This window comes from Drouetiella sp. (assembly GCF_059504425.1).
The window spans coordinates 1-56,468 of the sequence record NZ_JCACIN010000004.1 but is presented as its reverse complement, the minus strand read 5'-3'; the positions used below and the strand labels follow the sequence as shown (position 1 = coordinate 56,468).

Genomic DNA, 56,468 nt, shown 5'->3' with positions numbered 1-56,468 from the left:
GTCTTCGCAAAAGGTAAAATAGTGCCACCACTTGCGCTCTGCATGAGCGTGGGCGCTTGGAGCAATAGACATTTCTGCTTGAGTCGTCATATCGGGTTCAACAGACTTGGGGGTTCAACGGGATTAAGCTTTTGAGAGGCTTAAGGTAGCACACAGCGATCGATTCAAGAGATCTGAATTCAGAGTGAGGCATGCAGTCCAGAGTCGTGAGGCATTGCAGGGTGCAATTGCTCTAATGCCTGAGGATCAAGCCCCATTTGATGAGCCGCAGAAACCAGGTAATCTGCGTCAGAGCGATTTTTCCCGACCTCTGCGCTTCCTGCCAGCTTGTCTAGATCAGCTGCGGTTTGAGAAGCGTTTTCCACTACTGGCATCGACTCTTGCACCCACTTGTCGTAATCTTCAGAGGATTGAACATACAAGCGGCTAGCCATGCCACCGTGGTAGGCTCCGCACAGTTCAGCGCAAATGATCGGGTAGTCTCCTACGCGGGTGGGGGTAAAGCGCAGCTCAGATTCCATCCCTGGAATGGTGTCTTGCTTGATGCGAAATTCCGGCAGCCAAAACGCGTGAATCACATCTTGCGCCTTCAGATTCAGCCGAACATTTTTATTGGCGGGCAAATGTAGCTCGCCTGAGGTAATGCCCAACTCAGGATAGGTAAAGATCCAGGCGTACTGCATTCCCAAAACATTGACGGTGACATCGGGAGTAATACCTATCTCATCGGGTGAGGCACCAATACCCAGCGCCATGTGGTTGTGTCGCGCTTTTTTGGGTGCGCCAGCATCCATCAGGGGCATCGCCGAACCTCCCTCTGAAAGCATTGCCACCTGAACGCCGGGGTCGCCCGCAGCATCTGGATCAAAGCCACCCATGCTGTTGTAAACGTCAAAGCTATAGATGCCCAGTACAAGGACGATCGCCACCGGGATGGCAGTCCAGACAATTTCGAGAGGGATATTGCCTTCGATCGCTGGACCATCGGTTTCATCGCCCGGTTTGCGGCGAAACTTGAACAGACAGATGATCAGTACGCCCCAGACCAACAGGAAAATGGCGGTGCCGATCATCATCATGGTGTCAAACAACCCATCTACTAGAGCGGCATCACTGGAGGCCTCAACAGGCATCAGACCATGATTTTTTCCGTACCACAAGCTAGCCAGAGTCAGGGTGATGCCTGCCAGCATCGTTAGGATATTACTTGGGATTTTCACAGTTAATCAGAATTGGGGGAGTAGAGATTTAGAGCAGATGGTTCACTTTAAGCGCTGTCCACTTCATTTAAGAGTGCGAAAGGCTGCTAGAAGATAAATTCCAGAAAGAGTTAAGAGAGTTAGATATCTTATTAGGCAATCTTAAAAGAGCGATGTCAGTACCAGTCTGTAGAAATCTGGCAGCCCTAAAAATTAAAAGATCCTTTAGTAAAGTTAGCGATCGCAATGGTTTCGAGAGATTTGGCTTCAAGGCTCTCCTTGTTGATGCTCGGTTTATCTCCGTCCATCTAACACGTTAAACCAATCAACCTGATTCAACCAGGTTTTACAGGTCGCTAAAAACTGAATTTATCTGCATTCTGACAATCCTTAAGCATATTTTTGGGATCGAAAAGAGGTTATGTATTAATGAATACCAAGCTAGTGCTGACATTCATAAATTTTGTTAGATGGACGATGCTGTATTTGAAGGCAAGCCTTACTGTATCGCCTACAAGTCCGTGTCGCCCATAAGTCCCCTGTAAACCATTTGCTGAATAATCCTAAGAAATTGCTAAGGCTTTCTGCATTAATTGAGTGTATTCACTAGAGTAAAGACATGATCTGTTGTAAAGAAGTTGTAAGAGAACTCGGTTTTAGCTTGAAGCACAAGTTGCAATGCATTTGAATCAATTATGTCAACCAACGGCTTAAAGAGGGTGTGAAGCATGGCTGACTCCAGTATTCGTCGTGATTTACCTGTCCCATCTCAGATTGCTGTTCCGGCTTTTAATCCTCTAGCTCTTGATCCGCACACTTTTGACCCCAAAGCTTTAGTCCGATCGCTCATTTGGAAAACTGCGATCGCTACCCTGATTTTGATGGCGATCGGCAGTGCCACCCGCGTCATGAATGCTGGGCTTGCCTGTCCCGATTGGCCGCTCTGCTATGGCACCCTGATTCCCAGCCAGCAAATGAATCTTCAGGTATTTCTAGAGTGGTTTCATCGGCTGGACGCGGCTCTCATCGGTATTTCTACCCTGAGCCTTGTGGGTCTGACGGTGTGGTATCGACGAGCTTTGCCCTCCTGGACTCCCTGGATGGCGCTGCTGGCTCTGGGGCTGATTCTGTTTCAGGGCATTCTGGGCGGACTCACCGTAACGCAGCTTTTGCGCTTCGATATCGTGACGGCGCATTTGGGCACGGCGCTGCTGTTCTTCGCAACGCTGCTGACCATGGGCACACTTTTACGCCCCTATCAGGCGACTGGGACGACAGGCAAGCTCCCTTGGCTCAGCCTAACTGCGGTCTTGCTGGTATATTTGCAGAGTTTGTCGGGCGGGCTAGTTGGCTCACAGTGGGCAGTCCACCAGTGCTTGCTCGTCTCACAGCTTTGCCGTGTGATGAACACGCACCTGTTTGGGGTCGTGCCTGCTAGTTTGGCGACTTTAGCGATCGTCATTGCCACCCGCCGAACAGCCGCCCTCAGCGCCTCCTTCCGAAATCTGGCAAAGCTGGCAGGGTTTTTGCTGCTGCTTCAGATAATGTTGGGCATGGCGACATTTCGTTTGCGTCTGCAAGTAGAGCTGTTGACTGTGAGCCATCAGGCGATCGGGGCATCTTTACTCGGAACTCTAGTGTGCTTTACTGTTCTGGCATGGCGCGATCGCTATCTTTCAAATCTCGCTCCTGAAGGCTAATTCCTGAAGGCTGATTCTTAAAGGAATTGACTAAGCTCCCTAACTTTCCGTTCAGTTTTCCCGCTCAACCGTTTTAAGACGAGAATCCCAATGCACGAAACCAGCTGGATTGAAGCGAATCGCCATCACCAAAACGTTTGGCAGGTGATTCAGAGCTATTGGCAACTCACGAAGCCCCGCATCATTATTCTGCTGCTCGTCACGACGGCTGGCAGTATGTGGATTGCCTCTGCGGGAAAGGTTGATCCCTTCCTGGTATTGATTACGCTGTTCAGCGGTGCACTGGCTTCTGCCTCCGCTAACGCAATTAACTGTTTGTACGATCGCGATATTGATTACGACATGGAGCGTACTCGTCATCGTCCGCTGCCATCGGGTCGCATTCAGCCGCGAGATGGCTGGGTATTTGCCATTTTGTTGGCAGGGCTTTCTTTCACGCTGCTGACGGTATTTGCCAACTTACTGAGCGCCTGTCTGGCAATGTCAGGCATTGTCACCTATGTGGTGGTTTACACCCACTGGCTAAAGCGGCATAGCACCCAAAACATCGTGATTGGCGGTGCAGCAGGGGCAATTCCGCCGCTCGTAGGCTGGGCAGCCGTCACGGGTGAGCTAAGTTGGGCAGCCTGGGCATATTTTGCCATCATTTTCCTCTGGACTCCGCCCCACTTCTGGGCGCTGGCAATGATGATTCGAGAAGACTATGCCAAAGTGGGCGTGCCTATGCTGCCAGTGGTTGTAGGCGAAGTAGAAACCGCTCGGCAAATCTGGATTTACACGCTGCTGCTAATTCCCATGACGCTAGTTATGGTCTATCCGCTCCATGTCATGGGTGCGGTGTATGCAGCGATCGCTCTCTTCCTAGGCGGTATCTTTGTAGCAAAGGCCTGGGCACTGCTGCAAACGCCTGCGGACTTAACGGTTGCCCGATCGCTCTTCAAGTATTCCATCCTGTACATGATGCTGCTGTCGGCAGGGATGGCGATCGACAGTTTGCCCATTACCCAGACGCTAACGGCGGCTGTCGGTGAGAATTTGGCTGAAAATTTAGCTGTGGTGTTGAGTTATTTGCCTGTGATGTGATGGCTCAGCGCTCAGTTTAAGAAGAGTTTAAAAAAGTTTGAGAAGAGAGGGAGCGATCGCCCCTCTCTTTCTTTTGGCTTTAGGGGACTGAATCTATGCGATATAGCCCTACGTAATTGAGTTAGGACGAATTATTTTTTGAGAGCCGCGCGGAGCGCGGCTCTCAAAAAATAACTCATTGGATCTAAGCGCATAGCGCTATATTTTTGGTTGAGCCTGTTTTGAAGGATTTACAATAAAGGTTGAGATTTGTTGCGTAGGCTCAAGAAAGCAATTATGGCCCCGGCGGTTTCGATCGAAAACCTTCAAAAACGCTTCGGCTCGGTCGAGGCGGTCAAAGACGTATCCCTACAGATAGAACCCGGAGAGATTTTTGGTTTGCTGGGGCCTAACGGCGCGGGAAAAACTACAACGCTGCGATGCCTTTGCACGCTGGCAATGCCTGACTCTGGCACGATCGAGATTTCTGGTGTTTCGGTGTTAGCCCACCCGAAGCTGGCACGGCAAAAGCTGGGCTATGTAGCGCAGGAAGTGGCGCTAGACAAAGTGCTGACCGGACGAGAGCTGTTACAGCTCCAGGCAGCAATCTATCATCTGCCCCGTGGCTCAGTCAAAGCACAAATTGAGCAAGCGATCGCCCTTCTAGGGCTGCAAGAGTGGGCAGACCAGAAAACTGGGAGCTATTCGGGCGGGCTAAAAAAGCGGCTGGACTTGGCGGCAGGTCTGCTACACAAGCCTGATGTGCTGGTGCTAGACGAACCGACCGTTGGGCTAGACATCGAGAGCCGCCTGATTGTCTGGAACTTTTTGCGGCAGCTACGGGATGGCGGCACCACGATTTTGGTGACAAGCCACTACCTAGAAGAGGTGGATGCTTTAGCCGATCGCGTTGCCATTATCGATCGCGGTGTAGTGATCGCCTCCGGTACACCTTCAGAACTCAAGGATAGGGTGGGGGGCGATCGGGTAACGCTGCGCATCCGAGAGTTTACGCCACTGGAAGAAGCCGATCGCGCCAAGGCAATGCTCCAGATGATGCCATTTGTGCAAGATGTGATCATTAATGCTGCTCAAGGCAACTCGCTCAACTTGGTAATAGCTGCCCAGAGTGACAATGCCCTGACGACAATTCAGCAGACGCTCAAAGCCGCTGGATTGCCTACCTTTGGCATTTCGCAGTCTCGCCCTAGCCTAGATGATGTCTATCTGGCGGCGACCGGACAAACGCTCATGGATGCCGAAATGGCGGCTTCTAGCCAGCGCGATCTCAAGGCAGAGCGAAAGCAGAACATGCGCTAGGCTAAAGAAAGCTATTGAAAAATTCTAGTTAAAAGTTTAGTTAAAAGCCCCTGATATTCAGAGGAATTGATTTATGAGCCAAACCATTACTCCCGCTAATGTTCTGAATGGGGCAAAGTCGCCCAGTCCAGCGATCGCCCCTGCCGATTTTAGCCTTGCTGAATTTGTGCAGGAAACCCTGGCACTCACTCGCCGCCTGTTTATCCAGCTCCAGCGCCGCCCTTCAACGCTGATCGCAGGCATTATTCAGCCTGTTATGTGGCTGCTGCTGTTTGGCGCGCTGTTTCAAAATATGCCCAGAGGGCTGTTTGGCACCAGCCAAAACTATGGGCAGTTTTTGGCGGCAGGTGTGATTGTGTTTACGGCGTTTAGCGGTGCCCTAAACGCCGGACTGCCCGTGATGTTCGATCGCGAGTTTGGTTTCCTCAATCGTCTTCTGGTTGCGCCCCTTGCCTCTCGCTTCTCGATCGTCTTGGCTTCTGCCATATTTATTGCCACTTTGAGTCTGGTGCAGACCTCTGTGATTATCGCCATGAGCGCGTTTCTAGGAGCAGGATTGCCCAATGTTCTGAGCTTAGGACTGGTGGCAGCGATCGTCTTAGTATTAGTGCTGGGCGTGACGGCGTTGAGTCTGGGGCTTGCCTTTGCCCTGCCGGGACATATCGAGTTGATTGCGGTCATTTTTGTCTCCAGTCTGCCCTTGCTGTTTGCCAGCACAGCCCTAGCTCCGTTGACTTTTATGCCCAATTGGCTCAAGATTATTGCCAGCTTGAATCCCTTGAGCTACGCGATCGAGCCAATCCGATACATCTACACCCATGAGCACTGGGTCTTGAGCAATGTAGTCATGGAATCCCCGTTTGGCTCTGTGACCCTGGGACTGTCGCTCCTGATTTTGACAGGATTCAGCGCGATCGCTCTTCTCTCTATTCGCCCGTTGTTGCGACGCTCTTTTGCATAGTCACAAAAGATCTTGCTAACTTCTGGGAGCAATGTTGCACTAAACCTCGTCTTCGTTACGATAAGAATCTATAGTTGGATACTTGAATCAAAAAGCTTTATGAAAGTAGCCATTCCATCTCGCCCTGTTTCCAAATCTTCTATTTGGGTCATGCTGAGCCTGTTTGCAGGCTCTCTCGCCGCACTCACAGCTTTTGTTCAACCAGTGCAAGCTCAGACTAGCGCCGATCTCCAGACCCCCGTGGGAACCAGCGACCAGAATTCCAACACCAACGGTGATTTTGGTAGCGTCAATAATTTGTTTGATCTGATGCATCGCGTTCAGCAGGGTAGCATCCGTGATCCTTATCAATTTAGTCAAGAGCAGCAGCAAAGTATCAATTCCGAAGCTTCAGCCTTTCGACAACGGCAGGCTGACCTACTGAAGCAACAGGAGCAGACAGGAGCAGCGTCTTCCAACCAAATTGTTGCACCCAATTCTCAGTAAATCCGATAAGCTGAAAGCCTTGGCACTGCCTAATCTGGAGATGATTTTTTTTGAAGGGAGACACTTCCAGACATCAGCAAAGCCAGATTTTTAGCTATTTCGGGTTGCATACCTTTTGAGGTTTCCCCCTGTTTGAAATACTGAAAAAGAGAGACGCTCAATTCTAAACTTGGCTCTATATTAGGGAACAGTATCCTATAAATTTGGAGTGAAGAATAATGATATTGATGGAAGCCGCTCAGGCAGGTTCTTTTCCCTGGGCATTTACCGCTGTCTATGTTGTCGGCTTTATTGCTGCGGTGGCGATCGGATCAGTTGCCTGGTATAACTCCAAGCGTCCGCCCGGTTGGGAAAACAAAGAACGCCCTGATGTAGTGCCTGAGGTCAATGCAGAAGACCCAAACGTATAAATTTTTTGATATAGCATTACGTAATTGAGTTAGGACGGGTTGTTTTCTGAGAGCCGCGCGGAGCACGGCTCTCAGAAAACAACTCACTGGATCTAAGCGCTTAGCGCCATACTACAAATTTGATAGTTTGTGTAGGGGTGAAGTGACTTCACCCCTATTTTTGTAAGCCTATTTTTGTAAGCCAAATTTATAGATGCACTATGCCAGATGCATATTGAGAACCGATTTGGGTGCCCGTCTGACATTGCAAAGAATGGTTTCGTGACCCAAGCGCAAGCAGGCTTCGTAGCGATGACAGCCAGAGAAACCATAATACTGCCCTTCGACTTCTAGAATATCGATCGGCTCCTGCAGCCCAATTTGTTGAATGGATGCCATTAGAGCAGCTACTTTATCAGAATCATTTTGGCGAAAGAGCGGACGGCGGATTTCGTGAATTGGAACAGCTTGAATTTTCATTACTCAAAAGGTCATAACGCATATCTCTATATCATACTCGTTATGATTATGAGTTGCGAACTCAGCCATGCTGGCGATCGAATAGGTGACTTCAATCAAGTGACTTTAACTTTCATTTGCCCAGACATGCTCCTAAAAAGCCTAGAGCGGTAAATGCTGGAGTGGCGAGAGAAGATCCCGAACTAGACGTTAAACCGGAACAGCAGCACATCTCCCTCCTGCACCACATATTCCTTACCCTCACTGCGCACCAGACCTTTCTCTTTGGCAGCACTCATTGAGCCTGTAGCCACCAGATCCTTATAGGCGACCGTTTCAGCGCGAATGAAGCCGCGTTCAAAATCTGTGTGGATTACCCCCGCCGCTTGGGGAGCTAGCATTCCCGATCGAATTGTCCAAGCGCGCGTTTCCTTTGGGCCTGTGGTGAAGTAGGTTCTTAGCCCCAAAAGCTCATAGGTGGCTCGAATCAGAGATTTTAGCCCCCCTTCCTCGACACCCAACGACGAGAGAAAATCTGCCTGATCTTCGGGGGGCAACTCGACTAATTCTGCCTCAACTTGAGCAGATACTACCACCACCTGGGCGTTGTCCTGAAGGGCGATCGCTCTCACTTGCTCGACCCACTCATTGCCCGTCGCTAGATCGTTCTCAGAGACATTTGCCGCGTAGATCACGGGCTTGCGGGTCATCAGCCCCAACGGCTTCAGCAACAGCTCCTCCTCTTCGTTCAGCGTCACTTGACGAGAGGGCTGCCCCAGGTTGAGGACTGCCGCAATTTGTTCCAATGCCGTTAGCTCTACCTGAGCTTCTTTGCTCGTGCGAACCTGCTTGCGCGTCCGCTCAATCCGCTTCTCTACCTGCGATAGGTCAGCCAGCACTAACTCCAAGTTAATAATCTCGATATCGCGCACCGGATCAATCGAGCCAGAGACGTGAATAATGTCATCATCCTCAAAGCAGCGCACAACATGAACGATCGCATCGACTTCCCGAATATTGGCGAGAAACTGGTTGCCTAAGCCTTCTCCTTGGCTGGCACCCTTCACCAATCCAGCAATATCCACAAACTCGACTCTCGCTGGAACTGTATCTGCCGAGCCAGAGATTTTGACCAGAGTCGCCAGCCGTTCGTCGGGGACTGCGACGATGCCCACATTTGGCTCGATCGTACAAAAGGGAAAATTGGCTGCCTGGGCTTTGGCATTGGAAACAACGGCATTAAACAGGGTCGATTTGCCTACGTTCGGCAGTCCCACAATTCCAGCTCTTAGCATGACAGTTTTTTTAGCATCACAAGTGAGTAACGAAGCAATAACTATTCTAGGTTACAAACGGCTTCTGCCACTTTCAAACCGGGCTAGGTCAAAAACAGCGTTTTAATTCCAGCGCTGCTAATCTCTACTGCTAAAGCCGCCAGCAAAAAGCCCAGCAGTTTTGTAGCAATTTGCGCCCCTTCTTGCCCAATAAAGTCTGCGACGCGGTTCGCCTGCCGAAAGATAAACCAGGTGACAATCATGGCTCCGACAATGCCGATCGCCACACTGAGATGGGCATCGGGAGACTTAGACACCAGCAGCATCACCGTGGTGAGGGTGCCGGGTCCTGCCAACAGCGGCAAAGCCAGAGGCGTGATTGCAATATCCCGTCCCTGCTCAGTAATCGGTTCATCCAGCTCGCCCCGCAGCATATCTAAGGCAATCAGCAGCAGCAGCAGCCCCCCGGCAATTTGTAATGAAGCGATGCTGATTTCCAGATAGTCCAGAATAGTCTGCCCAATGTAAGAAAAGACAAGCAGAACCGCTGTAGCAATGAGGGTGGCGCGATCGACAATACGATTGCGCTCATTGATATCCATTCCTTTGGTGAGCGCCAGCACAACTGGGGCATTGCCCAGAGCGTCGGCCAAGACAAATACTGCAATAAACGTACGGGTCAAAACCGAGATGTCCAAGAAATCCATCGGATACCTTGATGAGAACAGGGCAAAACTCTTTTCTACCCTAACGTGATCCGTAAACCAATAGGGTCATGACTTCCGTATCTACAGCAGAGATAGCCCAATTGGGTTGGGCTAAGTTATCTGAACAATAGTCCTTAAGAAGTAAAATTTATGATAACTTCACAAAAAAATACTAAAAGAGATACACTTGTCCAGGTAAAGCGCAAACGAGCGCAAAACAAGGAGAGATTGCACCCAATGAGTCTTCAACAAATTAAGGCAAAGTTGTTGGCGGTCGGTATTCTTGCAGTGTCTGCTAGTGGCACCTTCGCACTCTTTGGCTCTGTTCCAGTGGTCGCTAAAATTGCGGTTAACCCCCCATTCTCGATCGACAAAATTGAGGCTTTTCTAATCCAACAAGCCGATTTTTCCGCAGAACCAGAGGCTGTTAAGCAATCGTTTACTGCCAAGCCTGCATCCAGTGGCGATCGCTAATCTTCGCCCTTCAAGGTTCCACAATCTGCAATGAAATTGCCCCGGTCGCCATTGATTCACTCTGTCCGTAGCTGCTAAAGGTTGCAAACTGCAAACGATCGAGGAGGCGATTTAAGGAAGGATTTCCAGCTTCTTGACCTAGGGACTGGGCAATTAAGTCCCGAAGTGTGGATTGATTCAGATATAAGTAGCCCTGACTATTCTTCTTCAAAGCAGCGATCGCGCCTCGAAAATCTGCTTTGTTGAGCAGCGATCGCTCAGGGGACTGAAGCGCTAGATTTATTGCTTCCAGAGAGGTGGCGAAAATCTCATAGTCTCCCATCGTGGTGCGAATGCCTTGAACTTTCGCTTCCAAGGACAGTGTAGGGATTTCGGATTGGGAAGGCTTGAGTGGTCGAGGCGAGAATTTTGTCCAGGCAGAAATTTCTTGATTACCCGCAGGGGTTTCTAGCGTAAAAGAACTGAGGGTCGCATTGTGGCTCTGGGCGATCGCGTCCAGTTTCTCCAGTCCTGCCAAGGCTTCTGGCGATCGTTCTGTAACGAATACCCAGTCGGGGACGCTGTTGCCGTGGGGCAGCATTGCCAGAGCATACTCTCCAGTAATCCAGCTAGCCGCATCTTCTGGCAGCGAGATTTGGCGTTTTGATAAAGAGGCTAGCGATCGCTGCACACCTGGATAAGCATTGCCAGAAATATTGCTGAAGCCGTTTATCCATGGGCTTTCTAGCTGACGCTGCAAATCAGCTCCACTTACAACAAAGGCGCTGTCTGCCGGGACAAACCGCAGCACACCGACCGGAGCCGTCTGAGTGGCTTGGTCGAGCAAAAAAGACTGACCCACCGCAGGTAAAAGCTGCACATCAGCGACGAAGCCCTGTGATTCTAAGCTCTGTGATTTTAAGCTCTGTGATTTTAAGCCCTGTGATTCTAAGCTCCATGTTGCTAAAAGGCTGGACGCAGCCTTGTCCTCGGTGCCGTTCTTTACCCCAGCCACCTCCGCTTTAACCATCTTCGCTTTAGCCAAGAGCTGAGGCAAGTTGACCCAGGCTAAACCGATCGCTCTTGGAGGCAATTTACCTAGCGCCTGCTGATAGGCATCGTTGTTCTCTAAATTCAGCTCTGCTGCCTGAACATTGTTGATCGCATCCCGCAATACCTTAGGCGAGTTTGCCAACAGCACGAAGCGATCGCCCACTACGGCTGTCGCTAGCGTTAGTGCATCCGAAAAACCTGTCTCGTCCCCTTTTTTCCTGCTCCGTTTGGGCGAGTCTCGATACACAATCTCGACCCCTGCGTAAGGCTCAGAGATCCGATCTCTAGCGCGGCTGTGACGTTGCCAAAAGGCTTGTAACTTGCGCTGGGCAAGGGCTGGATCGGTAGTCGTCATAGCAACTAGATAACCAAGCTGAGAGCCGTTAGCGCTATCTCGGTCAAAATCCGCCATGGTGATCGCCAGCGTGATTTCATCCCCTAGCCAAGGCTGAATATCTCGCGAGTAGTTCAGTTGAGCGTCAGGCAAAAAAGCTTGCTGGAGCTGATAGAAATTCTCCTGAATGCTTTGCCGATGGGCGGGAGTCGTGAGCAGTTTTGCGGCTAGCAGGCGATCGGGATTAACTCGTAGCGAGGCGACAAACGGAGACTGCCGAGAAATAAAGATAGCGGTTTCAGGACTAGCGCTGTTCTTGTCGCTATGGATAAAACTTTCTGTAGCGATCGCCGATTGCAGCCTAGTGACAGGGCTGTTGGCAAAAATCCAGGCAGCACCCGCACCTGCCGTCAGCAGCAGCATGAAGACAACTACCGCTAGAGAAATGATAAAAGTGCGAAACTTCATGGTGGGCTGAACTCATTCAGATGAACTCACAGTGGGTCGCCAAAGTTCAGTTTATCCTCAAACGCCTCTCCAGAATGGGGCATCTGAGCTTTGCTTACCCTGTTTTAAAGTCCAAACGGATCTAAAGCTCTCAACGGAGCAGATATAGTAACCGCCAAGGCGGTTAGGACGGGGAAATTTTTGGTGGGGCGCTTCGCGCCCCACCAAAAATTTCCGTAGGATCGTGGATTAAATAACCTGTACAACTGATCTACTGTAGGGGCTTATCAATGCTAAGCCCCTACCCCAAGCATTACTGGCTGCCGCCAGCCATAAATCAGAATAAATTAGGCTAGTTCACCTTGACCTTCAAATTACCGCTAGTGTCGTTATATCCAGAAACAAAGCCATTGCGTAGCTCAACGACGCTGTTGTTGTATTGCAGCGTTTCAGTGCAGGAAGTGTTATCGAGTGCCACCTGAGTTGGCGTACCCTGCACTTTGAAAATATCGTCTCTCGGAGAATCGATCGTCCAGGCATTGACTGAGGCATCGGGCGTACCGTTAGGCGCAACCGTAACTCTAAGATTGCGATCTAAATTATCGTACCCAGCAACGCGATCGTTGGTTAGATAAACCAGGCTATTGCCGTAATACAGAACATCCTTCTGGGAAGCGTCATAGCGAATAATCCGAGAAGGCGTACCTTGAATTTTAAACACCTCTTCCTTGGGAGAATCCAGCGTCCAGGCTGCATCGCCGACAACGGTAATAATCGGGCTTTTACTCGCAATGGCTCTCAAGTTGCGATCGTTGTCGTCATAGCGCACCACAATGCCATTACTCAGCTCTACGGTACTGCGACCAAAATACAGCGTTTCCTTACACAATGAATCGTAGCGCTCTATCTGAGTAGGTTTGCCCTGAATCCTCGTCACGTCCGCTCTGCGTAGACCTTTCGACCACAAAGCTCTAGAGACAAGAGAGTCTGATGCCTCCGAGGCTTTTCGCTGGGCATAGCTCCAGTTGCGCTGATAGTCTGGCACTCTAGACTGGGCGATCGCATAGTGAGGGCTAGAGGAGGGCACCCGTTTCATCAAATCCACTGCCTCTTGCCACCAGGTAGCAACTGCCTCCCACTCAGCCTTAGAGACAGCCGACTGCGTGACTTCAGCCGCATTCTCAGCCTGGTTGACCGCTAGCCGGAAGGCTTCAGCTTGAGGCACCGGAGAAGCTTGGGGAATGGGAATGAGTTCGTCCTGAGATGCGATCGCCAAAATCACGCCCGTCAAAGCTAAGATGCTGACCACTAGAAAAGCGGGTAGGTAAGGCGATGAGCGGCGTATGGTAATCCGCCCTGGCGCTCGGCGCACTGGCTCAACTTGCAAATACGATCTTTTGCCGTTGCCGTTACCGTTGCCATTACCGTTGGCATCTCCTTTTCCGTTTGTTTCAGCGCCGGGGCGTTTGTTCATGCTGACCTCAAGAGATGACGTTAAGCGATCAATTCGAAAATGATTCCCCCAATATTTTCATAGCGCTCAAATAGGGCGGCGGCAATTCTAATTAGGGAATAAGTCACGCTTATTCAGGGTATCCTACTGGCGGATTATTCAATCTTTATGGAAAGCCGGACTTTATGTAAAGCTTTAGCGATGAAAGTCTAGCTCAAATAGGACTTACGCCTCTGCCCCCTGAGTCTCCTAGTTCTGGGGGACTTTGAACTCCGGCTCCCCCAGAATTTAAGGTTGAGCTGTGTAATAAAGCAAGAATAAATTTTGAGGCAGTGATAGCGATGCGATCGCCCTCTAGGTGCCTAACCCATTGCCCAGAGACGGTTTGAGGCGATCGCCACAGGTCTAAATGTCCTACCGCCGGGTCGGCATAAAAGCCGTCTTGACCTGCTCCCAGCCCTGCTGAAGTCCAGTGGGTGAAAAAGTCGTGGCTGATGCGGTGGATGGGAAAGCCTCCGTATAGCGGCACCCCCCAGCCATCGATCGCAATTACTGCACCGACTCGTCCACCTGCGCGATGCCAAAGCCTTGCTGCACCGATCGCTCCCACCACCCCCGCACTAAAGGCAATAAAAAATAGCGGAGCTGCCTTTTGGGGTTCATTCAGCCGCTTTTCTTCCGACTCTTGAATAAACTCTAAAATATGCAGTGCAGAGTAGGCGGGCAATTGATGGGCAGGAAACACCAGAGCTTCGCAAAAGGTTTGTCCAAATCCTGCCAAAAACTGATTTGTGAGTTCTACTGAATGTATTCCAGGACAAATGATGACGCTCATGGGCAATTCTATTGTGTTCCAAAGCCATTAAATCTCTTGCAGATTAGGATTCCAGATTGGGGTGAATCTAAAACCCAAAATGCGCGGTGGGAGATTGCGACTCCCTTGGTACGGTTTTAAGGCTGTCTTCCTTGAGTTTCTCCGAGTATTGTCGTTATAGGGAAGTATTCGTGAGCCAGCGCTTGCGAAATCGGCGCAATTTAGATGGGTTTCTGTAGGTAAAGGCTGTGTATAAATGGTATTTGCCAACGCTGAGTGAAATTATTGCCTTGGGTGAGATCATCCCAGGGAATCATTCTGGGCTAGAAGGCGTAAGACTGGAAAATATTGATGCAGATAGTGTTGATGTAGACATTGATCCACGAGAGCAAGACTCTAGAGCCGCCCATCGAAATTTTCGATCGCCAGCCCAGCAACAGTTGCGAGCCGAACGAGAGTGGAGTGGTGCGATCGCCGCTCTAAAGCGTCTCCTACAGCAGACCTTGGAAGTCAATCCCTTAGCAGCAGAAATGCGATCGGCGGGTGCTAGAGCAGCGAAACCTACCCGACTGATTAGATCCATGAAACGAGCTAAATCTGCTCGATTAGCTCAGCCGAGCGCACCCTCTACGCAGGGAATTGTTCTGTCGGGGCCGTTTCCCATTTTGGATCAGCCCGAACTGCTGGCTAACTTTTCTGCCTGGACTTTTACCATTGGCACGCCCGGTGAAATGCCGCTTCAGCTTTTGCCCTCCCCCCACGGAACTGCCGTCACCAATGTGCCCATTCCAACCCTGCCCCTGCTCTCTAGCGATCCGCTAGCTGCTGAGCAGTTTTGTCTGGCGCTGACGGCGACCTTTGGCGTGGTGCTAGTGCTGGGAGAAACGCCCCAAGGCGAACCCGCCTTTCTATTTTCGTTTGATCCCAACGTTGTGCAACAGGCTTGGCGATCGCTCCAGGCTCGTCTAAGAATGGTGGCTCCCTATGCTCTCCCGGCTCTGGATAGCTTAGTAGAACAGTTCGTGCCTAAAGCACCAGACTTTCGCATTGTTTCGCAGTTCAGTCGCCTCATGCTAGACGCTTTGCCCCATCCCTCTGATTTAGAGGAGCGATCGCAGACCGTCAGCCAGTCTTTGCAAGGAGTAGCGCAGTCGATCGGGCAAGCAGCACTGCCCAACATCCCTGCTTTCTCTCAGGCAGTGCGCCAACCTGGAAAACCTCAGGGAGTACAGCCTGAAAAACGATCGCCCGCTGATTCAGGTTCTGATACAGAGCTATTGCAGGCGATCGCCCATGAGGTGCGCACACCCCTGACCACCATTCGAACACTGACTCGATTGCTCTTGCGCCGTAAAGACCTCAATCCAGATGTGCTCAAGCGGCTAGAGGTCATCGATCGAGAATGTACGGAGCAGATCGATCGGTTTAGTCTGATCTTTCGGGCTGTTGAGCTAGAGACGGATCAGGGCAAAAAATCTTTAGCATCCTTGGCTCCCATCTCGCTAGCCCAAGTGCTGCAACAGACAGTGCCCCGGTGGCAGCAGCAAGCACAGCAGCACAGCCACACGTTAGAAGTAGAGTGGCCCCAAAAGCTGCCGATGGTTGTTACCGATCCCACCATGCTGGATCAGGTGTTGACAGGATTGGTCGATCGCTTTACCCATAGTCTGCCCCCCGGTAGCCACATTCAAATGCAGGTGAGTCAGGCAGGGCATCAAATCAAGCTTCAGCTAGAATCTCATCCGCAGGTCAATACAGCCGAGATCCAGGGCAAAGCTAAGTTTGGCTTTAGTCCAGCGCTGAAGTCTTTGGGGCAATTGTTGATGTTTCAGCCTGAGACAGGCAATCTTAGCCTCAGCATGGCGGTAACAAAAAACCTGTTCCAGGCATTGGGCGGCAAGATGATTGTGAAGCAAAGCCCTCACCAAGGCGAGGTGCTGACTATTTTCTTGCCCATCCTAGATAAGCCTGTAGGCTAAAATCTGCAACGCCCCCAATTGCCCCACCTTAGCTATGTCCATTTACCACCTTGGCAGGTGCTACGTAGCGCCACGCGCTCAGATCTAATGAATTATTTTTTGAGAGCTTTGCTCTGCGCGGCTCTCAAAAAATAATTCGTCCTAACTCAATTACGTAACGCTATCCAAAAGGGTGAGGGATGAGGAAAGTTGCGTCTGCCCACGGGAGCTAATGGATACCGCACTCGGTTTTGCCTGTGCCCCGCCAGCGACCTGCCCGCTCATCTTCACCTTCGCCGATGGGAGTCGTGATGGGTTCATCGCCAATGCTGGGATAACCCTGATCGTGCAAAGGATTGTAGATCACCTTGTGTTCGGCGGCATATGCCCAAGAGTCTTTGCGAGTCCAGGCAGCAAGGGGATTGATTTTGAGGCGCTGCTGATTGTCTAGCTCAAAGACGGGCATATTAGCGCGGGTAACGGCTTGGTCACGGCGACGACCTGTAATCCAGGCGATCGTATTTAACTCATCTAGCCCGCGATGCAGCGGCTCAATTTTGGTGACATGGTGAAACTGCTGAATGTCAGTATCCCAGAGAGCCTCGCCGTAGCGAGCAGTGAACTCCTCACGGGTATTGACATCGGGCATTTTGTAAGTTTTGAGATTGAGGTGGTAGAGGTCTTTGGCTTTTGCCACTAGCTCTAACGTTTGTGGAAAGTGATACAGCGTGTCCAAAAAGATGACGGGCACGGGCTGAGGCGAGGGATGCTGACGGTAGAGAATGTCAGTAATCACTAAGTCATCAATGTTGAAGGCGCTGGTTTGCACCAGACCCGTGGGAATATTTTCGACGCTCCAGGCGAGAATTTCGCTGGGATGGGCAGTGTCAAACCGCTGATTCAGTTCGTCTAGGTCAAAGCTGCTAACACTAACACCTTGGGGTTCTACCGAGTAGCTCATCATGCGCGTATCGCCTAATCTAAATTTCTAATAGGTTAATACACCTAATTTTATCTCGAAAGGCGCATAAGCCGATGGGGAATTGTGGAGATAGGATCGTCTCTGAACCGATGCACCCGGCAGAATGGCACTGTCTTCTCAACGGTCTTTCAAGGCTTGCGGCTTGCCAGCGCCCATTGTTTGCCTGAACCTAGAGAAACGCCAGATTTTTTTGAAAAGCGTCATCGTTTCTTAACGATCGCCCTTTCCAGGTTTGCTCTATTTCCTTGGCATTTTCTGCTGATGTCTGTGCTGCCCAGCTCTTTCCTACCTATATTTTTGGTGAGTCAGTGGGCAATTGTTGCCAGTTCGGTCTGCTTCATTCCTAGAAGCTTCTTGCGGATAATGAAGGGTAAGACCGCAAACCATAATGAAGCTCCCAAGAAGACGATCGCCCAGGAGCGTCTGTCTGTATTGGCAGTTGAGGAATCTTTGAGGAACGCACTGATCAAGATCACAGCAGTGAAAAGGCTTCCAACAGTGTAGGTTGTCATAAAGTGGCTCATCGCAAATGTAAACGGTTGCTACCATTCATATTTACAGCCTGCTTTGTGAAGCTCCGGTAAATTTAACTTTTAGCTCAGCTTATTTTTGTAGGTCAGCCGCTCAACCAAGCTGTATGACAGAGGCATTAACTACAGAGGCATTGACTTTGCGCTGGATGCCGTTGAGTTGGTTTAGGAGCCTCAAATCTCGTTTTATAGCAACCGCCAAGGCGGTTGGGACGGGGACATTTTTGGTGGGGCGCTTTGCGCCCCACCAAAAATGTCCTAATCAAACTGGCCATAGCTATAACTCGCTTTAAGCTAAGACCGGACTGTTGTTTGATGAATTGGCAGTTCGATGACAAATTCTGCCCCTTGACCAGGCTCTGAGTAGCAAGCAAGCTTACCGTTGTGTTTCTCAGTAATAATTTGATAGCTGATAGACAATCCAAGTCCTGTCCCTTTTCCCACACTTTTTGTAGTAAAAAACGGGTCGAACAAACGCTGTTGCAGCGCCTCTGGAATGCCAACGCCATTATCAGCAATATGAATAACAATCCACTCTGAGATACTCAGCTCAGTCCAGATCCGAATGATCCCAGGCTTTGCCTTGCTTTCTGCCGTTGACCGCTGCTGATCATGCTCTTCTAAGGCATCGATCGCATTGGCAATTAAGTTCATAAATACCTGATTGAGTTGACCGGGGTAACATTCTACCAGTGGCAATGAATCATAGTCTTTTTCAATTTGAATGCCGGGATGGGTTGGAGAGGGCTTAAGCCGATGGGACAGAATCATCAGTGTGCTATCAATGCCTTCATGAATGTTCACCAGTTTGAACGCTGCTTCATCCAAACGAGAAAAGTTGCGGAGTGACAAAACAATTTCTTGAATGCGATCTGTGCCATTTTGCATCGAGCTTACTACTTTCTTCAAATCTTCGACTAGAAACTCAAGGTCGGCTTTTTGTAGTGCCTCTTCAATTTCTGGTACAGGTGGGCAGTGCTGCTGGTAGAGTTTGATCAGTTTCAGAAGTTCATTCGTGTATTCTTCGGCATGGGTGAGATTGCCATGAATGAAATTAATTGGGTTGTTAATTTCATGAGCTACCCCAGCAACTAACTGTCCTAAGCTCGCCAATTTCTCCGCCTGGACGATTTGAAGTTGGGTGTTTTGTAAATCTTGCAGTGCGATCGCCAGTTGATCTGCCTGAGTTTTGGTCTGAGCTAACAGATCGGATTGTTGCAACGCAATGCTGAGTTGATCAGCAACTTGCTTCACAAATTGCACTTCAATTTCTTCCCATTCACGCGGTTGAGTACATTGGTGGACACAGAGCAGTCCCCAAAGTTGATTACCTTTGACAATGGGAGCAACAAGCAGTGCTCGAATGCCGAACTGTTCCAGTGTCGCTCGATAACAGGCTTGAATTTCGGCTTGATCTAAATCTGTGAGCGTGTGAATGCGCCCTTTGATATATTCATCAACATAATTTTCACCAAAGCAGTGATCGTGAATTTTAGCGTTGAGCGCCGAGGGAAATCCAGCGACCACATCTTCTACAACAAACTCGCCATAATCAACGCCTAACTCTGGTTCAAAGCGATAGATGCCTACTCGATCGGCTTTGAGCGATCGGCGCACCCTAGTTGATATGTTGTTAAAAATGGTATCTAAGTCCAGCGAATCGCGGATTTTGGCAACCACCTCAAAGAGAATTTGGCGCTGCTCCGCCGCTTTTTGCAACTCCTCGGCTCGCTGGGTAGCAGACAAAAGCTCGGCGCTGTGAATGGCTACCCCAAGCTGTGCGCCAATTTGAGCTAAAAATTCGACATCGACCGTTGCCCAGGCGCGGGGAGCCGAGTGTTGATAGGCAGCGAGTAAGCCCCACAGCCGCCGTCCCACAAAAATGGGGGCGATCGCGTAGGCGCAAATCTGATACTCTTCCAGAATTGCCATGTGACACCGAGAATGCCCGCTTTGGGAAACATCTGCGACCGCGAACGTTTCGTTCCGGCGATAGCGTCCGCCCTGAGTTTCCTGAAGATGAGTATCTTCCCAGACTAAATCTTTGCCAAAGGGGGCAATATGCTTCCACCCCGGCACCACCGTACCAAACTGCGCAACAAACTCACCGCTCCAGTCTTCGTTAAATTGATAGACCGCAACTCGTTCCACTTCTAGCAGGTGGCGGGCTTCCTGACAGGTCGTTTGCAAAATTAAATTTACATCTAAAGAGGAACGAATGCGGCTGACGATTTCTGTGAGTGCTCGTTGGCGGGCGATCGAATTATTTAAGGCTTGAGTTCGCTGTTTCGATTCATCGAGTAGGGCGGTTTGCTGCACTGCAACCCCCAGTTGAGTGGCGGCTTGCGCCATGAATTGCACTTCGATCGCTTCCCACTGACGCGGTGCAGAATGCTGATACGCACCCAGCAATCCCCACAATTTCCGTCCCACAAAAATCGGAACCAAGGCATAGGATCGAATCTTAAATTGCCTGAGAATATCGAGGTGGCATTGAGAATGTCCGGCTTGTTCTACATCAGCTACCGCAAAACTTTCATTGCGGCGATAGCGCCCCCCCTGAGTTTCTTGAAGGTGTGTGTCTTCCCACACGAGTTTTTTGCCAAACGGTGCGGTTTGTTCCCACTGATCGTCAGCCGCCCCAAAATGGCTAATAAACTCACCGCTCCAATCCAGGTTGAACTGATACACGGCGACACGCTCCACGTTCAATAGCTGCCGCAGTTCTCGACAAGTTGTGTGAAAGATTGATGACATATCCAGTTCGGAACGGATCTTCGTCACTACTTCTGCCAGTGCCTGCTGCCGCGCTAAAGATTCCTTCAGGGCAAGGGATTGGGTTTGTAGCTGCCTAAATAATTCCGAGTGCTGCATTGCTACACCCAGATGGCTAGCAACTTGAGCCAGAAACTCAACTTCTGTTGCTTCCCATTGACGCGGTGCAGAATGCTGGTAGGCAGCCAGAAGCCCCCAAAGTTTCAGTCCATTGAAGATGGGAGCGATCGCATACGCCCGAATTTTAAATTGCTCCAGGATATCGATGTGACACCGAGAATGTCCGGCTTCATAGATGTCCGCCACGGCAAATGTTTCATTCGCACGGTAGCGACCGCCTTTGGTTTCTTGCAGATAGGTGTCTTCCCACACCAGTTTTCTGCCAAACGGCGCAATCTGATCCCAATTGTGTTGAGCAAAGCCAAAACTGCTGACAAATTCTCCGCTGTAATCTGTATGGAAGCGATACACGGCAACGCGCTCCACATGCAGCAGTTGGCAGGTTTCTTGAGTGGTGGTAGCGAAGAGGCTGTCGAGATCGAGGGAGGCGCGAATTTTGCCAATCACATTGGCAAGGGCGGCATGTTGCTCTCGCGTTCGCTGAATCGTCTCACGTTCTCGCTTGATTTCTCCTCTCAAGCTGTCTACATCAGGCTGCCCTAAAGCTTGGTTGAGGCGCTTTCCCAGCCAACGAGCGATCGCTTTAGATTTCATAAAGATTCTCAATTTGGTGTACGAGACCGTACAACGCAGGCAATAATTTTAATAGTTCCCAAACTTTGAGCAAAGCTAAGGTTTGGCTACCAGGATAAACAGGTTGTGTGGATGAGTAAATTTAGCAAACCATCCACTAGGCGATCGCGCTCCAATAGGGAATCTTCTGCACCATTACAAAGCGAATCAGCTTTCCTACAAGGGTTTGGGCTGCGACTTCAGGATCGGTAAGCTGAGCATGGGCTACAAAATATAGCAACTGCCAAGGCGGTTAGGATGGGGACATTTAGGGTGGGGCGGGAAGCGCTCCACACCAAATGTCCTAAGCTGAGCGGATGAATAAATGGAGCAATAGTAAAATCAGGCTCATCGACTTTGCTCATGCCACTGGCGCGATCGCTCCCTGATCTCTGCCAATTCCCAGTCCGGCATTTTGTCCAGGTTTTTGAGGATGAAGCTCATGCGACCTTGAGATTGCAGGCTAGAACGGTGGCGATCGAGAAAATCCCAGTAGAAAAAGTTGAAGGGGCAGGCTTTTTCACCCGTGCGATCGGTGGGCTTGTAGCAGCAGCCTTTGCAGTAATCGCTCATCTTATTAATGTAGTTAGCAGAGGCGGCGTAGGGTTTGGAGGCAAGAATGCCGCCATCGGCAAACTGACCCATGCCAATGACGTTGGTTTGCATCACCCAGTCGTAGGCATCAATGAATGCCGCATGAAACCAATTCTCGACTTCTTGGGGCGACAGTCCGGCGATCAGCGCAAAGTTGCTCAAAATCATCAGCCGCTGAATGTGGTGAGCATAGGCTATTTTTTCTGTCTGTTTTAAGGTCTGGTGTAGACAGTTCATGTCGGTGTCAGCATTCCAGAAAAACTCTGGCAAAGGCTGCGTGTGGTTGAAATGGTTGCGCTGCGGATAGTCTTCATCGACATAGTGATAGAGACCATGCATATATTCTCGCCAGCCCAAGACCTGCCGAATGAAGCCCTCGACGCTGCTGAGATCGAGCTGTTGCTGATGATAAGCCGCCTCAGCTGCCCGAATCACCTCCAGCGGATGCAGCAAGCCTAAGTTTAGATAGGGCGACAGCATGGCGTGCCACAGGGTTTCTTCGCCCGTTACCATCGCGTCTTGGTAGGGGCCAAACGCGGGGAGCCGCGTCTCAACGAAGTGTTGCAAAACCTGTAGAGCCTGCGATCGCCCTACTCCCCACCGAAACGGCTCCACCTCTCCATAGTCTGAGAAATCGCCTGACTTGACGAAATCAATCACCTCTTGCGTGATCGCATCTGGCTCAAACCACAGCGGCTCTGGCGTGTTGAGCTTGCCTTTTGGGGGCTTGCGGTTATCTTTATCAAAATTCCAGGTGCCGCCCACAGGATGCTTGCCCTCCATCAAAACCTGATCTCGCTGCCGCCCTTCTCGATAGAAATATTCCATTACCAGGCTCTTGCGACCCTTTGCCCAAGTTTGAAATTCCTCAGCCGTCCAGAGAAACTGGTTGTTCGGCACCAAGGTGATTTTGCAGGGCAAATTGAGCGATCGAATCAGCTGGGCAAACGGGCGATCGCTGGGCTGCATTACTCGTAGCTCTGTAATGCCCTGGGTTTTAATCCAGTCTTGTAGCGCCGAGTCAAAATCGGGGGCGATCGCATACTCTACTGTCCAGCCTGACTGCCGCAGTTCTTCAGCAAAATGCCGCATTGCCGACCAGACCAGCACTATTTTTTGCCGATGATAGGAGCGCGCCTGAACGTGCTGCATGGACTCGATCAGAATCACAGGCGCGTTCTGAGCAGTGACGCTTCTAAGAGCCGCCTGGTTAGCCGAAAGCTGATCGCCTAGTATCCAAACACCGATCGTCATAGGTAGGGCGCTATGTAATTAAGTGAGGACAAGCAATTTTTGGTTGCCTGAATCAGGCATGGAGCACCCATCGATTCTAAAGGCATTTGGCTTGCTCCAATATTTTCGACATTAATTCCAGTCCTGTTAAAACTTTGTTAAAGTTGGTCTGGATGTTAATTTTTTTATCCTTCCCATGATCGCTCTCAACTCTCAAGGAGAATTTTGATGCTGCGGCTAGAACACATCAGCAAAATTTATCCAACGGGCGAAGTGCTTAAGGACGTGAGCTGGGAAGTTAAACCTGGCGATCGCATTGGCTTAGTCGGCGTGAACGGAGCCGGGAAATCCACGCAGCTCAAGATTATTGCGGGTGAAATGGAGCCAACCTCTGGCGAAATTATCCGACCCAACAGTCTGCATATTGCTTTCCTCAATCAAGAGTTTGATGTCGATCTAGAGCGCACGGTTCGAGACGAGTTTTGGCGCGCTTTTGAAGAAGCCAATCAGGTGCATCATGCGCTGGAAGCCGTGCAGCATGAGATGCAGACCGCTTCTATGGAAGAGCTGGATAGCCTGATCCATAAGCTCGATCGCTTTCAGCGGCAGTATGAGGCGCTGGACGGCTATGGCTTAGAGTCGCGGATTGAGAAGATTTTGCCCGAAATGGGATTTGAGGCGGATGCTGGCGATCGCCTGGTTAGCTCCTTTAGCGGCGGCTGGCAAATGCGAATGGGTTTAGGAAAAATCCTGCTGCAATCGCCCGATCTGCTGCTGCTGGACGAGCCGACCAACCATTTGGATTTGGAAACAATCGAATGGCTGGAGAACTATCTGCGGGGCATCGATACGCCGATGGTGATTGTCTCCCATGACCGGGAGTTCCTTGATCGCCTCTGTACGCAAATCGTGGAAACCGAGCGGGGAGTTTCTTCCACTTATCTGGGCAACTATACCGCCTATCTGGAGCAAAAAGCCGAGGCGCAAATGGCGCAACTTAGCGCTTTTGAGCGGCAGCAAAAAGAAATCGAGAAGCAGCAAACCTTTGTCGATCGCTTCCGAGCCAGCGCCACCCGTAGCACTCAGGCAAAAAGCCGTGAGAAGCAGCTCGACAAAATTGAGCGCATTGAGGCTCCTACCGGCAGCGTTCGGACGCTGCATTTCCGCTTTCCGCCTGCACCTCGTAGCGGACGCGACGTGGTAATCATCAAAGATTTGACCCACTTCTACGGTGAAAAGCTGCTGTTCTTAGGCGCAGACTTGCTGATCGAACGGGGCGATCGCATTGCCTTCCTGGGGCCTAACGGTTCAGGCAAATCCACGTTGCTGAAGCTCATGATGGGAGTCGAAAAGCCTGCTGAGGGCAGCATTACTTTGGGCGATCACAACGTCATTCCTGGATACTTTGAGCAGAATCAGGCGGAAGCGCTCGATTTGAATAAGACTGTGATGGAGACGATTCACGACGAAGTTCCTGACTGGAAGAATGAGGAAGTTCGTACGTTACTAGGGCGATTTTTGTTTAGCTCTGATACCGTTCGCAAAAAAGTATCTTCCCTTAGCGGAGGTGAAAAGGCGCGACTGGCTCTGGCAAAAATGCTGCTAGCTCCCGTGAATCTGATGATTCTAGATGAGCCGACCAATCACCTGGATATTCCGGCGAAAGAAATGCTGGAGGAAGCGCTAACTAACTTTGACGGTACGGCAATTTTGGTGTCGCACGATCGCTACTTTATTTCTCAGGTCGCTAATAAGATCGTAGAGATTCGAGATGGCGAACTGCGGCTCTACCGAGGCGACTACGATTATTACCTGGAAAAAATTGCCGAGGAGAAAGAGCGGGCAAAGCTGGAACTAATCGAAGCAGAAAAAGCTGAGAAAGTGACTGCTAAAAGAGATAAGCAGAAAGAAAAGCAAAAGCAGAAAACAAAGGCAAAGGTCGAATAAATTAACGCTGGGTTGAACGCTTGGCTAACTGCGCCAAAGAGTTTTCGTCTAGCCAGCTATCTACCTCTAGTTCCTGTCTATATCTGATACCCATTTAAGACTCAAATAGGGCAGATGATTTTCGGAAGCCGCGCGGAGCGCGGCTTCCGAAAATCATCTGCCCCCTCATCAATCTAAAAGGGTATGAATACTTCCTGTTTGAATAGTAGGGTGTTGAAAAACTGAATGGTATCATTGCTGAGAAATTGATAAATTAAGGGGCTGTTCACATGGCACAGACTTTAATCTCCCCAGTGGTGCTAGTGATTTTGGATGGTTGGGGCTATCGAGATAGTCAAGATGGCAATGCGATCGCCAACGCTAGCCTCCCGGTGATGAATAGCCTCTGGGCTGCCTATCCTCACACGCTTATTCAAGCTTCTGGCAAAAGCGTAGGGCTACCTGACGGTCAGATGGGGAACTCTGAGGTAGGGCATCTCAATATCGGGTCAGGGCGCATCGTGCCTCAAGAGCTAGTTCGAATCAGCGATGCGGTCGAAGACGGTACCATTTTGAGCAACTCCGCGCTGCTCCAGGTTTGTGAGGCAGTGCGCCAGCACAAGGGCAAGCTGCATCTGGTCGGGCTATGCTCTGAGGGCGGCGTCCACTCCCACCTCTCCCATCTTTCGGGCTTGCTAGAGCTGGCGAAAGAGCAGGGGATTCCAGAGGTTTGCATCCACGCCATTACCGACGGACGAGATACTCGCCCTAAGGACGGCATCAAAGAAATTGGGCTAGTCGAGCAGTACATCGAAAAGTTTGGCGTGGGTCGAATTGTGACGCTGAGCGGTCGCTATTACGCCATGGATCGAGACAACCGCTGGGAGCGAGAACAGCCAGTCTATGAGCTGATGACGACTAATGGTACGGGAGATGGGCGATCGGCTACAGAAGTTTTGCAGGCTTCCTACGATGCTGACATCAATGATGAGTTTGTGCTGCCGACTCGAATCGCGCCGGGAGCCGTGGAGTCAGGAGATGGGGTCATCTTCTTCAACTTTCGTCCCGATCGCGCCCGTCAGCTAACCCAAGCCTTCGTCGATCCCAGCTTTGATAGCTTCGATCGCACCCTGATTGCGCCTCTAGCTTTTGCCACCTTCACTCAGTACGATCCGCACTTCCCGGTTTTGGTGGCTTTTCCGCCCAACAATCTGGACAACATTTTAGGCGAAGTCGTGGCTGCCCACGGGCTGAAGCAGCTCCGCACGGCTGAAACCGAGAAATACGCTCACGTCACCTATTTCTTTAACGGTGGACGCGAAGATCCTTTTGAGGGCGAAGATCGAGAGATGGTGCCTAGCCCTATGGTTGCCACCTACGATCGCGCTCCAGCAATGTCGGCGGTTAAAGTGACAGATGGTGTCGTAAAGGCGATCGAGAAGGGTATCTATTCTCTAGTCGTGATCAACTATGCTAACCCTGACATGGTGGGGCATACGGGCAAGCTAGATGCCGCAGTTCAGGCGGTTCAGGCGGTAGATACCTGTCTGGGTCGGCTGCTGGCAAGCGTCAGCAAAATGGGCGGCACGACCATCATCATTGCTGATCATGGCAATGCGGAAGTGATGTGGGATGAGCAGGGCAACCCCTGGACAGCGCACACCACCAACCCGGTGCCGTTTATCTTAGTGGAAGGCGAGAAACGCAGAATTCCCGGACATGGCACTGAGGTGGCACTACGTCAGGACGGTCGCCTATCAGACATTGCCCCCACGATTCTGGAGATTTTGGGCTTACCACAGCCGCCAGAAATGACCGGGCGATCGATGATTCTCTCGGCAGACATTGAGACTAAGGCAAACCGCACACCCATTCGAGTCTCTCTATAAGCTTGAGTCACCCTGTAGAATAGACAGAAGATATTAGAGATCGAGTCACTATGACATTATTGAATGCTGTCCATGTTCTTTGGGGATTTTCTGCGGTTGGCTTGATCATCATGGTGCTACTGCATAGCCCCAAGGGAGATGGTCTGGGAGGTCTGGGTGGACAGGCGCAGCTCTTTACCAGCACCAAAAGCGCGGAATTAACCCTTAACCGAGTTGCCTGGACTTTGACAATTCTATTCATGGGATTGACAGTTGTTTTGAGTGCTGGCTGGCTAGAAACGCCGCCTGTGCCACCTGCCTAGCGATTTGCCATCGTTGAAGCAGAACAGCATGAAGCGAAAGGGAAGGCGAAGGATGCAGCATCCTTCGCTCATTTTCATGGGATTTCTCATAGCTTGTGGAATCTGGTTAGGAAGTTATCTAGCGACGATCGCCCCTGCACTCTCTCAGGTTGCTCCGCCTGCTGCTACCTCAGATTCCTTGCCAGAAATCTTGCCGCCTTTGCAAGCACACCCCTTACCGCCAACCCTGGCTCAGTGGCAACCAGACAGTCTAGAGGACTACTTCACAGCAGTGCAGCCTACGGACTTTGGATACTTAGTGTGGTCAAATTTTCCGGTGAAAGTCTATGTTGAGCCTGTTCCTCAAGCAGCGACTGGGTATGAACGCGATCGCGCTCAGGCTTGGGTAACAGCAGTAACAAAAGCCGTTCAGGACTGGAACATTTACCTGCCGCTGGAAATAGTTTCCTCTTCAGACGCAGATATTCAAGTTCAGCGCCGTGCGCCGCCTCTACGGTCTGTTCATGCAGCAAATGTATTGCCCCGCGTCCGATCGGCAGAGACTCGGTATCAGGTGTTTGTTGATCGATCTAGAGATTCTAGCCCCAGAGATTCTAGCAATTCGGAGAACGCCTCAGCCCTACTGTCCCATCGGTTTACGGTGTATCTGAGCGCTAACCAAACGGCTGCTTACACGGAAGCTACAGCTCGTCATGAGTTGGGTCATGCGCTGGGCATTTGGGGGCATAGCCCAGTGCAGACGGACGTTCTATATTTTTCTCAAGTTCGCAATTCGCCGCCAATCTCTCATCGAGATATCAACACTTTGAAACAAATTTATCAGCAGCCAACTCGCTTGGGATGGAGTATTGAATAGCGAATCTACGCAATGTGCAGCTTTCCTGAAACACCGTAAAGACAGCCCTTGCCCTCTCCCAGCAGGAGAGGAGATCGGAAATGTCTGAAAGCTCTTCTCCTTCAGGATAAAGGGTTAGGATGAGGGTCAATGAGCTGCACATCGCGTGAATAAATAGCAAATTTCAAATTTATAGATTTGCTCTCCTGAAGCCTATTCATTCAATCTCAGTGCATCCATATCTCCTATAAATCCGTACTACCTGATGAACATTCACCGTTTACACCGGATGACCTTATGAAAAAGACTCATCGAACTCTATCGAATTTTCTCTTGGGTACAATCACCTGCTTGCTGATGGTTGTCGTTGCCTCAATGTCATCCTTCAGCGCTGCGACCGTCCCAACCCAGTCTGTGTCGGTAGCTACTGAGGCATTGCAGTCAACCCCACAGGTTCGCCTAGTCAATCAACAGCTGGTAGACAATCTGCGTGAGGCTAACTCTGCGGCTATCGCTCAGGGTCTGCCCAGTAGCTCCATCACACGCTACGTTGCCGTAATGACCAAAAACGGTGTCGTGGTACCCGCTACGCCATCCACCAGTGCCTTTGGGGCTTCTGGCGCTGTCCTTGTAGGCAATCGGCTGATTGTTCGAGGAGACTTTAGCAACCTGTCCAGCGCCCTGCGTGACTATGCCACCGATCCGTTAAATCCGCCTAACCCAAACATCACTTCTGGCATTCATATCCATCAGGGTGAACCGACTGCGAATGGCCCATTCCAGTACGCTTTAGAAGTGAGTCCTAATGCCGATGAGCTGAGCGGTCGGTTTTCTGGAGAATACACTTTAACCAGTGAGCAGGTGCAGGCGCTCTCCAGCGGAACATTGTATGTTGACCTTCACACGAAGAAAAATCGTGCAGGTGAGCTGAGAGGGATTTTTCAACCCTACTAAGTTTTCCATACTCTCATTGCTAGCATTCTCGCCAGCCTAAATTGCTCCCAACCTCTAAATTTTGGAAGAATCCTAGACTCAAAGCTTCAGCCGATCGCAAAGTCTTCCTATTTTTCCTAGAAGCTGGATTCCAAAGGCGCTCCGCGCCTTTGGAATCCAGCTTCTAGGGTTTTGTGGCGCGCGCCACAAAATTCCAGTTCGCGATCGGACTGAGCCTTGAAGAATGTGGGGCAAGAGGGCTTGGTGTTTGCTGAGATATGTACTTTGATTCAGTAGCGCCAGATGTGCAGCAAAATCTCTCTCTGGTTAGACGAAGGAGCGATCGCTCTCCAACTACTCTCAAAGTATGCCTATCAAAAAGGCAAACTATGCCTGTCAAAAAGGCAAAAATGAGTTTTAAGGAGACCTATCTGTGAAAGCCACGATTTCTAATCTAATTTCTAAAGTTTCGTCCTTTTTTAGCCGATTTCAACTGAGACAAATCTCTGTAATGGCTCTAGCAGGGCTTTTGCTGCTCACCACAGTTGCCTGTAATCCCAGCTCGCCGACTTCAGTTGGCACAGGCTCTTATAATGAGCGCGTTGCTCAGCCCACTAACGATAAGACTTACCAGCCTTCAGACGGCTTAAATAGCTCTAACGAATACGACGACACGCAAGACTCTAAAACGCTGAAAGCCAAAACCCGTGCAGTAGTCGATCGCGCTAAGCGAAATGTTAATCAGGTGCAAACTCCTGGCGAACTTGCAGATGAAGTGAAGTCAGGTGTGCCCAACCCCGCTAAAGATGCTGGCAAGGTAATCAATCAGGCAAAAGATCAGGCAACCCGCGATGCCAAGGCAGGATTTAATAATCTGCAAAACAATTTAGACAAAGCGGGCGATCGCCTTCAGGATGCCGCTCAGGGCGCTAAGCAAAACGTTGGGCAAACCGGAAAAGAGGCGGTTCGCTCAGTTAAGCGCAACGCAGAAGATGCCGCAGATTTCGCCAAAGACAAGACAAATGATGCAGTAGATGCAGCTCAGCGAGCAGCTGACCGGGTGTAGTAAATAAGATAAGAGTGGGTGATAGTTTCACCCACTTCTTAGAACAGACCTAAAGCCAGTTCCCTAGCAGCACATAGGGCGACCAGAACCGAGGATCTCGATACTGCGGATTGGCGAGGAGCGATCGCTGCGCCCTTCTCAGAGCCTCGGCTTTGGAAACAGAATTTTTACCTAACTCCTTATAAAACTGCCCCATCAGAGCAGCTCCCGAATCATCGTCTACATTCCAGAGTGAGGCGATCGTGCTGCGTGCCCCGGCTCGGACGGCGACTCCGGCTAAACCTAGGGTGGCTCTGCGATCGCCCACGGCAGTCCGGCAAGCGCTTAGCACCAACAGCTCAATTGGGTTGGGATTAGAAGTATCTCTAGCCTGAAGTAAACTGCCCAATTCAGTGACGTTGATCGGGTCATCCCACGCCAGAATGAAGGTGTCTTTGATATTAGAGCTAAACTGCCCGTGGGTGGCGATGTGGACGATCGAGAAATCGGCAGAATCGAGCTGCTTACGAAAGTTGTCTGTTGTAAAACTTTGGTTGAGCAGCACTTGACTATTGGGCACGTCTGACTGGATACCTTTGATCTCATCCTGGACAAAGCCCAGAGCCGGAAAGTTTTCGCGGGCTTCGCTCAATCCGGCAACTAGCGCCTTGAGTTTGCGGCTGTCCAGAGGTTTAGGATCAGGGAGCTGCAATCCGGGGGCGATCGCCACGCTGTAATTTTCGATCAGGTAATACTGTCCGTCGTAGAGTGCCGCCATAGGAATGCTGCGGAGAGAGCCATCTAGAACGAACACCAAGGTTTCAATTTTTTCACTCGCCAAAACCGCCTCTTCCGGACGAATCAGCCAGCCGTAAATCTTTTGAGATAGCGATTGGAGCGTTTCCGAAGTCAGGGGTTTTTTGAGTTCAACAAGCAGTGAATCGGCTGTGGTTTCGACTTCTGCCTGAGTGACTGGCACCGTGTGGTAGCGTAGAGCCTGCTGCGGCAGTTTTAGAATGACCTCTAGGCGATCGGGCAATACGATCGTGTAGAAAATTGCCGCCGAGAGGTTCGTCTGGTCAATGACGCGATCGAGCTGAAAGGCGGTGTCCAGACAAGCTTCCCGGAAAAAGTTGTCCAGCTCGGCAATTTGCAAACCCTCAATGACGTCCCGTGCCTGCACCAGCTTTTCGGCGCTGCTTTGGGAAATATCCTGATCTGTGAGCAGTAAGTCCACTAGCTCTCGGTAGACAGGTTCGACGCTCTCCCGAAAGGAAAACTGCACGTCGCGATTGACGGCAACCAGATCTTTGCGCAACGTCTTCAGGGTCGTGACTGCCTCGCTATACGCCAAAATTGCGCCCTTGCGATCGCCCTGTGCCTTAAGCAATCGCCCTAGCTGCCACTGCCAACGGTAGGCAATATCGGCGGCGTTATTGGATAGCGTTAAAGCCTGCTGAGTCAGCGATTGTGCCTGCTGCCACTGCTGCGTTTTTTCATACAGTCCGCCCAAGGTGCCCAAGGCGTAAGATTGGGCGCGTGTGTCTTTGAGCTGGGCAGCCTGCTGATTAGCGATCGCCAAGAGCTGAGCAGCATTCTGCATTTCAGACTGAGCAACCGATCGAGAGCCAGAAACCAAACCCCGATCTTGACTCAATCTAGTGATGCCCTGCGCTAAATCGATGCGGCTATAAATGCTGCTGCGGCTAGGGGGAACTCCCTCTAACTGAGCTTGAATTTGAGGATAGAGCACCTGAGCTTGCTCATAGCGCCGGGTTTCGATTAACAGATTGAGCTGATTGAGCTGCGCCTGAATCTGAGTCTCGCCTACCGCCGCCTGTTGATAGAAGTCGATCGCCTGCTGAGTTTGCTGATAAAAAGCGTTGGCAAACGATCGCTGTTGCTGTTGTCTCCGAGCTTCGGCAGAATTAATTGACGCTTGAGAGGCAGCCTGAAGGAGGGCATTGGCATCCGCTACGGTCATGTTCTTGAGCGTCAGTTGAGCGATCGCCTCGGCGCGGGTGAGGTTGCCCAAGCTGAGCTGAGTTGCAGCGATCGCCCCAGGTTCCTGAAGCTGTTGGGCAATCTGTAGGCTCTGCTGAAGCGATTCCTGCGACTGCTCCAGGCTACCCGCCACCAGCAAGGCATCGCCCAAGCTGCGGAGTGCAGCGGCTTTCATCAGCGAGTCTGGCTGATTTTGCAGCGCTTGACTAACCTCGGTTAGCGTGGCGATCGCCCGTCGGTAAAGTCCTAAAGCCTGTAGTGCCTGCGCTTGATTGATGCGGCTTTGCAGTTCGCCGCTGATGCTATCAACCTGCCCATAGGCTGTGGTTGCCTGTTGCCAAGTGGCAAGTGCCTGTTCAGATTGTCCGGTGGCAAGCTGGAGCTGTCCCTGAATATTGAGAGCCTGCGCGAGGGCAAGCTGTCGATCGGGGCTAGCGGCAAGGCTTTCTAGCAGCGTCAGGCTTTGGGCGATCGCCTGAGTTGCCTCATCCCATAGCCCAAGCTGTTGATAGCAGAGCGAAAGATTGCTGAGTGCCGTCACCCGTCGCAGAGGATTTTGAGCCGCAGGTTCTCCCGTCTCCTGCAAGACTGTCTGCAAAAGTAAGATTGCCTGCTGGAATTGTCCGTCGTCATAGAGAATTCTGGCGCCATCGAGTGGATCTTGGGCTGTGATGGAGTCCTGAAGCGCAGAGTCCTGAAGTGCAGAGTCCTGAAGCGTAGAGTCCTTTACCTGACCCGATGCCTCCACCCTGATACCACCCACTAGCCCACAAATGCACAAAGCCGTTAGAAACGCCAAGATAAAGCGATCGCGCCCTCTCACTCTTTTCAACTTCCGCTCCTGCTGCATCGGATACTCCCAAATTTGATCCCTAAAATTCTTCTAAAAGGGCGTGATCACGATCGAAAAATAGACGCCGCTCTCTTGCCAGGTTCGCTCTCGGCGATCGACTGCCACCAGCGGAATTCCCCAATCTAGACGAGCGGTGAGGTAGTCACTTTGTCGCCACAGCAGACCCAACCCTGCCCCCACCAGCGTACTGGGATTGGGATCAGGCGAATCGCTGTTCCAGCCTGTACCAACATCGAGAAAGGGCACAATTTGCAGCACGCCCTGCACTTGAGGCACGCGCAGCACCGGAATCCGAACTTCGGTTGAAAACAGCACGCCGTTATCACTCAACAAGAAATCCTGGCGATAGCCTCGGAGGGTGTCCTGTCCGCCTAGGCTAAACTGCTCTAGAGGCACCAGAGATGTGGCAATTTGAGCATCGGCTCTCACGAGCAGCAGCGTATCGGGTGCCAGCAGACGCACCCACTGCCCCTGTCCTCGCCATGCAAAAAAGCGGCTGTCTGGAGCACTATCACTGACCGTAGAATCCAGCAAATCTAGCCCTAGGCTAAATTGCGATCGCCCTGCCAAGACATAGCTACTGCTCCGCTTTGTCCATTCCTGAAAAAATCTTAGGGCAGAAATTCGCGTCCGTCCCTCTTCATCGGCTCCCTGCGATGGAAAAGGTAGCTCCGAATCATCACCAGGTGAAAATTCAGCTTTACTTTCCTGACGAGATGCCGTTAGCCCCAGAGCTAATTCTTCAGTAGAAGTTTGATAAAGCGGCTGTCGCAGCGTAATTTCGTAGTAGCGAGAGTTGGCAATAATATCCAATGGGGTGAATGGCGGTTCAATCACACGGCTGTTTGTAGCGCCAGACGAAAACTGTAGCGTACCGTTGCGGGGATTGAGGGGTAGCGTGTAGCTGCCGTTGAATTGGTTACTGCCGTCAGTATTGCTGTAGCCAACGCTTAAGCTATCCCCCAAGCCCAGCAGGTTTGCCTCCGTGAGCTGCACACCCCGCCGAAAGCTGCCCACACTCGGCGATCGCCCGTTATTCAGCGATATGTCTCCACTAAAAGTGTCTGCCTCTTGTACCTGAACTTGTAGCAAGCTGGTTCCAGGGCGCGTGCCTGCCTGCAAGTCTGCGGCGATCGTCTGCACTAGCGGATTAAGCTGTAGCAGACGCAGCCCTTCCAAGAGGCGGTTGGTGTTGAGAGGCGTAGAGGCAGCGATCGCCAGTCGGCTCCGAATATAGTCGGGACGTAGCCTTCGAGTGCCGCTAACGTTAATATCCTCAAGGCTGCCTTCAACCACCTGAATGGTGATCACCCCACCTTCCATCGTTTGGGGCGGAATAAATGCCCCTGAAGTGACGTAGCCCTGATCTACATAGAGCTGCGTGATCACCGATCGCACTTGCAGCAGTTCCGCAAACGAGAGATTGCGTCCTTCAAAGGGAGCCGTGGCTTGTGCCAGCTCTTCAGCTGAAAAAACGGTGCTTCCCTCCACCCGAAAGCGCTTGATCAAGACAGTATTGGGCACCTCTCCCGGCACTGCTTCAGGCACCTCTGCGGGAGCTGGAGTTTGCGGGGGCAATAAATCTTCGGGAGGCGGCAGCGGCGGTAAAACCTGATCAGGCAAAGGGGGGATGGGTGCAGGTTCGTTTAATCGGGCAGGATTAGTGGTGGGAGGAAATTCAGGCGGATCAATAGGGAAAACTTGGCTAATTTCGCTAGGTTTACCTAACTTGAGCTGAGCCACGTCATCCAAAAAAACGTCAGCTAGAGAAGCGCCGCCAGGAGAAATATCACTGGGAGAAACATCACTGGGAAAAACAGTAGCAATCGGAGTTGCCGCCAAAATGGGGAGCGGCGATGCGATCAAGCTTGCTAGACTCACCAAAATAGAAGGATATAAAACTGCGAATCTAGAGGCGCTCATCGATAAATTGGGTTAGCACAGGTTATGAATGCAGATCATGATGCATCTCTCAATTTTATGGAGAAACACAATTTTTTTAGATAAGTTTTGCGCACTGCTGCTTGGTACGAATGCTCCGCAAGTGTTTCTTAACGGTGTCAAAACAGATGTATAGCTCTTGAGCGATTTTCTTATAGCTGTGCCCAGTGCGATAGAGTAACCAGACTTCTGCTTCGCGGGGAGAAAGCCGGAACTGATCCACTTCTACGATCGCCCGCTGCAAATTGGTCTGATGCCGATCTTCAAGAATCACCATCAGGTAAGGGCGATCGGTTGCCTCCACCCCAAACCAGCGCACCCGCACCCGCAGCACTGAACCTTCAAGATCAATTTCTGATTCAACAATCACAGGCTGGCGTGGAAAAGCTTGCTGACTCTGGATCAACTCCTGGCAAATTTCCCAAATTTTCTGGGGCACCGCACTTCGGGGGGTCTGACTCCGGCTGGAAGAGTAAGGGGAGGGCTGAAGCGCCTGGGCTTTGATCAATCGTCCGCAAATGTGACGGGCAGATTCATTGGCTTCAACCCATTGTCCCTGCTCAGTCAAGATCAGGATGCCATCGACCCAACTTTCAATAACCGTTCGGAGGAGGGCATGAGCTGGATGGGCGATCGCTTCCAGACCTCTATTTGCCTGAAACCCATGGAGCTGCTGAGGGGCGATCGGGTCAGTGGCGAACTCAGTACAGTAAGTCATGATTTATTCCTCAAGTGATCGCCGCCATAGGGCATTTGGGGGCGTAATAACTTGTCGGAACGCCGCTCAAAAAATATGCAGGCACCTGTGATGTTTTCATCATATTTGTGAGCATCGTTTGAGCTGTTAACGGCTGCTAGATCCCCGAACGGCTCGGATCAAGACTGCTGCTGCCAAAATTAGCGAAACGATTTCATGGGCATAGATGCAGGAGGGAAGGCTTGAGTTAGAAGGCAGACAAAACTGACTGGAGGGCTGACTAGATGCCATAGCTTCTGCGCTTGAGCCGATCGATCGAATTGAAGCTTGTGGAACCCGGATCTCGTTTAACATCTTTTGACCTCCTGACAGGGCTGAGATTAGACCGCTGAGATTGAACGGTTGATCTTAGTGTCGAGATTTCTGCCCTCAGACTCCAGGGAAAAGGCGGATGTTTACAGCGAAGATAAGCTGAATAAGATAGATTGCCAAACGGTTGATATGGAAAGCGCTGTGGCGATCGCATATCCGACTCCCAACCACACTCCAGCTATCTAAAATCAGGAAAAACCTGTTATTCTCCCTAACATCGGTCAAGCGGACTCAACCCGGAGTTAGAGGCTTAGTATGGCTGAGAAGAAAGCGAAACGAGAGCGGGGTCGAATTCTGACGGAGGCGGGCTGGAATAGGCTGGATGTCGCCCTGCAAGCCTGGGAAATTTTGCCGGGGAATAAGCGAACGCAGGAGCGGATTGCCCTAGAAGCAAAGATGGACGACGGAACGATCGCCAAGATTTTGGGGCGCAGAGAGAAGGCAGACCTGAGCAAATTGGAGCAGCTTTTCAGAGCGTTTGGTCTTAGCCTGGAGGAGAGCGATCACTGCCCGTTTCCTCAAACCACTGCCGATCTCAACTTTGTGGGACGAGAAGGGGCGATCGCTGACCTCACCACCTTAATCAATCGAGGCGAGAAGGTGATTGTGATTCAGGCGAGGGGCGGCGTGGGTAAGACCACCCTGGCGCGGAAATATCTTCAGCAGAAGTTTGATGCGTTTTTGGAGTTCCCGATCGCCAAAGAAACAAAAGACATTGCTTCGATCGAGAGCCTGATTGAAGAGAAGCTGCGGCAGTTGGGGGAGGAGCCAGGACGCGAGTTTTTGGTATCGATCGATCGGCTGAAGCGCAGGCTGCAAGCGGAACAAATCGGCATCTTGATCGACAACCTGGAGCCTGCCCTGGATTCTGCGGGAAAGTTTATTGAGCCGCACCGCCGCTATGTGGAACTGCTGCGAGTTTTAGCCGATCCATCGGTGCAATCGGTGACGCTAATCACCAGTCGCGAACGATTGCATGAGCCGAGTGTGGCGGTACAGCACTATCCCTTACGCAGTCTAGAGGTTGCTGCCTGGGAAAAGTTCTTTCAGTTGCGGCAGTTGGCAACAACCCCGGCGCTGACGGCTCTGCATCATGCCTATGGCGGCAATGCTAAAGCAATGGAAATTCTCAGCAGCGTGATTAAGCAAGACTATGCTGAAAACATCGAGGCTTACTGGCAGGAAAACCAGAATGACCTGTTGATTGAACGCGATTTAGAAGACCTAGTAACTCAGCAATTCGATCGCCTTCAACAGGTCGATCCTGATGCCTATAAGTTGCTTTGCCGCATGGGTTGCTATCGCTATCAGGATGTGCCCACTGTGCCGATCGAAGGTCTATTTTGTCTGCTATGGGATGTGCCAGAGAACAGGCAGAGTCGAGTAGTGAAAGCTTTGAAAGAGCGATCGTTAGTAGAGTTTGAGGATAAAGAGTTTTGGCTGCATCCGGTGATTCGGAGTGAGGCGATCGGGCGGTTGAGAGAATGTGAAGAATGGAAAACAACAAATCAAAATGTGGCAGAATTTTGGACAAACATTATTAAAACTGTTAAATCTATAGAAGACGCTCAAAAAGCATTTGAAGCCTATCATCACTATTGCGAGATCAACAGTTTTGAAGATGCTGGTAATGTGATTTTAACCAAAAGGTTTGAGCAGCATGAGATGGAGGATTATAAGCCACATCTTGGTTCTATTTTTTATAGGTTGGGAATGTCACAACAAATGATCCCTGCTATAAATCGAATAATAGGAGAAATTAAGCCTGGATATGCTTTGAGTAGACTCTACAATCTTTTAGGTGATCAGCATTGGGCAATTGGAGAAATAAATGAATCTATCAGATTTCACATCAAGTCGCAAAAAATAGCGACTGAATGCCTTAATTCAGCTTTTACTGGAACTGATCAAGATATAAAAGAAGAGTCTAAGAGGCTTAAGAAACTTGAAAGACTAGCTCTATACAATATCAGCCTATGTAGAGTTGATCTCTGGGAGCTACATGAAGCAAGGCATTTGCTGGAAGAATATATATTATTTAATGATGATCTAACAATAAACACTTTTGCTGCTCCTTCATGCTTAGCTTTCTTGAATTCTCAATTGGGCTATCCGCAAGAAACACTTGAGAAAATTCACCAAACTTTAGATCATTATGCGGCGAGAGATAATAGTGGATGGCTCACGACAGTTGGCTCCCTATTTCTAGGTTTAAGTTATAAGAACTTGAGAGACAATCAGAAAGCGCTTGATGTACTTATGAAGACAATTATACTATCTGAAAAAAATCAGTTCAATCAGTTAAAGGCTAGAGCCTTAAACGGTTTGTCTGAAGTTTTGCGAGATCAGAAAGATTTAGACAAAGCGATTAAGATTCATCATGCTGCAGTTGATTTAGCTGAAAAAATAGGAGCAAAATGTGAGCTTGGTGAAGCTTGTTATCAGCTTGGTTTAACTTATCAAATAATGAACGAAGCTGATGTGACCTGTAAAGTATTTCAAAAAGCAATTCGGATTTTTACCGAAATGGAAGCACCGAAACAGGTGGAGCGGGTGAAGCGATCGATGGAAAGCTCTACAGAGGACTAAAAAAGATGAATACTCAACTCGTTAACTCCTTGGTTCAAATTATTGGATCTTTGACCGACGAAGAATGTCAACTCTTAGATTCACAGCTCGATCGCAAGAAAAATTGGCAACCTGATTTTTTCGAGGATGCGATCGGGAGTTGGTCAGGGGAGCCTCTAGTTCGCTCAGAGCAAAGTGAGTCTGAAGTTCGAGAAGAATGAAATGGAAGAACTATTTAGCCTCAAAGCGCTATTAATTAAGGGCGATATTCCAGGGGCATTAGCGCTGGTTGAAGAACTGGAAGAAATGAGCAGAGATGACAAGATCAATAACGTCAGTAGCTATGCCAAAATTCTGCTGCTTCACCTCATCAAACAACAGGCTGAAAATCGCACCACGCGATCGTGGGACATCTCAATTCGCAATGCCGCAAGAGCCATTCAACAAAAGAATAAACGCCGCAAGGCAGGCGGCTATTATCTGAGTACAGATGAATTACGCCTTGCCCTAGAAGAAGCTTATCCAGAGGCGATCGATGCTGCCTCCTTAGAAGTCGCAGAGGGGCGATACGAACCGGATGAACTGGAGAAGATGATCAAGCCGAGTGAACTGCTCGATCGCGCCTTCTCCCTGATCGCCCCACCAGACCAAAACTGATAAATCCAAGGATTCATCATTAATGTCTTTACCTGAGCGCGATCGCCAACTCAGCCACGACCGCAAAGGCAGAGCCAATCTTTTGCGTCCAATCAACTTGGACAACCTTCTCTCTCTGTGAGGGCACAGCAGATTCGATCGGCACCACCAGCAACGTGATCCCCAGCCTGCCCACCACCCGCACCGATTCACCCGACTTGACCGATCGGCAGCTAGAATCTGCCAGTTCTGCTTTCCAGAAGCTGCGCTGAAATCGAATTCGTCCAGGTTGAGAGGAGGCGATCGGCTGATCCACCTCACCTTGAGCCAGTTCAGCAAACCATTGAGTCGTTGTCGGAGCTACACGCATCAGTTCACCTCGTTTCATTGCCTGATTCATGGGCACTGCTCAATCGGAGGATGATTTTTTTGTGAGAGCGTCGCTCTTACAAAAAATCATTCCTAAAATTAGCAACGCCGATTCATGACCTCAGTTTCAGAGGTTTAGGCAGAAGAAACCAGGGAAAATCCGGGCGTTAAATCCGAACTTTAGGCGCTGATATAGGGAGATGGGCAAAGCCGTTGAGCGATCGCCCGTTCAGACTGGACAAGATTTCGCCAATCCTCGCCAAAAGATTGGCTTAAAACCAGGAATACCGCCTTATCTCCCGGAGCATCTCTCGGAATATCGCTGTTGCCAGTTTGCTTAGGACATTGAGGGTGGCGCGCTTTGCACACCACCCTCAATGTCCCCGTCCTAACCGCCTTGGCGGTTGCTATATCTCCCGGAAAAGGCTGATGAATCAGTCTGGACTGATCGCCTTGAAAGCCACCATGTCGGGGATGTGCATAAAGTGAGAGGTACGAGATGACAGGGGAGCAGGCTGATGGAGTCCAATCAGCTGCACTAGCGTCTTCTTGAGCTGCGTCCGAGGCACGATCGCATCCACAAAGCCGTGGGTCAGCAAATACTCAGAGGTCTGAAAGTCGTCCGGCAGTTTCTCCCGTAGGGTTTGTTCGACTACCCGCCTGCCTGCAAACCCGATCGTCGCCTTGGGTTCCGCCAAAATAATGTCGCCCAGCATGGCAAAGCTTGCCGTTACGCCCCCCGTCGTTGGGTGAGTCAGGACGGGCACATAGAGCAGACGCGCCTCCCGGTGACGCTCTAACGCCGCCGAAATTTTTGCCATCTGCATCAGACTCAGCATCCCCTCCTGCATTCGCGCCCCACCCGAAGCACAGACAATGATTACGGGCGATCGTCGCTCGGTTGCTGCCTCAATCATCCGCGTCAGCTTTTCGCCCACCACCGAACCCATGCTGCCGCCCATAAATCGGAAGTCCATGGCTCCCAGCCCTACCGAAAACCCGTCCATTTGACCCAGCCCTACCTGGACAGCATCGATCAGCCCTGTTTTATCTTGAGTTTCTCGGAGACGATCGCTATAGGCTTTGCGATCGCGGAACTTAAGGGGATCGGTCGGATACAGTTCCAGAGCCAGAGGCTTCCAGGTACCCGGATCGATCAACTGCCGAATCCGCTCATCGCTGTACACCCGCATATGGTGTCCGCATTCGAGACACACCATTTGATTTGCCCGTAAATCTTTGGTGTAGGTCATGGCGCTACACGAGGGACACTTGCTCCACAAGCCGTCGGCAATCTCGCGATCGTGCTTTTCTTGGCTGACGGGACCTACTTTCCGTCGATTGGCAAACCAGTCGAATAAAGACATGCAACCTCTTAAGCGGGGAAATAATGGATAGTAGATGCGGACTAAACCATTGCAACCCAGCGCGAAGAGATTCTTGCAATGATGATCCACGTCACACTCTGATCCTATCAGAGGGAGAGACTGCCTCAGAGAAAATGCTGAGAAGCCATAAAGGTTTCTTGGAAGAAAAATAGATTGGCTGTGCTTTTCATTTAGAATCACACATAGGCGTTTTAGATTTACGGCTTTTAGCTTTAGGGCTTTAGATTGACGGCTTTAGATTGACGGTTTTAGATTTAGCTTACGGACAGTTTGGGGAAACTAGGGTGGAAAAATTGGACTCGGCTCAGCTAGATCAACTGAAGGAAATCGGAACATATCTCCGCCAAGTTCGGCAAGAGCAGTCTAAGTCCTTGGAAGAGATTGCCACTAAAACTTGTATTCGGCTGCCGTTGCTACGAGCGATCGAGTTAGGACAGTCTCAGGTTCTACCGGAACCTGTCTTTGTGCAAGGGTTTATCCGTCGCTATGCAGATGTGCTGGGACTAGACGGCATCGGTATTTCTCGCACGTTTCCGGTTCATTCGCCTTTGATCGATAATGACTTGAAATCCAGAGGTGAGTTGAGTGCCGTTGCCTATGCTGCCCCGGTGACAGAGGTTTTAGAAGAATCAAAGTATTCACTGCGCTCCTCTAGAGAGTTCTCCGATCCGGCTGGCGGCTTCTGGCGATCGAAGGCTGCTTATGCCCTCTATGCGGCTCTGGGGCTAGGGGCGATCGGATATGTCGCCTATGCCCTCTCTAATCCTGGTCAGTCGCCAGATCCCGCCGTTTCCACCTCTCCGGCTGCGCTGTCTCAGCCACCCAGTCCAGTATCCTCTATATCACCTGTTGTATCCCCTGTATCACCCTCCCAGATTTCTGCTCAATCGCCCGAAAAGCCAGCCGTTGAGCCAAGTGTACAGGCGATCGCTTCCCCTTCCCCCGCTGCGCTTTCGTCGCCAACTGACCCCAATGCACCGGTCAAGGTAGAGATGAAGCTCATCGGCAAATCTTGGGTACAGGTCTTGGTGGACGGCGAGGTTCAATTTGAAGGCATGTTGGCAGAAGGCACTCAACGAAGCTGGTCGGCAAAGAAGGAAATTACCGTAGTGGCTGGAAATGCGGGCGCTGTTTCAGTTCTGGCGAACGGCGGCACAGCAGCACCTATGGGTAACCTTGGCGATGTGCAAGAAAAAACATTTACTGCTAGCGCAAACCAATAGGTTATCTTTGCGATCGATCGCAGAGATAACCTATTTGGCATTGCTGAATCGGGGATGAGTTTGTGTAAGAGGGATGCGGAGTGTCCTTCTTACACAAACATCTGTCTCTAAGTTCAGCAACGCCTCATTTCTCACAGGTTTGCTACGGGCAATCGAGTCGATCGTAAAGCTGCATTAGCCTGAATGCTGCTCAGCGTTACCTCTTGTAGGTCAACCGATGACGGAAGACTCATTAGCTCTTCCAGCCCTCTCCAATTTGCTGCAAACGGGTGTGCAGACAAACGGCAAGCATCCCAACTGCCCTGAACTGGCACATTAAGCTTGTTACACTGACCCCCTCGCCGCCCTTCCGATCGATAGAAGCGGCAGTTTCGACAAGAAGAAATAGAGCGATCGTCAGGTCTCATAAGAGGAGAAGTGGGATGAATTGTCTTCTCTTCTATTCTCATCTTGCCATTTCGAGCATTTTTTTGAAATAAAGGGCTTCAAACTCATGCTGACAATGAATTGCAGTGACTTTTCAAGCAAAACTATTGTTTATATTATCTTTAGACTTCTGTTAATGTTCAGACATATCAAATTAGCCCTTATTTAGTATGTTTAATTATTTTGCAGATTTTGCGGATAACCTACATAAAATATACGGGGATCAATCCATAAGCATCTCCTGTTGACGATCGCCAAAGCATAAAATGTCATTTTGATGGTTCAACACAAGTATAAAAATTGCAGCTACGAAGGCTCAAATTGCTATACGTTAATCTACTGAATTGGCGATTTGTTAGCTGAGAGATATACGTAGAAATATATCTATCTTTTGAGAAATGTAGACTTTTGTTCTAATCTATAGCAGTCTCAAATCACTTATGGCCGGGTTGTTAAGAGGTGGGGCAGGTTACGCCCGCCCCACCTCTCACAACTCATTTAGGATTGCTATATTTAAATTCGAAGAATGGATAATTTGATGTCTGATCCCCATTTATCTGAGTTTGCAGTAGAAGCAGCCCACAAGCTGTTGAAGCAATTTGAGGGTGTAGGAGAGCAGCAGGCTGTTGAAGAGCAGACGAGTAGCCAGCTGCTAAGAGAACGACTGCGAGAAGCTGTGGCGATCGTTTCCAGCCACTCAGATTATCAAATCCTGGGCGTTTGTGCCGATACTTTGGCTGAGGGTTGTCGGGCGCTTCGGGCTTATGCTGCCGCGTTAGGATATTCGCCTAATTTGGATTTGCGGGCGATCGAAGGTTCAGCCTACATTAAGTTCAACCCGCAAGGCTCCTGCTATGCCGAGTCCTACAGCGGTCATCATCGCGGCGTTTTGGTGTCTTGCCAGTCGGCGGCATCCGGACTCAACGAAATGTATGGGCATTTGCCGCTGGATTTGTTTGAACCAGAGTAGTGGTTGGGTCTGAAACTGCCGCTTGGCTAAACTGCCGCTTGGCTAAACTGCCGCTTGGCTAAACTGCTGCTTGGCTAAACTGCCGCTTGGCTAAACTGCCGCTTGGCTAAACTGCCAATCGTCTGCATCGCTTGCTCAATTTTTTCTGACCAGGGCAGACCTGAGTTAAGGCGGAGACAGTTGCCGTAGCTGCCAGATGGGGAAAAGATTGCGCCTGGAGCAATGCTGACGTTTTGTTCTAATGCCTGGTGGTAGAGAGCGATCGCATCAAAGGGCTGAGGCAACTCGACCCAGAGAACATGACCACCGCTGGGTCGGGTGACGCGAGTTTCAGTCGGAAAGTATTCGCAGATTGCCTGCGTCATCTGCGCCATCTGGGCCTGGTAGTTGCGACGCAAAAAGCGCAGGTGCCGATCGTAGCCGCCGTTGCTGAGAAAGGCGGCGATCGTTAGCTGGGGAGCAATGGCTGTCGTTTGATTAATGACCCACTTGAGCTGCTCTACTTTGGCTTGATAGCGCCCTGCCACCGACCAGCCGACGCGCAATCCAGGAGAGAGGGTTTTGCTGTAGGAGGCGCAATAGAGAACAATTCCCTGGCGATCGAATGCCTTCAATGCCTTAGGACGGGTGCCCTCAAAGTACAAGTCGCCATAGATATCGTCTTCGATCAAGGGGGTGTCATAGCGAGTCATCAGTTCGACTAGCTCTTTTTTCTTGGCATCGCTCATGCAGCTTCCCAGAGGATTGCTAAAGTTGGACACTAGGGCACAGGCGGCAATCTGATGCTTTTGCAGTGCGGTTTCCAGGTGCAGCAGAGATAACCCTTCTCGCGGATGGGTGGGTAGCTCTAGCGCCTTGAGGTGCAAAACCTCTAGAGCCTCTAGCAAGCCATAATAGGTGGGAGACTCGATCGCCACGGTATCCCCTGGTCGAGTCACGGCTTTGAGCGAGAGATAGACCGCCTCAAAAGTGCCATTGGTGGTGACAATTTCATCGGGGGTAATCGAGCAGCCCGCATCCATCAATCGGCGCGCGACTTCGTGCCGCAAAGACTGACACCCCGGCGGCACATCATAACTGTGAGCAATCACAGACTGATTGCGTAAGGCTTGCCCCATCAAGCGATTGAGGGTCTCTAGCGGCAGCATTTCCATACTGGGAACGGCTCCGGCGAGATTAACGCTGTGCTCATGATGAACATGGCGAAGCATTTGAAACGCCATTGAATTATCTACTGAGCTGGCTTTTTTCGGCGGTTTGGATTGGTCGGGTTCTTCTGGGGCAACTAACAGATTTTGCTTGACGTAATAGCCCGACTGAGGACGGACGCACACTAGCCCTCGGTCTTCTAGCAGACGATAGGCTTCCAGAACAGTAGAAATGCTGACCGATAGCTGCTGATGCAAACGGCGCACAGAGGGGAGGCGATCGCCTGGTTGCAGCGTCCCTTCTCGAATGAGCGCACAGATGCGATCGGCGACCTGTTCGTAGAGGCTGGCGGTTTGAGACTGATCGATCAGTTTCACTTTCATGGCAACTTTTCTAGGAATGACTAGGCGATATTCAGGTAATGATTTTTTGTAGTGCAAGCTCTGCCCACCCTACAAAAATCATTACCTCTTGGGACTACCCATGACTGAATTTGAGTGAGATGGGTCGGGGGTGGAGCAGTACAGTTCAGCTGAATGACAACCATAACAGTTGATAAAAAATAAACTGTACTCATAACAATTTAACTTGACTGCCTCTGTTCTGTACTCGTCAGGTGTAAGAAAATTCAAAGTAGGTCAAGAAGATATTCATGAATGCTGTTCATACCTGCTATGAGACAAGCGATTTGATCATTCAGAGTATGGCTCTTAAATTAGTTGGAATCAGTCGGTTTAAATCTCAATCGCACTTCAAATCAATCGCACTTCAAATTGAACTTCAAAAGGTGAGCGTCCTATGAATCCCCACAACTTCTCTTCAGAATCAGACTCGTTTTCAGAATCCAATAGCCCTCTCGATTCGCAGATCATTTTATTTAAGCCTGAGCAGACCTATTCTCAGATTGTTAGCGCCTCAAAACTACGGCGCAGATTGCCAAAATCTCAGAGATTGAATGGGCTATGGGAACGTATCATTAATGCTTTAGCGGGTCGATCGGAACCTCAAATTTACCGCAAGCGCGATCGCCAGGGTAACTGGTATTTCCGTGTCTATGATCCGGTGAGTAGGCAATCTACCACTCTCTCCTCTGAACGGGAATTGCGCACCTGGATTGATCAGCGGTACTATCAATAATTCTGATGAGGTGAGCTAATGCTGGATGAAAGGGCGGCTAAAGAAATTGCTCAGCAGTGGATAGAAGCCTGGAATTCTCACAACCTGGACGAGATTCTGAGTCACTATGCTGAAGAGATTGAATTCTCTTCGCCACTGATCGTTAAATTGCTAGGCAATGCTGACGGTAAAATTCAGGGAAAAGCTGTTCTCAGGGACTACTTTGGCAAAGGACTCAAGGCTTATCCAGACCTAAAGTTTGAGCTGATTCAAGTGTTGGCGGGTGTGAATTGTTTAGTGATTTACTATCGCAGCATTCAGAATCTTTATGCAGCAGAATGGATGATGATTGGCGATCGCAATCTAATCACCCAAGTGCAAGCCCACTACAGTTCCACAGTTTAGAAGTTCCACAGTTTAGAGAGTTCTGTAGTTTAGCTTTAACGCAGAAAAATGATCGAACAAAAGTGCCAAAACTACTATGAGCTGATGGCAGATTACAATCACTGGATGAATCAGAAGCTCTATGCAATCTGTGCAGATATTCCGGATGAACTGCGACAAAAAGATGTGGGCGCGTTCTTTCAATCTATCCATGGCACATTAAACCATTTGCTGTTTGGCGATCGCGTCTGGATGGGTCGATTCATGGGTCAACCTTTTGCGGCAAAGATTGGCGATTTGCTCTACGCAGATTTTGATGAGTTGTGGCAGCAAAGGGAGATGAGCGATCGCCAAATCATTGAATGGTCAAGACAGCTTTCTGATGAGTGGCTAAGCCAACCCTTCTGCTATACCAGTGGTGTTGATGGCAAAACTCGTGAACTCCCTGCTTGGACACTGGTAACCCATATGTTTAACCATCAGACCCACCATCGCGGACAGTTGACAGCGCTGTTACATCAACTCGGCTATGCTCCGGGTGTGACTGATATTCCTTGGATGCCGAGTTTGAATGCGATCGAGTAGATGTAGCCATGCACCACTGAAATTAAGCACAATGAAAACGCGATCGCAGACTGAATTTCTGGAACAGGGGCAGCTTAGAGAACAGGTAAAATTCTGGCGTGATCCGGCACTTAACAACACGGAGATGCTGCGGGCAACCTACGTTACCCATTCTTTTTCGCGCCACACCCATGAAGGCTATGCAATCGGCGTGATTGATGCCGGAGTGGAAGAGTTTACCTATCAAGGAGCAACCCATCGGGCGATCGCGGACAGCATTGTGATTGTGCATCCGGGGGAAGTACATACCGGACATGCGGGAGCCGATGAAGGCTGGCAGTATCGAATGCTCTATCCAGATGTGGGGCTTTTGCAGAGGGCGATCGCTGAGCTTCAAGAAAGCTCGGCAATGATTCCTTATTTTCCTAATCCCGTGATTCTAGATGATGAGCTAGCAGGACAGTTGCGCCGACTCCATATGGCGCTGGAAGCGACAAGCTCTCAGCTAGAGCGAGAATCTCGGTTTCTCTGGACGCTGACTCAGCTTATTTTGCGCTACGCGCAGCATCGTCCTATAGTCCTGCCCATCAGTCCAGAGCGTGGGGCGGTTTTGCGGGTGCAAGATTATCTCCATGCCTGCTTTGCAGAATCCATTTCCCTCGATCATCTGGCTCAAATTGCTGATCTCAAGCCATTGCGCTTGCTGCGGGTTTTTCAGCGAGAAACGGGATTGCCGCCCCATGCTTACCTAGTGCAGCATCGAGTCCAGCAAGCCAAGCTGATGCTGTCTAGTGGAAGGGCGATCGCTCAGGTTGCCTATGATACGGGCTTTACCGATCAGAGTCATTTAAACCGTCACTTCAAGCGTTTAGTGGGTGTTACGCCAGGGCAATATGCGATCGGTTGTCGAGGGCAAAGAGTCGGCTGAGTAGGGGTGAAAAATTGTACAAGACGGATGGCTTGAGCTTCTTTATGCTTGAGAGCAACACTGTTTTGTGACTGCGCCATGGATGTATCTCACCCTATTTCAAACGCTTCGCCGCGATCGGAATTGCTTGCCGGAGCCAGAGCCATTTTTCCGCTGGTTGTGGGTGCAGTGCCGTTCGGGATTATTTTCGGGACGCTGGCGGCCGGGAGCCTGTCTTTTGCGGGCACACTTGCCATGTCGATCTTTGTGTTTGCGGGTTCATCCCAATTTATTGCGATCGGTCTACTTGCTTCTGGGACGGCTGCACCGCTGATTATCTTGACAACGATCGTGGTGAATTTGCGGCATTTGCTCTATGCGGTGAGTCTGGTGCCGCACCTGCAAAAGCTGTCGCAGTTCTGGAAACTGGTGCTGGGGTTTTGGCTGACGGATGAAGGGTTTGCGGTGGCGATCGTCCGATATGATCAGCGAGATATTTCCCCGAACAAACATTGGTATCATCTAGGCGCAGCTCTGTTCATGTATGTGAATTGGGTCATTTGCACCTTAATTGGTCTGACGATCGGTCGCTGGATACCCAATGCAGCGAGTTGGGGACTCGATTTTGCAATGTCCGTGACGTTCATCGGCATGGTGATTCCCTATGCCAAAAACTATCCGATGGTGGTGACGATCATCGTATCTGGAATCACCGCGCTATTGGCACATGGATTACCCCATCAGCTGGGGTTGATGGTGGCAGCGATCGCAGGGATCACGGCAGGGATGATGACAGAACGAAAGACTAGGTAAAGCATATGAACGAGTTTCTTTTAATTGGCGGCATGGCGATCGTTACCTTCCTGATTCGCTATCCGGTGCTAGCAATGAGCGGACGCATCAAGCTGTCACCTCAGTTCCTAAAGATCTTAGGCTACGTGCCGCCTGCGGTGTTGACGGCGATCGTCGTCCCAGCGGTGCTGATGCCAGAGGGAAATCAAATCTTGTTGAGTTACATGAATGCGCGATTAGTGGGCGCGATGGCTGCAATCGCCGTTGGATTCTGGCGCAAGGATCTGCTGCTGACGATCGGGGTAGGAATGGCTGTGTTTTTTGGGTGGCAAGGGCTGCTGGCTATGCTGGCAGGTAATGCTGGATAGCTTCCTCGATAAATTTCTGCCAGGTTTCATTCGGTGTCCAGATTTTATCCATCTCTGCTTTCGCAGTTTCGGGATCAACCTGCTGCTGAGTGACGCGATAGAGGTAGATGAAAGCAGAGACGCGCATATTCATCGCGCAATGAACAAATACCTTCCGATCGCTGTTCTCTTTCAGGGTCTGAAAGAAGCGATCGAGATCTTCTAGCGTCGGGTTCTCCCAAATCACTGGAATATGGACATATTGGATGCCTTGAGATTCTACGATCGCTTGCTCATGGGCGATCGCGTTGGTGGAGGTGGGCAGCGCTAAGTTAACAATTACCTGATATCCAGCCGCTTGAATCTCTGCAAACTGAGCTTCGGTGGGCTGACCTGCTGTAGCAATATTGTCCGTAATGGGGACGAAGTTGTAGATCTGCTCAAGAGTGTTGGGAGACATAGAGGTTCATTGCTGTGATGATGAGTGACGAAATTTTAGGCGATCGGCATTTCTCCCCGAAAGATACAGTTCCACCTGTCTTGAGGGATAGCAGAGCGAGGAGCGAGATTTAGATCCCCGGATGCTTGAAGAATCCGGGGATCTGGGCGCTTGTATTTGAGGGAAGTTACATCATGATGCGGTTGAGAACGCACATGACCTTATCGGGGCAGGTGGGAACAGGAATGGGTCGGCTCCATGCCCCTGCCTCGGCAATGCCAAGCGTGTGCTGTCGCAGAATATGCGCTCTGACGTTGTCTTCGGTGCCGATAACGAGGGTGGTGAGAATGCGCGGATCGGGGTTGATCGGCTGAATTGAGACAGGACTATAGGTCATGACGGTTGTTTCACTCCACTATGTAGGTTAAGGAACTGAGCTGAGAAGATGCCCAAAACCAAAGCCACCCTGCTGCTTTTTTGCCAAGCTTTTTGGGCATGGCGAAGTCAGGGTGGCTAGCGGAGTGATAAACTGCCCTCTAGCCCTCCGAACTGGTTACGCAGTTTTGAGGGTTAGTCGCCTGTCGCTGTTAGCGCAGCTTCAGGTGACGCTTTAGTTGCGGATCTCTTGGTGTACGGCTCTTTTTTTGTACTGAGATATGAGAGTACTGGAGAACGAGGCTTTTCGCAAGTGGTTTTTGATACAGGTTTACACGATCGCCCTTCTCTTCACGGCGATTTCTGCGGAAAGTGAAGCGATCGCCCTTCTGTTCTCGGAAGTACGGGTTCTAAGCTCGAAGTTCCGTGGTTAAAAGTGGAAATCCCCAGCTTTGAGGATAAAGGGCGAGGATTAGAGGGCGATCGCTCTGCTTGAGGGGTTGTGGAGACTGGGGGAGCGATCGTAACGACCAAACTTGCTGTCGTCACTACAGACCTTGCTGTGGCTGCTACAAACCTTGTGGTTGTGATCACAGGCTTTGTGGTCGTTAGGACGGGAATTGCTGGGGTAGCGATCGAACTTACTGCCGTCAGTACAGGACTCTATTTATCCTCATCCTGGCTTATTCAAAGCATCCCCAACGTTGATAACTTTCCGCCTGAGCGAACCACAATTCCAACTAGGTACCCTAGTCCCAAGCCCAAAACAGAAGTTCCAGCCAAAATCAGAAATATCTGAAATCTATTGCAATATTTTAGAAGTCCTTCCCCAGCCAAAGCCCCAGCCAAAGCCCCAGCTGAAATCACAACCAAAAATAGCAACCCAGCCACAGTCAAAACCAAAGCTAAAACTACAGCCATAGCCACAGCCATAGTCCCAGCCACAGTCTCAGTCCCAGCTAAAGTCACAGCCAAGGCCAGAACCCCAGCCACAGCTACAGCTACAGCCATAGCCACAGCTATAGCCGGCGTGAAATCTGTGTACAGTACGAAATCTGTGTACAAGAAAAAACCCATAAAGCCACATATAGTGAGAACTCCTAACAGCCAGCCCCAAGGAATGGAGATTCTCTGCGCTCTCAAATCAGCTTGTCTAAAAGAAATTGGAGGAAGTTGATAGGAAATATCTGGAGTCTTGGGGTGTTCTAAAACGATAGGGGGTTTCTCTACTCTTGGCTCAGGCTGTACATAAGGAGGTTGAGAAATACTACGAGTAGGCGTTTGGGCTTTAGGCTTTTCCAAGAACTGTAGCCACGCCTGCATTGATTGAGGTCGGTCTTTGGCTTCCAGCGCCATCCCTCGCAGAATTGCTCGATTCAACTCATCGCTGAGTCTTGCATTCACCCGATTAGGCGGAACCAGAGAAGCATTGTTGTATTTACGAGCTGTCGAGATGGCGGGGCGTTCACCCGTAGCGGCATAGTACAGAGTGGCGGCAAGGCAGTAGACATCAACACTGGTCTCTCGGCTCCCCTTCATCAGTTGCTCGTAAGGGGCAAATCCCTTATTTCCAGCAGTTCCGGTTGTGCTTTGCGTAGAGGGAACCAGTTCCTTGGCAATGCCAAAGTCAATCAATATCGCTCTACCATCACTCCGCAGCATGATATTCCCAGGGTGAGCATCGCGGTGAACCAGACCCGCTCGATGCATGATGCTAAGCGCTTCCCCAATTTGACGAATGCAGGGCACAATCTCAGCCTCTGGAATTGCGCCTGTCCGCTTCACCCGTTGAAACAGATTTTCTCCCGACACATAATCCATCACCATACAGGGAATATCGCCCTCCTCAAACAGATCCCGAACTCTGACAATGTGCGGATGCGGATCTTGGGACAGCCTTTCCAGCATTTGCCCCTCTCGAATAAAGCGATCGACGTATTTGTCGTAGTCTGGATCGTGCCTCAGATACTCATTCGGCGTTTTAATAACCACATCTGCCTTCAGCCGAGTATGTAGCGCTTTGTATGTAATCCCAAACCCACCTTGACCCAACACATCGCTAATGATGTATTTGCCATTTTGTAGTGAATGTCCATTTGTCCAAGGCATAAGCTAGCAGGTGAGTGAAGGAAATAAAGCAACGTACAGAATGTCCTAAAGCCCCCTTTTTAAGGGGGTTGGGGGGATCGGTTTTCAGTGTTGCAATGGGTAGATCCCCCTAAATCCCCCTTAAAAAGGGGGACTTTGATTAAGAGAGTTGCACACTGCGTTACGGAACTTCAAGGCGTTTGTGTTTGAGTCGGGGTAGGCGTTGAGTCAGGCTTTGTCGCTTCCATCAGTGCCGCAATGCCTTGAAGCCCTGCCAAGAGTGCGCCAATGGCAGCAATTCCTGCAAAAATTAGTTGCCAAGTTTCCAATTTTCGTTTGGGTTCTGGGCTGCTCGTCAAAGTTGTGGCTTGCTGCGATACAGCCGCTTCTGGCTGAGGCAATGCCTTCAACCACTCGCTTACAGATTGAGGACGATCGCCACCTTTCAACTTCATCGCCCAATCGATCGCCTGTCTAGTCTGCCCACTCATACTCTTTGGAAAAACTAGCCTCTTGCCGGGATTCTGGCGATCCGCGGCACTTGGAGGCGTTTCTCCTGTCAGCAAAACATACAGCGTTGCGCCCAAAGAATAGACATCCGTATAGGCTCCCCGATCGCCACTCCGAGAATACAGCTCCAGAGGCGTAAATCCAGGCGAAATTTCCTCAGTGCGTGTCTGCGTCAGATCCAGCTCAAAGTCTCGCGCCAAGCCAAAATCAATCAAGACCGCCTCAGATTTACCGTTGCGAATTCGCATCAGGATATTTCTAGGCGTAACGTCCCGATGCAGCAACCCGTTCTGATGCACGACTTCCAGCGCTGAGCCAATTTGCCGAACATACTCAAGCGCTTCTGCTTCCGGCAGAATGGGGCGATCGCGCTTATCCAGCGTCGTTCCAGCAATGTACTCCATCGGAATACACCAGATGCTATCCTCCAAAAAAGGCTGCTCAGCTTTGACAATGTGGGGATGACGGCACTGAGCCAACTTGAAAGCTTCCTGTACAAATACCTGCTGCAACCGATCGCAGTCTAATTGATGCATCGCCTCATCATTCGGCGTTTTAATGACGATCGCCTCACCTTGCGGAGTTTTAGCCAGATAGGTCACACCTAACTGTCCGACCCTCAGCACATCCTCGATCGTATACCTGCCCTTCTGCAACTGCTTCCCTGGTGCCCAAACCACTGCTGCTCATCGCCTCGATCGTCTGAGCCAATTCTTGCACGGATCTTCTAGATTCCTCTAGGTGAAGAGAAACTGCAAAACCGTATTATTTTTAACGTAGCTTTGAGAAAGTAGCCAAATTTGACTTAGTCAAAATTAGAGAGATTCCCAGTCTTCTCTACTAATATCTGCTTGCTTCAGGATCTTCAACAAAAATGGTTTGCTGATCCCACCCGAATGCGGGTTTGGAATTGTAATCTTCAGGCTACCTTTGACCATGTTGAGATGCTTGCCACCAGAGTAAGGTCCTGAAAAACCGCATAGCTTGAGGTAACGAATCAAGTCTCTGTGGCTGATGGAACCGATTGGCGGCATTAGGCAGCTTCCTCCTGCTGAATGCCAAGGCTAATTCCGTCAATTGTAGGCATCTCATGCCCCAGCTTCAATCCCAAAAGTATCCAACCTTCTAGCGCATCCTGAAGCAGCTCACGACAGTCCTCTAGAGTTTGCGCATTAGTCATCACGCCAGGGCAGGGCAGGATTTCCCCATAAAATGTCCTGTCTTCCAGCAATTCATAGGTAGCCTGATGCATGGCGGCTTGGATATAAGTTGTCAAGATATTCATCGGTGACGATCGACCCGCTACGGATATTTACAGCATAGCTTCACAGACAAAGAGCGCGATCGCCTCCCCAAAAATGAACTATTTCTCGCAAGGGCGTAGATAATCTAGACATAATTCATTGCATGATCTGTCCAAATCCAAGCATGATCTGTCCAAATCCAATCTTGTGAGCAGTGGCTATGATTCCTGGAGAACTCTTTGTAGAACCTGGCGAAATTGAACTTAACGCCGGACGACCCACCACCCAGCTAACGGTTGCTAACACGGGCGATCGCCCTATCCAAGTTGGCTCCCATTTTCACTTTTTTGAAGTCAACCCCGCACTGCGATTCGATCGCGCTCAGGCAAGAGGGCTACGGCTCGATATCCCCGCAGGCACCGCCGTCCGGTTTGAGCCAGGAGACGAGCGCGAGGTGGCATTGGTACCGTTTGTGGGCAGTCGGCAGGTTTACGGGTTAAATGGGCTAATCAACGGCGCATTGGATGCTGATGCCTCAGCTACAGTCGAAAAGCCTGATGCCAAGAAGAAAAGCGACGGCAAGAAGAAAAAGAAATAGGCTAATTCCTCCCTCTATCTCCTCCTCTCTCCACCCAACGAACCTTTCATGCTGCTAGTCACCCTGCCATCCATCAACCTAGAGTTCTTGAAAGCCGTCAAAGGCATGGTCTCGATCATCCGCGACCCCAGCCAGACCGAATCTGTTTTCGACATCGTGGAAGGAATGCGCCACACCGAAGCCAGCAAGTTGGCAGTCGAATACATTAAATCTAAGCCCGGAGTGGCTGAGGTTGTTAAAGAACGGTATCTGGCACCCACGCCCGACCTGGATAAACTCCTAGAGTGCCCTCCAGAATCTTTGGGCTATGCCTACGCCTCAGCAATGAAGGCTCAAAATTTTGACCCAGAGTTTTATCGCAAAATCGCAGTAGAAGATGACCTCAGCTACATCTTGCTGCGCTTACGGCAAAGTCACGACATCTGGCACACCGTGACGGGCATGAGTACCGATGCGACGGGCGAGATCGGCTTACAGGCGTTTAGTCTGGCGCAAACCCACATGCCTTTGGCGATCATCCTCATCGCAGGTGGTTTGCTGAAAACCCTAAAAACCCCAACCGAACTCGATCGCCTCCTCGATCGCATCGCCGTAGGCTACCGGATTGGCACAAAAGCTAAGCCTTTCTTGGCACAAAAGTGGGAAGAGGGCTGGGATAAGCCTCTGGCTGTCTGGCGATCGGAATTAGGAGTCGAGGAAATGCAGGAATACAAGCCCTAGCGATCTGCCAATCTAGCAATCTGCCAATCTAGTAATCTGCCAATTATTAGACGTGTAGATGGGGAGATGGCAATCCTCATCCACCCATCTACTCATCTCCCCGCCAACTATTACTTGACTACCCACTAGGTAGAGAGCGTTAAGTCACTTATGTATAAACTCTATGACTATCGCCCTTCTGGTAACGGTTACAAGGTGCGGCTGTTACTGACGCAGCTTGGTATTCCCTATGAATACATCGAGAAAAACATTATTAAGGGAGAAACGCGTACACCCGAATTTCTGGCAATCAATCCTAACGGGCGGATTCCGGTATTGGAACTAGAGCCAGGAGTTTATCTGGCAGAATCAAACGCGATTTTGATTTACCTGAGCGAATCAACCGCATTTTTGCCAAGCGATCGGCTCAATCGCGCCTATGTCATGCAGTGGCTCTTTTTTGAGCAGTATAGCCACGAACCCAACATTGCCACCTCGCGCTTTATTATGTCCTATCTGCAAAAAACAGATGAGTATCGAGAGGTGCTAGAGAAAAAGCGTGAATTAGGCTATGCGGCGCTGGACGTGATGGAGAAACGGTTGGCGGATCATCTTTTTCTGGTGGGTGACTACTACACCATTGCCGATATTGCGCTATTCGCCTACACCCATGTGGCTGAAGAGGGCGGCTTTAGTCTAGAGCCGTATCCAGGAATTCGAGCTTGGATCGATCGCATCAAGAACCAGCCCGACCATATCCAGATCACTCAATCTCATCTTGCTTAGGATCGCGTACACAATAAAGCCCCATAGTTTTTTGGAAGTGTCGCGCTCCGCACGACACCCCCAAAAAACTATTACAGGCTAATTAATTTTTGGGTATTGCTAATCCCAGGGATTAGCAACGCCAATTTTTGATCCTTAGTAAAATTATGTGATGGAAAATATTGCTCTTTGTTGCTGTTGAGTAACCCAAAGTGACGTTTTGAAAATTCTCCGTAATCATGCGGTTATTTTTATAGGAGTGTAGCTCTTAAGCTTTATTTAAGAAGATCTGGTTAGAAATCTAGCAGGCTACCTATGCTCAGCGCCGATCAATTAATTTCCTATGCCGCCGCTTCAATTGACACCTGCGCAACTGAGGAACTACAGCATCGCCTGAGCCTTTACCAAGTGTTTCTCAAGCTTTATGAACAGCATCGCGGTTTGCTAGATGAGATCTTGAATCTCGAAAATTCGGGCAGCAAATCCTTGGCAGGTGTGACCCTTCCCTACGTACAGGGTGTCGTTTTAGACAACACAGTTCATTTAACAACGAACCTCTTGCAGGGCAAAACTCAGATGCTGTTCCAGCCCCAACAGGTTTGGATACTGGGGCGTGACCCGCACAAAGCCAGCGTTGCGGTTCAGGAGGGTCGCCTGTCTCGCTGCCACGCGGCAATTCACTACATCGCCGACAAAGGTTTCTTCCTAGCGGATTTGGGCAGCAGGAACGGCTCATTCATCAACGGCGAACGAGTCTGGCGATCGACTCTCTTAAAAGATGGCGATCGCATTCGCTTGGGCAGCCTATCTTTTGTTTTCTTCCTCTGCCAGACAGCACAAACGCTCGAACCTCTGTCGCCTGAGATGCTAGCTCACCAAGAGGTGAAGCAATTTTTGACTCATTTGCCCGCAGGTGGCTATGAGACTAGACAGGAGGCTGGGCAGGAGTCGCAGCCATCTAGGGACGACAGTGTATCCGTATCCGTCAATTCACTCCAAGGTACCTTTACATTCATGCATCTTGATGCGGACTCTCAGTAGATCGCAATTTAGGGTTTTGTGGGGGGGGGGGGGCGCCCCCCAAAAAAAAAAAAAAAAATTAAAAAAAAAAAAAAAAAATTTAAAAAAAAAAAAAAAAAAAAATTATAAAAAAAAAAAAAAAAAAAAAAAAAAAAAAAAAAAAAAAAAAAAAAAAAAAA

At 50.2% G+C, this 56,468-nt stretch carries 58 protein-coding genes (1 of these 58 running past the window's edge); 30 read left to right on the top strand and 28 right to left on the bottom strand.

Features of this window, described 5'->3' with window-relative positions:
- Positions 1 to 90, bottom strand: the 5' end (the start) of a protein-coding gene (gene ctaD / locus AC5JMP_RS01540; RefSeq protein WP_495849656.1) for a cytochrome c oxidase subunit I. Its footprint begins 1,584 nt before the window's first position; only the first 90 of its 1,674 coding nucleotides appear in the window; it begins with the start codon at positions 88 to 90; the stop codon falls past the left edge of the window.
- Between the two features lie 89 nt (positions 91 to 179).
- Positions 180 to 1,220: a cytochrome c oxidase subunit II gene (locus AC5JMP_RS01535; protein WP_495849655.1), complete on the bottom strand. Its 1,041-nt coding sequence runs from the start codon at positions 1,218 to 1,220 to the stop codon at positions 180 to 182.
- A gap of 707 nt (positions 1,221 to 1,927) precedes the next feature.
- Between AC5JMP_RS01535 and AC5JMP_RS01530 the strand changes: the two genes are divergently transcribed.
- The 6 genes from AC5JMP_RS01530 (at position 1,928) to psb35 (ending at position 7,138) form a co-directional block, all read left to right on the top strand.
- Positions 1,928 to 2,899 carry a COX15/CtaA family protein gene (locus tag AC5JMP_RS01530; protein WP_495849654.1) on the top strand — a complete coding sequence of 324 codons (972 nt, stop codon included), beginning with the start codon at positions 1,928 to 1,930 and terminating at the stop codon, positions 2,897 to 2,899.
- 90 nt (positions 2,900 to 2,989) lie between these two features.
- Positions 2,990 to 3,982 (top strand): heme o synthase, encoded by a 993-nt coding sequence (locus tag AC5JMP_RS01525; RefSeq protein ID WP_495849653.1) that lies wholly within the window; start codon positions 2,990 to 2,992, stop codon positions 3,980 to 3,982.
- Positions 3,983 to 4,258: 276 nt separating this feature from the next.
- Positions 4,259 to 5,281 carry an ABC transporter ATP-binding protein gene (locus AC5JMP_RS01520; protein ID WP_495849652.1) on the top strand — a complete coding sequence of 341 codons (1,023 nt, stop codon included), beginning with the start codon at positions 4,259 to 4,261 and terminating at the stop codon, positions 5,279 to 5,281.
- A 73-nt stretch (positions 5,282 to 5,354) separates the two neighbouring features.
- The gene (locus tag AC5JMP_RS01515) at positions 5,355 to 6,242 is read left to right on the top strand and encodes an ABC transporter permease (protein ID WP_495849651.1); all 888 of its coding nucleotides are present in this window, start codon (positions 5,355 to 5,357) and stop codon (positions 6,240 to 6,242) included.
- Between the two features lie 99 nt (positions 6,243 to 6,341).
- Positions 6,342 to 6,728, top strand: a complete 387-nt coding sequence (locus tag AC5JMP_RS01510; RefSeq protein WP_495849650.1) for a hypothetical protein — start codon at positions 6,342 to 6,344, stop codon at positions 6,726 to 6,728.
- Positions 6,729 to 6,955: 227 nt separating this feature from the next.
- On the top strand, positions 6,956 to 7,138 hold the full coding sequence (gene psb35, locus AC5JMP_RS01505; RefSeq protein WP_495849690.1) for a photosystem II assembly protein Psb35: 183 nt from the start codon (positions 6,956 to 6,958) through the stop codon (positions 7,136 to 7,138).
- A gap of 198 nt (positions 7,139 to 7,336) precedes the next feature.
- Here psb35 and AC5JMP_RS01500 read toward each other — a convergent pair whose 3' ends face one another.
- The 3 genes from AC5JMP_RS01500 to AC5JMP_RS01490 all read right to left on the bottom strand — a co-directional run bounded on the left by AC5JMP_RS01500 (position 7,337) and on the right by AC5JMP_RS01490 (position 9,548).
- Positions 7,337 to 7,597, bottom strand: a complete 261-nt coding sequence (locus tag AC5JMP_RS01500; RefSeq protein ID WP_495849649.1) for a ParB N-terminal domain-containing protein — start codon at positions 7,595 to 7,597, stop codon at positions 7,337 to 7,339.
- Between the two features lie 182 nt (positions 7,598 to 7,779).
- On the bottom strand, positions 7,780 to 8,871 hold the full coding sequence (gene ychF, locus AC5JMP_RS01495) for a redox-regulated ATPase YchF (protein ID WP_495849648.1): 1,092 nt from the start codon (positions 8,869 to 8,871) through the stop codon (positions 7,780 to 7,782).
- An 83-nt stretch (positions 8,872 to 8,954) separates the two neighbouring features.
- The gene (locus tag AC5JMP_RS01490) at positions 8,955 to 9,548 is read right to left on the bottom strand and encodes a MarC family protein (protein ID WP_495849689.1); all 594 of its coding nucleotides are present in this window, start codon (positions 9,546 to 9,548) and stop codon (positions 8,955 to 8,957) included.
- Positions 9,549 to 9,794: 246 nt separating this feature from the next.
- Here AC5JMP_RS01490 and AC5JMP_RS01485 point away from each other — a divergent pair, with 246 nt between their 5' ends.
- The gene (locus AC5JMP_RS01485) at positions 9,795 to 10,031 is read left to right on the top strand and encodes a hypothetical protein (protein WP_495849647.1); all 237 of its coding nucleotides are present in this window, start codon (positions 9,795 to 9,797) and stop codon (positions 10,029 to 10,031) included.
- A gap of 10 nt (positions 10,032 to 10,041) precedes the next feature.
- On the opposite strand, the gene AC5JMP_RS01480 is transcribed toward AC5JMP_RS01485, so the two are convergent.
- From AC5JMP_RS01480 to AC5JMP_RS01470, 3 genes are all read right to left on the bottom strand, one after another.
- Positions 10,042 to 11,865: a DUF3352 domain-containing protein gene (locus tag AC5JMP_RS01480; protein WP_495849646.1), complete on the bottom strand. Its 1,824-nt coding sequence runs from the start codon at positions 11,863 to 11,865 to the stop codon at positions 10,042 to 10,044.
- 331 nt (positions 11,866 to 12,196) lie between these two features.
- Positions 12,197 to 13,318, bottom strand: a complete 1,122-nt coding sequence (locus AC5JMP_RS01475) for a hypothetical protein (RefSeq protein WP_495849645.1) — start codon at positions 13,316 to 13,318, stop codon at positions 12,197 to 12,199.
- A 193-nt stretch (positions 13,319 to 13,511) separates the two neighbouring features.
- Positions 13,512 to 14,132, bottom strand: coding sequence for a hypothetical protein (locus tag AC5JMP_RS01470; protein ID WP_495849644.1), 621 nt, complete (start codon positions 14,130 to 14,132; stop codon positions 13,512 to 13,514).
- A 227-nt stretch (positions 14,133 to 14,359) separates the two neighbouring features.
- Here AC5JMP_RS01470 and AC5JMP_RS01465 point away from each other — a divergent pair, with 227 nt between their 5' ends.
- Positions 14,360 to 16,090: a sensor histidine kinase gene (locus AC5JMP_RS01465; protein WP_495849643.1), complete on the top strand. Its 1,731-nt coding sequence runs from the start codon at positions 14,360 to 14,362 to the stop codon at positions 16,088 to 16,090.
- Between the two features lie 208 nt (positions 16,091 to 16,298).
- On the opposite strand, the gene cysH is transcribed toward AC5JMP_RS01465, so the two are convergent.
- Complete coding sequence (gene cysH, locus AC5JMP_RS01460) at positions 16,299 to 17,030, bottom strand: phosphoadenosine phosphosulfate reductase (protein ID WP_495849688.1); 732 nt, start codon at positions 17,028 to 17,030, stop codon at positions 16,299 to 16,301.
- 84 nt (positions 17,031 to 17,114) lie between these two features.
- On the opposite strand from cysH, the gene AC5JMP_RS01455 reads away from it, so the two are divergent.
- Entirely contained in the window at positions 17,115 to 17,555 is a 441-nt protein-coding gene (locus AC5JMP_RS01455; protein ID WP_495849642.1) for a hypothetical protein, read from the top strand.
- 320 nt (positions 17,556 to 17,875) lie between these two features.
- Here AC5JMP_RS01455 and AC5JMP_RS01450 read toward each other — a convergent pair whose 3' ends face one another.
- From AC5JMP_RS01450 to AC5JMP_RS01440, 3 genes are all read right to left on the bottom strand, one after another.
- Positions 17,876 to 21,070, bottom strand: coding sequence for a GAF domain-containing sensor histidine kinase (locus AC5JMP_RS01450; RefSeq protein ID WP_495849641.1), 3,195 nt, complete (start codon positions 21,068 to 21,070; stop codon positions 17,876 to 17,878).
- 136 nt (positions 21,071 to 21,206) lie between these two features.
- Positions 21,207 to 21,329, bottom strand: a complete 123-nt coding sequence (locus tag AC5JMP_RS01445; protein WP_495849640.1) for a hypothetical protein — start codon at positions 21,327 to 21,329, stop codon at positions 21,207 to 21,209.
- A 107-nt stretch (positions 21,330 to 21,436) separates the two neighbouring features.
- The gene (locus tag AC5JMP_RS01440; protein ID WP_495849639.1) at positions 21,437 to 22,936 is read right to left on the bottom strand and encodes a cryptochrome/photolyase family protein; all 1,500 of its coding nucleotides are present in this window, start codon (positions 22,934 to 22,936) and stop codon (positions 21,437 to 21,439) included.
- Between the two features lie 207 nt (positions 22,937 to 23,143).
- Here AC5JMP_RS01440 and AC5JMP_RS01435 point away from each other — a divergent pair, with 207 nt between their 5' ends.
- From AC5JMP_RS01435 to AC5JMP_RS01410, 6 genes are all read left to right on the top strand, one after another.
- Entirely contained in the window at positions 23,144 to 24,862 is a 1,719-nt protein-coding gene (locus AC5JMP_RS01435; protein WP_495849638.1) for an ABC-F family ATP-binding cassette domain-containing protein, read from the top strand.
- Between the two features lie 269 nt (positions 24,863 to 25,131).
- Positions 25,132 to 26,730: a 2,3-bisphosphoglycerate-independent phosphoglycerate mutase gene (gene gpmI / locus AC5JMP_RS01430; protein ID WP_495849637.1), complete on the top strand. Its 1,599-nt coding sequence runs from the start codon at positions 25,132 to 25,134 to the stop codon at positions 26,728 to 26,730.
- Positions 26,731 to 26,780: 50 nt separating this feature from the next.
- Complete coding sequence (gene secG / locus AC5JMP_RS01425; protein WP_495849636.1) at positions 26,781 to 27,032, top strand: preprotein translocase subunit SecG; 252 nt, start codon at positions 26,781 to 26,783, stop codon at positions 27,030 to 27,032.
- A 52-nt stretch (positions 27,033 to 27,084) separates the two neighbouring features.
- Entirely contained in the window at positions 27,085 to 27,888 is an 804-nt protein-coding gene (locus tag AC5JMP_RS01420) for a peptidase (RefSeq protein WP_495849635.1), read from the top strand.
- Between the two features lie 276 nt (positions 27,889 to 28,164).
- Positions 28,165 to 28,821, top strand: coding sequence for a CHRD domain-containing protein (locus AC5JMP_RS01415; protein ID WP_495849634.1), 657 nt, complete (start codon positions 28,165 to 28,167; stop codon positions 28,819 to 28,821).
- Positions 28,822 to 29,233: 412 nt separating this feature from the next.
- Positions 29,234 to 29,866 (top strand): hypothetical protein, encoded by a 633-nt coding sequence (locus AC5JMP_RS01410; protein WP_495849633.1) that lies wholly within the window; start codon positions 29,234 to 29,236, stop codon positions 29,864 to 29,866.
- A gap of 49 nt (positions 29,867 to 29,915) precedes the next feature.
- On the opposite strand, the gene AC5JMP_RS01405 is transcribed toward AC5JMP_RS01410, so the two are convergent.
- The 4 genes from AC5JMP_RS01405 to AC5JMP_RS01390 form a co-directional block, all read right to left on the bottom strand.
- Complete coding sequence (locus AC5JMP_RS01405; protein WP_495849632.1) at positions 29,916 to 32,699, bottom strand: CHAT domain-containing protein; 2,784 nt, start codon at positions 32,697 to 32,699, stop codon at positions 29,916 to 29,918.
- A 33-nt stretch (positions 32,700 to 32,732) separates the two neighbouring features.
- Positions 32,733 to 34,625, bottom strand: coding sequence for a ShlB/FhaC/HecB family hemolysin secretion/activation protein (locus AC5JMP_RS01400; protein WP_495849631.1), 1,893 nt, complete (start codon positions 34,623 to 34,625; stop codon positions 32,733 to 32,735).
- A 76-nt stretch (positions 34,626 to 34,701) separates the two neighbouring features.
- Positions 34,702 to 35,361 (bottom strand): helix-turn-helix transcriptional regulator, encoded by a 660-nt coding sequence (locus tag AC5JMP_RS01395; RefSeq protein WP_495849630.1) that lies wholly within the window; start codon positions 35,359 to 35,361, stop codon positions 34,702 to 34,704.
- A 126-nt stretch (positions 35,362 to 35,487) separates the two neighbouring features.
- Positions 35,488 to 35,694 (bottom strand): hypothetical protein, encoded by a 207-nt coding sequence (locus AC5JMP_RS01390; protein ID WP_495849629.1) that lies wholly within the window; start codon positions 35,692 to 35,694, stop codon positions 35,488 to 35,490.
- A gap of 273 nt (positions 35,695 to 35,967) precedes the next feature.
- Between AC5JMP_RS01390 and AC5JMP_RS01385 the strand changes: the two genes are divergently transcribed.
- Genes AC5JMP_RS01385 through AC5JMP_RS01375 form a run of 3 tightly spaced genes read left to right on the top strand, consistent with a single transcriptional unit; the run spans position 35,968 to position 38,937 of the window.
- Positions 35,968 to 38,301, top strand: a complete 2,334-nt coding sequence (locus AC5JMP_RS01385; protein WP_495849628.1) for a tetratricopeptide repeat protein — start codon at positions 35,968 to 35,970, stop codon at positions 38,299 to 38,301.
- 5 nt (positions 38,302 to 38,306) lie between these two features.
- Positions 38,307 to 38,501: a hypothetical protein gene (locus tag AC5JMP_RS01380; protein WP_495849627.1), complete on the top strand. Its 195-nt coding sequence runs from the start codon at positions 38,307 to 38,309 to the stop codon at positions 38,499 to 38,501.
- A gap of 1 nt (position 38,502) precedes the next feature.
- Positions 38,503 to 38,937, top strand: coding sequence for a DUF29 family protein (locus tag AC5JMP_RS01375; protein WP_495849626.1), 435 nt, complete (start codon positions 38,503 to 38,505; stop codon positions 38,935 to 38,937).
- A 28-nt stretch (positions 38,938 to 38,965) separates the two neighbouring features.
- On the opposite strand, the gene AC5JMP_RS01370 is transcribed toward AC5JMP_RS01375, so the two are convergent.
- The 3 genes from AC5JMP_RS01370 to accD form a co-directional block, all read right to left on the bottom strand.
- Complete coding sequence (locus AC5JMP_RS01370) at positions 38,966 to 39,316, bottom strand: NfeD family protein (protein WP_495849625.1); 351 nt, start codon at positions 39,314 to 39,316, stop codon at positions 38,966 to 38,968.
- A 149-nt stretch (positions 39,317 to 39,465) separates the two neighbouring features.
- The gene (locus AC5JMP_RS01365) at positions 39,466 to 39,657 is read right to left on the bottom strand and encodes a hypothetical protein (RefSeq protein WP_495849624.1); all 192 of its coding nucleotides are present in this window, start codon (positions 39,655 to 39,657) and stop codon (positions 39,466 to 39,468) included.
- A gap of 62 nt (positions 39,658 to 39,719) precedes the next feature.
- Positions 39,720 to 40,652, bottom strand: coding sequence for an acetyl-CoA carboxylase, carboxyltransferase subunit beta (gene accD / locus AC5JMP_RS01360; protein WP_495849623.1), 933 nt, complete (start codon positions 40,650 to 40,652; stop codon positions 39,720 to 39,722).
- A gap of 305 nt (positions 40,653 to 40,957) precedes the next feature.
- On the opposite strand from accD, the gene AC5JMP_RS01355 reads away from it, so the two are divergent.
- Positions 40,958 to 41,896, top strand: coding sequence for a helix-turn-helix domain-containing protein (locus AC5JMP_RS01355; RefSeq protein WP_495849622.1), 939 nt, complete (start codon positions 40,958 to 40,960; stop codon positions 41,894 to 41,896).
- 131 nt (positions 41,897 to 42,027) lie between these two features.
- Here AC5JMP_RS01355 and AC5JMP_RS01350 read toward each other — a convergent pair whose 3' ends face one another.
- Positions 42,028 to 42,303: a hypothetical protein gene (locus tag AC5JMP_RS01350; RefSeq protein WP_495849621.1), complete on the bottom strand. Its 276-nt coding sequence runs from the start codon at positions 42,301 to 42,303 to the stop codon at positions 42,028 to 42,030.
- Positions 42,304 to 42,848: 545 nt separating this feature from the next.
- Here AC5JMP_RS01350 and AC5JMP_RS01345 point away from each other — a divergent pair.
- Positions 42,849 to 43,292, top strand: coding sequence for a DUF1824 family protein (locus AC5JMP_RS01345; protein ID WP_495849620.1), 444 nt, complete (start codon positions 42,849 to 42,851; stop codon positions 43,290 to 43,292).
- Positions 43,293 to 43,366: 74 nt separating this feature from the next.
- Here the strand turns inward: AC5JMP_RS01345 and AC5JMP_RS01340 are convergent, their stop codons facing one another.
- Positions 43,367 to 44,824, bottom strand: a complete 1,458-nt coding sequence (locus AC5JMP_RS01340; protein WP_495849619.1) for an aminotransferase-like domain-containing protein — start codon at positions 44,822 to 44,824, stop codon at positions 43,367 to 43,369.
- Between the two features lie 415 nt (positions 44,825 to 45,239).
- Between AC5JMP_RS01340 and AC5JMP_RS01335 the strand changes: the two genes are divergently transcribed.
- The 6 genes from AC5JMP_RS01335 (at position 45,240) to AC5JMP_RS01310 (ending at position 48,572) form a co-directional block, all read left to right on the top strand.
- Positions 45,240 to 45,578 (top strand): hypothetical protein, encoded by a 339-nt coding sequence (locus AC5JMP_RS01335; RefSeq protein ID WP_495849618.1) that lies wholly within the window; start codon positions 45,240 to 45,242, stop codon positions 45,576 to 45,578.
- A gap of 18 nt (positions 45,579 to 45,596) precedes the next feature.
- Positions 45,597 to 45,962: a nuclear transport factor 2 family protein gene (locus AC5JMP_RS01330; protein WP_495849617.1), complete on the top strand. Its 366-nt coding sequence runs from the start codon at positions 45,597 to 45,599 to the stop codon at positions 45,960 to 45,962.
- Between the two features lie 48 nt (positions 45,963 to 46,010).
- Positions 46,011 to 46,526 carry a DinB family protein gene (locus AC5JMP_RS01325; RefSeq protein WP_495849616.1) on the top strand — a complete coding sequence of 172 codons (516 nt, stop codon included), beginning with the start codon at positions 46,011 to 46,013 and terminating at the stop codon, positions 46,524 to 46,526.
- A 31-nt stretch (positions 46,527 to 46,557) separates the two neighbouring features.
- Positions 46,558 to 47,433 carry an AraC family transcriptional regulator gene (locus AC5JMP_RS01320; protein ID WP_495849615.1) on the top strand — a complete coding sequence of 292 codons (876 nt, stop codon included), beginning with the start codon at positions 46,558 to 46,560 and terminating at the stop codon, positions 47,431 to 47,433.
- Positions 47,434 to 47,511: 78 nt separating this feature from the next.
- Positions 47,512 to 48,225: an AzlC family ABC transporter permease gene (locus AC5JMP_RS01315; protein ID WP_495849614.1), complete on the top strand. Its 714-nt coding sequence runs from the start codon at positions 47,512 to 47,514 to the stop codon at positions 48,223 to 48,225.
- 5 nt (positions 48,226 to 48,230) lie between these two features.
- A complete protein-coding gene (locus AC5JMP_RS01310) occupies positions 48,231 to 48,572 on the top strand; it encodes an AzlD domain-containing protein (RefSeq protein ID WP_495849613.1) in 342 nt (113 codons plus the stop codon).
- Here the strand turns inward: AC5JMP_RS01310 and AC5JMP_RS01305 are convergent.
- The 7 genes from AC5JMP_RS01305 to AC5JMP_RS01275 all read right to left on the bottom strand — a co-directional run bounded on the left by AC5JMP_RS01305 (position 48,547) and on the right by AC5JMP_RS01275 (position 53,242).
- Entirely contained in the window at positions 48,547 to 49,011 is a 465-nt protein-coding gene (locus AC5JMP_RS01305; RefSeq protein ID WP_495849612.1) for a protein tyrosine phosphatase family protein, read from the bottom strand. The genes AC5JMP_RS01310 and AC5JMP_RS01305 overlap by 26 nt on opposite strands.
- A gap of 166 nt (positions 49,012 to 49,177) precedes the next feature.
- Complete coding sequence (locus tag AC5JMP_RS01300; protein ID WP_495849611.1) at positions 49,178 to 49,387, bottom strand: hypothetical protein; 210 nt, start codon at positions 49,385 to 49,387, stop codon at positions 49,178 to 49,180.
- 329 nt (positions 49,388 to 49,716) lie between these two features.
- A complete protein-coding gene (locus AC5JMP_RS01295) occupies positions 49,717 to 49,914 on the bottom strand; it encodes a hypothetical protein (RefSeq protein ID WP_495849610.1) in 198 nt (65 codons plus the stop codon).
- A 138-nt stretch (positions 49,915 to 50,052) separates the two neighbouring features.
- Positions 50,053 to 51,474: a serine/threonine protein kinase gene (locus tag AC5JMP_RS01290; RefSeq protein WP_495849609.1), complete on the bottom strand. Its 1,422-nt coding sequence runs from the start codon at positions 51,472 to 51,474 to the stop codon at positions 50,053 to 50,055.
- Positions 51,475 to 51,644: 170 nt separating this feature from the next.
- Entirely contained in the window at positions 51,645 to 52,643 is a 999-nt protein-coding gene (locus AC5JMP_RS01285) for a serine/threonine-protein kinase (protein ID WP_495849608.1), read from the bottom strand.
- A 135-nt stretch (positions 52,644 to 52,778) separates the two neighbouring features.
- Positions 52,779 to 52,997 (bottom strand): type II toxin-antitoxin system HicA family toxin, encoded by a 219-nt coding sequence (locus AC5JMP_RS01280; protein WP_495849607.1) that lies wholly within the window; start codon positions 52,995 to 52,997, stop codon positions 52,779 to 52,781.
- Positions 52,997 to 53,242, bottom strand: coding sequence for a type II toxin-antitoxin system HicB family antitoxin (locus tag AC5JMP_RS01275; protein ID WP_495849687.1), 246 nt, complete (start codon positions 53,240 to 53,242; stop codon positions 52,997 to 52,999). The genes AC5JMP_RS01280 and AC5JMP_RS01275 overlap by 1 nt, the downstream gene beginning before the upstream one ends.
- Positions 53,243 to 53,427: 185 nt before the next feature.
- On the opposite strand from AC5JMP_RS01275, the gene AC5JMP_RS01270 reads away from it, so the two are divergent.
- The 4 genes from AC5JMP_RS01270 (at position 53,428) to AC5JMP_RS01255 (ending at position 56,310) form a co-directional block, all read left to right on the top strand.
- Positions 53,428 to 53,805: an urease subunit beta gene (locus AC5JMP_RS01270; protein WP_495849686.1), complete on the top strand. Its 378-nt coding sequence runs from the start codon at positions 53,428 to 53,430 to the stop codon at positions 53,803 to 53,805.
- A gap of 48 nt (positions 53,806 to 53,853) precedes the next feature.
- Positions 53,854 to 54,525: a Coq4 family protein gene (locus AC5JMP_RS01265; protein WP_495849606.1), complete on the top strand. Its 672-nt coding sequence runs from the start codon at positions 53,854 to 53,856 to the stop codon at positions 54,523 to 54,525.
- A gap of 150 nt (positions 54,526 to 54,675) precedes the next feature.
- Positions 54,676 to 55,290: a glutathione S-transferase family protein gene (locus AC5JMP_RS01260; protein ID WP_495849605.1), complete on the top strand. Its 615-nt coding sequence runs from the start codon at positions 54,676 to 54,678 to the stop codon at positions 55,288 to 55,290.
- A 294-nt stretch (positions 55,291 to 55,584) separates the two neighbouring features.
- A complete protein-coding gene (locus AC5JMP_RS01255; RefSeq protein WP_495849604.1) occupies positions 55,585 to 56,310 on the top strand; it encodes an FHA domain-containing protein in 726 nt (241 codons plus the stop codon).
- The last annotated feature ends 158 nt before the right edge of the window (positions 56,311 to 56,468 follow it).

Coding starts and splice junctions, on each gene's coding strand:
- AC5JMP_RS01530 (WP_495849654.1), top strand. CDS start 1,928: ATGGCTGACTCCAGTATTCGTCGTGATTTACCTGTCCCATCTCAGATT.
- AC5JMP_RS01525 (WP_495849653.1), top strand. CDS start 2,990: ATGCACGAAACCAGCTGGATTGAAGCGAATCGCCATCACCAAAACGTT.
- AC5JMP_RS01520 (WP_495849652.1), top strand. CDS start 4,259: ATGGCCCCGGCGGTTTCGATCGAAAACCTTCAAAAACGCTTCGGCTCG.
- AC5JMP_RS01515 (WP_495849651.1), top strand. CDS start 5,355: ATGAGCCAAACCATTACTCCCGCTAATGTTCTGAATGGGGCAAAGTCG.
- AC5JMP_RS01510 (WP_495849650.1), top strand. CDS start 6,342: ATGAAAGTAGCCATTCCATCTCGCCCTGTTTCCAAATCTTCTATTTGG.
- psb35 (WP_495849690.1), top strand. CDS start 6,956: ATGGAAGCCGCTCAGGCAGGTTCTTTTCCCTGGGCATTTACCGCTGTC.
- AC5JMP_RS01500 (WP_495849649.1), bottom strand. CDS start 7,597: ATGAAAATTCAAGCTGTTCCAATTCACGAAATCCGCCGTCCGCTCTTT.
- ychF (WP_495849648.1), bottom strand. CDS start 8,871: ATGCTAAGAGCTGGAATTGTGGGACTGCCGAACGTAGGCAAATCGACC.
- AC5JMP_RS01485 (WP_495849647.1), top strand. CDS start 9,795: ATGAGTCTTCAACAAATTAAGGCAAAGTTGTTGGCGGTCGGTATTCTT.
- AC5JMP_RS01480 (WP_495849646.1), bottom strand. CDS start 11,865: ATGAAGTTTCGCACTTTTATCATTTCTCTAGCGGTAGTTGTCTTCATG.
- AC5JMP_RS01475 (WP_495849645.1), bottom strand. CDS start 13,318: ATGAACAAACGCCCCGGCGCTGAAACAAACGGAAAAGGAGATGCCAAC.
- AC5JMP_RS01470 (WP_495849644.1), bottom strand. CDS start 14,132: ATGAGCGTCATCATTTGTCCTGGAATACATTCAGTAGAACTCACAAAT.
- cysH (WP_495849688.1), bottom strand. CDS start 17,030: ATGAGCTACTCGGTAGAACCCCAAGGTGTTAGTGTTAGCAGCTTTGAC.
- AC5JMP_RS01450 (WP_495849641.1), bottom strand. CDS start 21,070: ATGAAATCTAAAGCGATCGCTCGTTGGCTGGGAAAGCGCCTCAACCAA.
- AC5JMP_RS01440 (WP_495849639.1), bottom strand. CDS start 22,936: ATGACGATCGGTGTTTGGATACTAGGCGATCAGCTTTCGGCTAACCAG.
- AC5JMP_RS01435 (WP_495849638.1), top strand. CDS start 23,144: ATGCTGCGGCTAGAACACATCAGCAAAATTTATCCAACGGGCGAAGTG.
- gpmI (WP_495849637.1), top strand. CDS start 25,132: ATGGCACAGACTTTAATCTCCCCAGTGGTGCTAGTGATTTTGGATGGT.
- secG (WP_495849636.1), top strand. CDS start 26,781: ATGACATTATTGAATGCTGTCCATGTTCTTTGGGGATTTTCTGCGGTT.
- AC5JMP_RS01420 (WP_495849635.1), top strand. CDS start 27,085: ATGCAGCATCCTTCGCTCATTTTCATGGGATTTCTCATAGCTTGTGGA.
- AC5JMP_RS01415 (WP_495849634.1), top strand. CDS start 28,165: ATGAAAAAGACTCATCGAACTCTATCGAATTTTCTCTTGGGTACAATC.
- AC5JMP_RS01405 (WP_495849632.1), bottom strand. CDS start 32,699: ATGCAGCAGGAGCGGAAGTTGAAAAGAGTGAGAGGGCGCGATCGCTTT.
- AC5JMP_RS01400 (WP_495849631.1), bottom strand. CDS start 34,625: ATGAGCGCCTCTAGATTCGCAGTTTTATATCCTTCTATTTTGGTGAGT.
- AC5JMP_RS01395 (WP_495849630.1), bottom strand. CDS start 35,361: ATGACTTACTGTACTGAGTTCGCCACTGACCCGATCGCCCCTCAGCAG.
- AC5JMP_RS01390 (WP_495849629.1), bottom strand. CDS start 35,694: ATGTTAAACGAGATCCGGGTTCCACAAGCTTCAATTCGATCGATCGGC.
- AC5JMP_RS01385 (WP_495849628.1), top strand. CDS start 35,968: ATGGCTGAGAAGAAAGCGAAACGAGAGCGGGGTCGAATTCTGACGGAG.
- AC5JMP_RS01380 (WP_495849627.1), top strand. CDS start 38,307: ATGAATACTCAACTCGTTAACTCCTTGGTTCAAATTATTGGATCTTTG.
- AC5JMP_RS01375 (WP_495849626.1), top strand. CDS start 38,503: ATGGAAGAACTATTTAGCCTCAAAGCGCTATTAATTAAGGGCGATATT.
- AC5JMP_RS01370 (WP_495849625.1), bottom strand. CDS start 39,316: ATGAATCAGGCAATGAAACGAGGTGAACTGATGCGTGTAGCTCCGACA.
- accD (WP_495849623.1), bottom strand. CDS start 40,652: ATGTCTTTATTCGACTGGTTTGCCAATCGACGGAAAGTAGGTCCCGTC.
- AC5JMP_RS01350 (WP_495849621.1), bottom strand. CDS start 42,303: ATGAGACCTGACGATCGCTCTATTTCTTCTTGTCGAAACTGCCGCTTC.
- AC5JMP_RS01345 (WP_495849620.1), top strand. CDS start 42,849: ATGGATAATTTGATGTCTGATCCCCATTTATCTGAGTTTGCAGTAGAA.
- AC5JMP_RS01340 (WP_495849619.1), bottom strand. CDS start 44,824: ATGAAAGTGAAACTGATCGATCAGTCTCAAACCGCCAGCCTCTACGAA.
- AC5JMP_RS01335 (WP_495849618.1), top strand. CDS start 45,240: ATGAATCCCCACAACTTCTCTTCAGAATCAGACTCGTTTTCAGAATCC.
- AC5JMP_RS01330 (WP_495849617.1), top strand. CDS start 45,597: ATGCTGGATGAAAGGGCGGCTAAAGAAATTGCTCAGCAGTGGATAGAA.
- AC5JMP_RS01325 (WP_495849616.1), top strand. CDS start 46,011: ATGATCGAACAAAAGTGCCAAAACTACTATGAGCTGATGGCAGATTAC.
- AC5JMP_RS01320 (WP_495849615.1), top strand. CDS start 46,558: ATGAAAACGCGATCGCAGACTGAATTTCTGGAACAGGGGCAGCTTAGA.
- AC5JMP_RS01315 (WP_495849614.1), top strand. CDS start 47,512: ATGGATGTATCTCACCCTATTTCAAACGCTTCGCCGCGATCGGAATTG.
- AC5JMP_RS01310 (WP_495849613.1), top strand. CDS start 48,231: ATGAACGAGTTTCTTTTAATTGGCGGCATGGCGATCGTTACCTTCCTG.
- AC5JMP_RS01305 (WP_495849612.1), bottom strand. CDS start 49,011: ATGTCTCCCAACACTCTTGAGCAGATCTACAACTTCGTCCCCATTACG.
- AC5JMP_RS01300 (WP_495849611.1), bottom strand. CDS start 49,387: ATGACCTATAGTCCTGTCTCAATTCAGCCGATCAACCCCGATCCGCGC.
- AC5JMP_RS01290 (WP_495849609.1), bottom strand. CDS start 51,474: ATGCCTTGGACAAATGGACATTCACTACAAAATGGCAAATACATCATT.
- AC5JMP_RS01280 (WP_495849607.1), bottom strand. CDS start 52,997: ATGCCGCCAATCGGTTCCATCAGCCACAGAGACTTGATTCGTTACCTC.
- AC5JMP_RS01270 (WP_495849686.1), top strand. CDS start 53,428: ATGATTCCTGGAGAACTCTTTGTAGAACCTGGCGAAATTGAACTTAAC.
- AC5JMP_RS01265 (WP_495849606.1), top strand. CDS start 53,854: ATGCTGCTAGTCACCCTGCCATCCATCAACCTAGAGTTCTTGAAAGCC.
- AC5JMP_RS01260 (WP_495849605.1), top strand. CDS start 54,676: ATGTATAAACTCTATGACTATCGCCCTTCTGGTAACGGTTACAAGGTG.
- AC5JMP_RS01255 (WP_495849604.1), top strand. CDS start 55,585: ATGCTCAGCGCCGATCAATTAATTTCCTATGCCGCCGCTTCAATTGAC.